Annotated in this window: 48 protein-coding genes (2 of these 48 cut by a window edge); 20 read left to right on the forward strand and 28 right to left on the reverse strand. The window is 40.6% G+C overall.

What is annotated here, in order from left to right; genetic code table 11:
* On the forward strand, window positions 1-169 hold the end of the coding sequence (locus tag AC1XUO_RS05190) for a DNA/RNA non-specific endonuclease (RefSeq protein WP_483328703.1). The gene continues 1,877 nt to the left of window position 1, outside the view; 169 of the gene's 2,046 nt are visible here — the last part of the coding sequence; the start codon falls outside the window, past its left edge; the stop codon is at window positions 167-169.
* A gap of 22 nt (window positions 170-191) precedes the next feature.
* Here the strand turns inward: AC1XUO_RS05190 and AC1XUO_RS05195 are convergent, their stop codons facing one another.
* Entirely contained in the window at window positions 192-935 is a 744-nt protein-coding gene (locus AC1XUO_RS05195; RefSeq protein ID WP_483328704.1) for an NUDIX hydrolase, read from the reverse strand.
* A gap of 140 nt (window positions 936-1,075) precedes the next feature.
* Between AC1XUO_RS05195 and AC1XUO_RS05200 the strand changes: the two genes are divergently transcribed.
* A complete protein-coding gene (locus tag AC1XUO_RS05200; protein WP_483328705.1) occupies window positions 1,076-2,716 on the forward strand; it encodes a carboxylesterase/lipase family protein in 1,641 nt (546 codons plus the stop codon).
* A gap of 200 nt (window positions 2,717-2,916) precedes the next feature.
* On the opposite strand, the gene AC1XUO_RS05205 is transcribed toward AC1XUO_RS05200, so the two are convergent.
* Window positions 2,917-3,123, reverse strand: a complete 207-nt coding sequence (locus AC1XUO_RS05205; protein ID WP_483328706.1) for a hypothetical protein — start codon at window positions 3,121-3,123, stop codon at window positions 2,917-2,919.
* A gap of 394 nt (window positions 3,124-3,517) precedes the next feature.
* On the opposite strand from AC1XUO_RS05205, the gene AC1XUO_RS05210 reads away from it, so the two are divergent.
* From AC1XUO_RS05210 to AC1XUO_RS05220, 3 genes are all read left to right on the forward strand, one after another.
* Window positions 3,518-3,772 carry a hypothetical protein gene (locus AC1XUO_RS05210; protein WP_483328707.1) on the forward strand — a complete coding sequence of 85 codons (255 nt, stop codon included), beginning with the start codon at window positions 3,518-3,520 and terminating at the stop codon, window positions 3,770-3,772.
* A gap of 58 nt (window positions 3,773-3,830) precedes the next feature.
* Complete coding sequence (locus AC1XUO_RS05215; RefSeq protein ID WP_483328708.1) at window positions 3,831-4,361, forward strand: hypothetical protein; 531 nt, start codon at window positions 3,831-3,833, stop codon at window positions 4,359-4,361.
* 111 nt (window positions 4,362-4,472) lie between these two features.
* A complete protein-coding gene (locus AC1XUO_RS05220; protein WP_483328709.1) occupies window positions 4,473-5,003 on the forward strand; it encodes a Riean_0653 family protein in 531 nt (176 codons plus the stop codon).
* Between the two features lie 144 nt (window positions 5,004-5,147).
* Here the strand turns inward: AC1XUO_RS05220 and AC1XUO_RS05225 are convergent, their stop codons facing one another.
* The 5 genes from AC1XUO_RS05225 to AC1XUO_RS05245 form a co-directional block, all read right to left on the reverse strand.
* A complete protein-coding gene (locus tag AC1XUO_RS05225) occupies window positions 5,148-6,533 on the reverse strand; it encodes an exonuclease domain-containing protein (RefSeq protein ID WP_483328710.1) in 1,386 nt (461 codons plus the stop codon).
* A 116-nt stretch (window positions 6,534-6,649) separates the two neighbouring features.
* Complete coding sequence (locus AC1XUO_RS05230) at window positions 6,650-6,850, reverse strand: hypothetical protein (RefSeq protein WP_483328711.1); 201 nt, start codon at window positions 6,848-6,850, stop codon at window positions 6,650-6,652.
* Between the two features lie 233 nt (window positions 6,851-7,083).
* The gene (locus AC1XUO_RS05235) at window positions 7,084-10,857 is read right to left on the reverse strand and encodes a DUF4347 domain-containing protein (RefSeq protein ID WP_483328712.1); all 3,774 of its coding nucleotides are present in this window, start codon (window positions 10,855-10,857) and stop codon (window positions 7,084-7,086) included.
* Between the two features lie 312 nt (window positions 10,858-11,169).
* A complete protein-coding gene (locus tag AC1XUO_RS05240; RefSeq protein ID WP_483328713.1) occupies window positions 11,170-11,754 on the reverse strand; it encodes a phage tail protein in 585 nt (194 codons plus the stop codon).
* Between the two features lie 55 nt (window positions 11,755-11,809).
* Window positions 11,810-12,772, reverse strand: a complete 963-nt coding sequence (locus AC1XUO_RS05245) for a methionyl-tRNA formyltransferase (RefSeq protein ID WP_483328714.1) — start codon at window positions 12,770-12,772, stop codon at window positions 11,810-11,812.
* A 714-nt stretch (window positions 12,773-13,486) separates the two neighbouring features.
* On the opposite strand from AC1XUO_RS05245, the gene AC1XUO_RS05250 reads away from it, so the two are divergent.
* Window positions 13,487-13,783, forward strand: a complete 297-nt coding sequence (locus AC1XUO_RS05250; RefSeq protein ID WP_483328715.1) for a hypothetical protein — start codon at window positions 13,487-13,489, stop codon at window positions 13,781-13,783.
* Between the two features lie 75 nt (window positions 13,784-13,858).
* On the opposite strand, the gene AC1XUO_RS05255 is transcribed toward AC1XUO_RS05250, so the two are convergent.
* Window positions 13,859-14,476, reverse strand: coding sequence for a response regulator (locus tag AC1XUO_RS05255; protein WP_483328716.1), 618 nt, complete (start codon window positions 14,474-14,476; stop codon window positions 13,859-13,861).
* A gap of 73 nt (window positions 14,477-14,549) precedes the next feature.
* Between AC1XUO_RS05255 and AC1XUO_RS05260 the strand changes: the two genes are divergently transcribed.
* On the forward strand, window positions 14,550-15,308 hold the full coding sequence (locus AC1XUO_RS05260; RefSeq protein ID WP_483328717.1) for a sensor histidine kinase: 759 nt from the start codon (window positions 14,550-14,552) through the stop codon (window positions 15,306-15,308).
* Between the two features lie 17 nt (window positions 15,309-15,325).
* Here AC1XUO_RS05260 and AC1XUO_RS05265 read toward each other — a convergent pair whose 3' ends face one another.
* The 3 genes from AC1XUO_RS05265 to AC1XUO_RS05275 all read right to left on the reverse strand — a co-directional run bounded on the left by AC1XUO_RS05265 (window position 15,326) and on the right by AC1XUO_RS05275 (window position 18,916).
* Complete coding sequence (locus AC1XUO_RS05265; RefSeq protein WP_483328718.1) at window positions 15,326-16,102, reverse strand: polysaccharide biosynthesis/export family protein; 777 nt, start codon at window positions 16,100-16,102, stop codon at window positions 15,326-15,328.
* Between the two features lie 58 nt (window positions 16,103-16,160).
* Window positions 16,161-17,288, reverse strand: a complete 1,128-nt coding sequence (locus AC1XUO_RS05270) for a DUF1972 domain-containing protein (protein WP_483328719.1) — start codon at window positions 17,286-17,288, stop codon at window positions 16,161-16,163.
* Window positions 17,289-17,551: 263 nt separating this feature from the next.
* On the reverse strand, window positions 17,552-18,916 hold the full coding sequence (locus AC1XUO_RS05275; RefSeq protein ID WP_483328720.1) for a sugar transferase: 1,365 nt from the start codon (window positions 18,914-18,916) through the stop codon (window positions 17,552-17,554).
* Window positions 18,917-20,845: 1,929 nt separating this feature from the next.
* On the opposite strand from AC1XUO_RS05275, the gene AC1XUO_RS05280 reads away from it, so the two are divergent.
* The 12 genes from AC1XUO_RS05280 (at window position 20,846) to AC1XUO_RS05335 (ending at window position 36,396) form a co-directional block, all read left to right on the forward strand.
* Entirely contained in the window at window positions 20,846-23,209 is a 2,364-nt protein-coding gene (locus AC1XUO_RS05280) for a GumC family protein (protein WP_483328721.1), read from the forward strand.
* Window positions 23,210-23,288: 79 nt separating this feature from the next.
* On the forward strand, window positions 23,289-24,203 hold the full coding sequence (locus AC1XUO_RS05285) for an O-fucosyltransferase family protein (protein ID WP_483328722.1): 915 nt from the start codon (window positions 23,289-23,291) through the stop codon (window positions 24,201-24,203).
* A gap of 56 nt (window positions 24,204-24,259) precedes the next feature.
* Window positions 24,260-25,627, forward strand: coding sequence for a lipopolysaccharide biosynthesis protein (locus AC1XUO_RS05290; protein WP_483328723.1), 1,368 nt, complete (start codon window positions 24,260-24,262; stop codon window positions 25,625-25,627).
* A 76-nt stretch (window positions 25,628-25,703) separates the two neighbouring features.
* Window positions 25,704-26,588 carry an alpha-1,2-fucosyltransferase gene (locus tag AC1XUO_RS05295; protein ID WP_483328724.1) on the forward strand — a complete coding sequence of 295 codons (885 nt, stop codon included), beginning with the start codon at window positions 25,704-25,706 and terminating at the stop codon, window positions 26,586-26,588.
* Between the two features lie 22 nt (window positions 26,589-26,610).
* Window positions 26,611-27,843 carry a hypothetical protein gene (locus AC1XUO_RS05300; protein ID WP_483328725.1) on the forward strand — a complete coding sequence of 411 codons (1,233 nt, stop codon included), beginning with the start codon at window positions 26,611-26,613 and terminating at the stop codon, window positions 27,841-27,843.
* Between the two features lie 11 nt (window positions 27,844-27,854).
* Window positions 27,855-29,129 carry a glycosyltransferase family 4 protein gene (locus AC1XUO_RS05305; RefSeq protein ID WP_483328726.1) on the forward strand — a complete coding sequence of 425 codons (1,275 nt, stop codon included), beginning with the start codon at window positions 27,855-27,857 and terminating at the stop codon, window positions 29,127-29,129.
* Window positions 29,126-29,950, forward strand: coding sequence for a glycosyltransferase family 2 protein (locus AC1XUO_RS05310; RefSeq protein WP_483328727.1), 825 nt, complete (start codon window positions 29,126-29,128; stop codon window positions 29,948-29,950). Before AC1XUO_RS05305 ends, AC1XUO_RS05310 begins: the two co-directional genes overlap by 4 nt.
* Window positions 29,943-30,623, forward strand: coding sequence for a serine O-acetyltransferase (locus AC1XUO_RS05315; RefSeq protein ID WP_483328728.1), 681 nt, complete (start codon window positions 29,943-29,945; stop codon window positions 30,621-30,623). The genes AC1XUO_RS05310 and AC1XUO_RS05315 overlap by 8 nt, the downstream gene beginning before the upstream one ends.
* A gap of 65 nt (window positions 30,624-30,688) precedes the next feature.
* Complete coding sequence (locus tag AC1XUO_RS05320) at window positions 30,689-31,822, forward strand: glycosyltransferase (RefSeq protein ID WP_483328729.1); 1,134 nt, start codon at window positions 30,689-30,691, stop codon at window positions 31,820-31,822.
* A gap of 92 nt (window positions 31,823-31,914) precedes the next feature.
* Window positions 31,915-32,973: an acyltransferase family protein gene (locus tag AC1XUO_RS05325; RefSeq protein ID WP_483328730.1), complete on the forward strand. Its 1,059-nt coding sequence runs from the start codon at window positions 31,915-31,917 to the stop codon at window positions 32,971-32,973.
* 177 nt (window positions 32,974-33,150) lie between these two features.
* The gene (locus AC1XUO_RS05330; RefSeq protein WP_483328731.1) at window positions 33,151-35,277 is read left to right on the forward strand and encodes a right-handed parallel beta-helix repeat-containing protein; all 2,127 of its coding nucleotides are present in this window, start codon (window positions 33,151-33,153) and stop codon (window positions 35,275-35,277) included.
* 6 nt (window positions 35,278-35,283) lie between these two features.
* Window positions 35,284-36,396: a glycosyltransferase family 4 protein gene (locus AC1XUO_RS05335; protein ID WP_483328732.1), complete on the forward strand. Its 1,113-nt coding sequence runs from the start codon at window positions 35,284-35,286 to the stop codon at window positions 36,394-36,396.
* Window positions 36,397-36,470: 74 nt separating this feature from the next.
* Here the strand turns inward: AC1XUO_RS05335 and AC1XUO_RS05340 are convergent, their stop codons facing one another.
* The 3 genes from AC1XUO_RS05340 to AC1XUO_RS05350 are packed head-to-tail and all read right to left on the reverse strand — an operon-like array spanning window position 36,471 to window position 38,584.
* Window positions 36,471-36,755 carry a hypothetical protein gene (locus AC1XUO_RS05340; protein WP_483328733.1) on the reverse strand — a complete coding sequence of 95 codons (285 nt, stop codon included), beginning with the start codon at window positions 36,753-36,755 and terminating at the stop codon, window positions 36,471-36,473.
* A gap of 3 nt (window positions 36,756-36,758) precedes the next feature.
* On the reverse strand, window positions 36,759-37,523 hold the full coding sequence (locus AC1XUO_RS05345; protein WP_483328734.1) for a WecB/TagA/CpsF family glycosyltransferase: 765 nt from the start codon (window positions 37,521-37,523) through the stop codon (window positions 36,759-36,761).
* 44 nt (window positions 37,524-37,567) lie between these two features.
* Complete coding sequence (locus AC1XUO_RS05350; protein ID WP_483328735.1) at window positions 37,568-38,584, reverse strand: NAD-dependent epimerase/dehydratase family protein; 1,017 nt, start codon at window positions 38,582-38,584, stop codon at window positions 37,568-37,570.
* A gap of 1,155 nt (window positions 38,585-39,739) precedes the next feature.
* On the opposite strand from AC1XUO_RS05350, the gene AC1XUO_RS05355 reads away from it, so the two are divergent.
* A complete protein-coding gene (locus tag AC1XUO_RS05355) occupies window positions 39,740-41,575 on the forward strand; it encodes a T9SS type B sorting domain-containing protein (protein WP_483328736.1) in 1,836 nt (611 codons plus the stop codon).
* A gap of 57 nt (window positions 41,576-41,632) precedes the next feature.
* Here the strand turns inward: AC1XUO_RS05355 and rfbD are convergent, their stop codons facing one another.
* From rfbD to AC1XUO_RS05425, 14 genes are all read right to left on the reverse strand, one after another.
* Window positions 41,633-42,484, reverse strand: a complete 852-nt coding sequence (gene rfbD, locus AC1XUO_RS05360) for a dTDP-4-dehydrorhamnose reductase (RefSeq protein WP_483328737.1) — start codon at window positions 42,482-42,484, stop codon at window positions 41,633-41,635.
* 117 nt (window positions 42,485-42,601) lie between these two features.
* On the reverse strand, window positions 42,602-43,675 hold the full coding sequence (locus AC1XUO_RS05365) for a hypothetical protein (RefSeq protein WP_483328738.1): 1,074 nt from the start codon (window positions 43,673-43,675) through the stop codon (window positions 42,602-42,604).
* 113 nt (window positions 43,676-43,788) lie between these two features.
* Window positions 43,789-45,153, reverse strand: coding sequence for a sugar transferase (locus AC1XUO_RS05370; protein WP_483328739.1), 1,365 nt, complete (start codon window positions 45,151-45,153; stop codon window positions 43,789-43,791).
* A gap of 330 nt (window positions 45,154-45,483) precedes the next feature.
* A complete protein-coding gene (locus AC1XUO_RS05375; RefSeq protein ID WP_483328740.1) occupies window positions 45,484-46,626 on the reverse strand; it encodes a YjbH domain-containing protein in 1,143 nt (380 codons plus the stop codon).
* A complete protein-coding gene (locus AC1XUO_RS05380) occupies window positions 46,610-47,467 on the reverse strand; it encodes a YjbH domain-containing protein (RefSeq protein ID WP_483328741.1) in 858 nt (285 codons plus the stop codon). The genes AC1XUO_RS05375 and AC1XUO_RS05380 overlap by 17 nt, the downstream gene beginning before the upstream one ends.
* Window positions 47,468-47,477: 10 nt before the next feature.
* On the reverse strand, window positions 47,478-48,731 hold the full coding sequence (locus AC1XUO_RS05385) for a WcaI family glycosyltransferase (protein ID WP_483328742.1): 1,254 nt from the start codon (window positions 48,729-48,731) through the stop codon (window positions 47,478-47,480).
* Window positions 48,732-49,032: 301 nt separating this feature from the next.
* Entirely contained in the window at window positions 49,033-50,007 is a 975-nt protein-coding gene (locus tag AC1XUO_RS05390; RefSeq protein WP_483328743.1) for an NAD-dependent epimerase/dehydratase family protein, read from the reverse strand.
* Window positions 50,008-50,028: 21 nt separating this feature from the next.
* Window positions 50,029-50,574: a WcaF family extracellular polysaccharide biosynthesis acetyltransferase gene (locus AC1XUO_RS05395; RefSeq protein ID WP_483328744.1), complete on the reverse strand. Its 546-nt coding sequence runs from the start codon at window positions 50,572-50,574 to the stop codon at window positions 50,029-50,031.
* 1 nt (window position 50,575) lies between these two features.
* Entirely contained in the window at window positions 50,576-51,778 is a 1,203-nt protein-coding gene (locus tag AC1XUO_RS05400; protein WP_483328745.1) for a glycosyltransferase, read from the reverse strand.
* A 4-nt stretch (window positions 51,779-51,782) separates the two neighbouring features.
* Window positions 51,783-52,949, reverse strand: coding sequence for a glycosyltransferase (locus AC1XUO_RS05405; protein ID WP_483328746.1), 1,167 nt, complete (start codon window positions 52,947-52,949; stop codon window positions 51,783-51,785).
* 99 nt (window positions 52,950-53,048) lie between these two features.
* Window positions 53,049-54,632 carry a hypothetical protein gene (locus AC1XUO_RS05410; RefSeq protein ID WP_483328747.1) on the reverse strand — a complete coding sequence of 528 codons (1,584 nt, stop codon included), beginning with the start codon at window positions 54,630-54,632 and terminating at the stop codon, window positions 53,049-53,051.
* On the reverse strand, window positions 54,625-55,668 hold the full coding sequence (locus tag AC1XUO_RS05415) for a CgeB family protein (RefSeq protein WP_483328748.1): 1,044 nt from the start codon (window positions 55,666-55,668) through the stop codon (window positions 54,625-54,627). Before AC1XUO_RS05415 ends, AC1XUO_RS05410 begins: the two co-directional genes overlap by 8 nt.
* Before the next feature lie 90 nt (window positions 55,669-55,758).
* Window positions 55,759-56,694 carry a polysaccharide pyruvyl transferase family protein gene (locus AC1XUO_RS05420; protein WP_483328749.1) on the reverse strand — a complete coding sequence of 312 codons (936 nt, stop codon included), beginning with the start codon at window positions 56,692-56,694 and terminating at the stop codon, window positions 55,759-55,761.
* A 31-nt stretch (window positions 56,695-56,725) separates the two neighbouring features.
* A protein-coding gene (locus AC1XUO_RS05425; protein ID WP_483328750.1) for a lipopolysaccharide biosynthesis protein crosses the window boundary here: on the reverse strand, window positions 56,726-57,671 show its 3' portion. The gene runs 425 nt beyond the window's last position; the window shows 946 of its 1,371 coding nt (coding positions 426-1,371); the start codon falls outside the window, past its right edge; the stop codon is at window positions 56,726-56,728.

Genomic DNA, 57,671 nt, shown 5'->3' on the forward strand with positions numbered 1-57,671 from the left:
CATGACCGAGTTTGTTTTTGCCGAGTTTAAAACATATCAATTATCGCTGGACAGAATTGAAGAAATGACCGGATTGGATCTTGGAGTGCTTAAACCTTTTGACCCGCTAAAAGGAGCATTGGAGAGCCTTCCGAGGGAAATTTCGGATGCATCTGATTTAATTATTTGACATTACAGGCATCAGAATAAATCTATTTTTCTATAAATTTATATAGAAACGGGGCCTTGTGTGCACCACCGCTGTATTGTTTTTCAAGTCTCTCCAAAATTTCGAGGCCCAGCACTTTACGTTGGAAACTTGATCTTCGAAGTTTTTGGCCGAGTATTATTTCGTATAATTTCTGAAGCTCGCCCATCGTAAATGCTTTCGGCAACAAGGGGGCGGCCCAGCTTTCATTTCCACCCAGTTTTCTGTCGAGATCGGCTCTGAGCGTTTGCAGTGCTTTTTGCACAATTGTCTCATGATCAAGCATCAGTGTTGGGAGATTGTCAAGAGTATACCAGACGCAGGTATCAGAAAGCGGGTCAGGCGTAGGAGCGGCTTTCCTAAAATCAATCAGGGCATAATATCCCACAGAAACAAACCGGCGCAATAACCAGTGCTCGTCATCCGGACTTATACCTTTCGCCAGCATAATCGTGCGTAGCGGCACTTTATCATAACGGGCCAAATCTCCAAAAGTGTAAAACTGATCGATATAAATGTCAGAAAGCCCGGTACGTTCAACAAGGACGCGCATGGCTGCGTCATTCAAATTTTCCTTCTCTTTCACAAATCCACCAGGGAGCGCATAAAGACTTGTATTTTGATATTCGAGAACAAGAATTTTAAGCTGATGCTGATCAAATCCGAATATTACAAAGTCCATAGCCAGACCTGGCAGATATCCAACTCCTTCGAAGTTTTGTTCGAAGCGCTCATCTTTTTCATGCATGATATAAAAATTTTACGTGCAAGTTAGAAAAAAGAAAGATTGTGAAAATAAATTTATATTATTGTTCCAAATTGAGACAATATAAAAATAGCTATTCAAAGATCCGTTATCAAAACAGTATTTACTTAAAATAAAAACCAATGAAAATAATATTTATTACCATGCTGGTTGCGCTGCAATTGATGCAGAGTGCCATGGCCCAGTCTAAAAAGGCGGAGTCACAACCTCTTGCGAAAACTACCAATGGAACCGTAGAAGGAGTTCTCGAAGCATCCGGTGTGCGGGCATTCAAAGGGATTCCGTTTGCTGCCCCGCCTGTGGGAGCGTTTCGCTGGCGTGAGCCTCAGCCTGTGAAAAACTGGCAGGGAGTACGTAAAACGGATAAATTTGGTCCTCGTGCCATGCAAAACCCTGTTTTCGGCGATATGGGTTTTCGTTCCGATGGGATGAGCGAAGATTGTCTGTATCTGAATGTATGGACTCCTGCAAAATCGGCGAATGAAAAACTACCGGTGCTGGTCTATTTCTACGGAGGTGGTTTTGTTGCAGGCGATGGTTCCGAAGGGCGTTATGACGGAGAAAGTATGGCTAAAAAGGGAATTGTTAGTCTGACTGTTAACTACCGTCTGGGCGTTTTCGGCTTTTATGCCTCAGAAGATCTTACCAAAGAGTCACCGCATCACGCTTCGGGAAATTACGGATATCTGGATCAGGCTGCGGCGCTGGCCTGGGTAAAGCAGAACATCGCAGCGTTTGGCGGTGATCCGGACAGGGTAACTATTGCCGGAGAATCCGCCGGTTCGCTTTCTGTTAGCGCGCTAATGGCCTCACCGCTTTCGAAGAACCTCTTTTCGGCCGCGATTGGTGAAAGCGGTTCGGTTTTGGGGACTTTGCCGCCGGTTCCTTTGGCACAGGCAGAGCAGGCGGGATCTAAATTCAATGAAATGGTTGGGAAAAAATCTCTGTCGGACATGCGTGCCGTTTCGGCTGATGAATTGCTGAAGGCTACTGCAAAAGCAGACGTTCCCCGCTTTCTTTCAGCCATTGACGGGTACTTTTTCCCTGAGCCGCCAATGAAGACATACCTGGCCGGAAAACAGTCCCAGGTACCTTTGCTGGCAGGGTGGAATACCGAGGAAATGAATTATAGAATGATTCTTGGCAAAGAAAGCCCGACGCTTGAAAATTATACAAAAGCGGTGCAAAAGTTATATGGCGCACAAGCAGACAAAGTTTTGAAAGAATATTCAGCAGTCTCCGAGGCTGATGTTGAACAAGTGGCCACGGATCTTGCAGGCGACCGTTTCATTGGTTTCGGTACCTGGAAGTGGATCGATATTCATACAAAAACAGGTGGTGGCAAAGCTGTTTACCGCTATCTGTATGGCCGTCCACGGCCTGCCATGAATGCTGAAGTGGGAAATGTTTCTGCAAACCTTGCCGGAGGAATCTCTAAAAGCACAGAGACTTCTGCGACAAAACCACCGTTGCCAAAAGGTGCCGTGCACTCGGCTGAAATTGAATATGCAATGGGAAATCTTTCCTTAAATAAGGTTTATGCCTGGACGCCGGAAGATCATAAAGTATCCGAAACAATGCAGGAATATTTTGCAAATTTTGTGAAAACTTCAAATCCTAATGGTAAAGGTCTGCCTGAGTGGTCTCCTTTGGAAAAAGAAGGGGATGCCAAATACATGTACCTTGATGTTAGCAGCAGTCTCAAAACTGACAAACACAAGGGTCGTTATATGCTGCTGGATGTTATGGCTAACAAAGATTGATGTTATATTTAAGAAAAAGTTTTGGCTCTTCCGACTAGTTCGGAAGAGCCATTTTTATTTTATCCGGTTAACAGATACCATTTTTAGCGGTCTGAAATAATTGAGTTAGCCCCGCATCTTGTTAATTGAATTTTAAATTCCAGCCAGATCAGGAGTGAGAAAACATATCGAAATTCCTGATCTGGCTAATAGATTTACACTCAGCTTGATTTTTTTCTTACAAGCAACCGGTCATTTTTGTCGAATGTGAAAACCTGCTTTTGGTTGTTTCTCAAAATGACGATACTAAAGGTGTTGGTAAGTTCATCTGTCTCCAAAACTTCTCCCAAATTGACTATAAAATCACCTGTTTGGAGATTCGCAATGTTGGTTTCTTTCACGGATACGTTTGCTAGGTCTGTTTTCATAACTTTTAAGGCTGGGTTGTTTAGTTGAGTACTTTTTCATTGTTATTTAAGGAATTTGATACTTCTTGAACCTCGTCAAAATTCCCTTCCTTTTTGATTAGCTAAGGTGTATCCGGGAATCAGTACGCGTTTTAAAAATTGTGGAAAGATTAATAATATATATTAAAATCACGCAAATTTCTCTGCCCTGAACGCTACAAAGCAGACCAAAGTTATTTAACGGTACAATTTTTTTTGTTTGATAATTTATTCGGATTAAAAAAGGCAAATTGATTTGCATCAATGATTTTTTGGGTACAGTATTTGCTCAACAAAATTTGTAACAATAACCAAGAAAAATGATTGCAGAGGCTAAATGGCCGATCGGTCAGGAAATGAGAATCTAAACTGAAACATGGCAAAGAATAAGAATATTAAGACGAGCTATCAATATCTTATTGACTGGAACCGCTACCGCCTCGAACAAAACCGGCAGTCGCTTGAAAAATTATTAATTCTGCTTCCAAAACTTGACAGGGAGCACGATGCTGACAAAATGTATGAGACAGACATTGATGATCTGGAATCTCTGAGGATCATTTATGAAACTGGAATACGCAACTTTGAGAGCCAGATTGACCGATACCAAAAGTTGATTGATACAGAATAAGATCTTAGCGAATCGCACTGGATATTTCTAGAATTTTTGAAACCTAAATATAATAATCATGGCAAACACGGTCGTAGCAATATTTGGCAGCAAAACCGCAGCTGAACAGGCACAACAATATTTGATATCAGCAGGTCATTCTGCGTCTCAGATAGAAATTAAAATCGCTTCTTACAAAGATGACGTCCCATTTCCTGTGAGCGAGCAGGACGATGAAGCAATACTTGATAAGATCACCGCGTTTTTTAAAGATCTTTTTGGGGCAGACCATGAAGAGGTAAGTCGGTATGCCCGCGCTTCTAAAGCAGGTGTAATTCTTACAGTTCACACTGAAACCCACAGTGAGGCTGAAAAAGTCTCTGAAATTTTGGACGCTTACGGGGCAGAAGATGCGACGGAACATTCCGAAGCGCACTCAGGAGGTGAGATTTTGAATCGGCAGCATTCAGTTGCAGATCATGGAGAAAACTTTGCTTCGCAAGCAGGAGAAAGCCCGGTGAATAATGCATATCGGACGCGCGCTTCCAGCATCAAAAGTAGAATTGTAGAGCGCAACTTGGATAAGCAGAATCCGGCTGCCGGGTCATAAAATTAATCATAGCCAAAATGTTTGTAAATTTTCATTGGCGAATTTTTTGATTAGAAGAAAAGACACTTATTCTTTTACGATGAATAAGTGTCCTTTCAACCATCGGATTTTATGAATTATCTTCTCAAAGTTTTTCTGATAGCAGTCTTTGTAAGCACATTAAGTCATGGCTGTAAATCTGACGAAGAATCCTTACCTGCACCAACAAGTAAGGGACTGAATACATTTGGATGTAAAATCGATGGCAAAGTCTGGATTGCAAATCGTCTAAGTAATGAGAGTGGTCCATCAGCAAAAGCAATAGAAGCAGAATTGAAAATAATAGATCCAAACACTTTTTATTTAACAATTCATACGCGTTCGAGCTCTGGGACACGTGTCCAACTCACCTTACCAAAAGGAACTATTGGCTTGAATAGTTTGAGGAATTTATATGATGAATGCTTCGGCATCTACTATGACAACCAATTCAAAATTTTTCATTCGATGGAAGCAAATCCGGGGAAGGTTGTAATCACCCGGTTAGATACAATTAACCAAATTGTCTCAGGAACTTTTGAATTTGACGCGGAATATCTTGTCGATAAAAGGATAGTAAAAGTTACGGAAGGCAGATTTGATATAGATTTGAAAAAGTTATGATCAAAACTTCAACCTTTTGACCAAACACTGGCGTGTCCCAATTAAACGTATAGTTTGATCTAAGGAATTTCGAATCATTGCGTTTTAAGATTCATGCAATTATATTACCGACAAAATGCCTGGGGCATAAACCCGGTCTTTGAATCAATTGTCAGGATTATTCAAATGCTCTATTTTGTTTGGATAATTATCTGCGTAACGTATAAGAAGCTGGTTCATGTAATGATTGGAGGAATAAATTGGTAGTCGTTCCACAACTTCTCCCCAGTTGGTAAGATCAGTTGATTTATCGACATATCCCATGCGGCAGAAACGTCCTTTTTGAACATAAATGCAGCTATGTTCGCTGGAAGTTCTGCCGTTATTCAAGATAATAAAACTGGGCAGATTTGCTGAGTAACAAGCAAGTGCCTTCCGGATCAACTCGTTATATTCCTGTGCATTAAGTTGTTGTGATTCGTCGCTGACCTGATTGATCTCTTCTGAATCCGGAGCAAACAAAGGATACCGGCCATAGTAACAACGGGGTGCAGATAGCTTAAAATCAATAACAAGTCTCCGAAGCATTCGTATACCGTCTGCTTCCCTGTCAAACACCTGAATACCTGGCTGAGTTTTGCTGAACTTGCCAATGGCAAGTCTAATAAATCCCTCATTGTCTTCGTACCCGTGAAGGGCAAAACGCGGCTCTGGTCTTTTCATTGACCGGTTATATTTAGGCCAGAGCCTCCTGATTTCTGCAGCTTCTAAAAGCAGTGCCATGAGCTCATTTCCGCAGGGTGTAAAATCGATAGAGTAAATATCACGCAAAAAATGCTGACGTTGCGGTCCGTTGTTTTGCCCGGTAAAATGTGAAGACACCCTCTTTTTAATATTAATTGCCTTTCCGACGTAAATCTCCTTTCCCAGTTGGTCTTTAAAATAGTATACTCCTGGTGATGATGGAAGTTTCAAAAAATCTTCTTTCGCCAGATTGGGTGGCAACTGTTGGTCTTTCGAACTTCTTTTAAGCATAGCGGGGATATGCCCTGCAATGTCCCATGACAAAAGTTTTGAAAACAGAATGGCAGTAGCCTGAGCATCGCCACCTGCCCGGTGACGATTTTCAATTTGAATTCCAAGCGTATCACAAAGCTTGCCAAGACTGTATGATTTAAGGCCTGGTTTTATTTGACGGCTCATTCGCACCGTGCAAAGCCTCCGTGTGTCTAATTCGTAGCCGGCCAGTGAGAGGTGATGCTTAATAAACGAGTAATCAAAATTTACATTATGCGCTACGAACACGCAGCCTGATAACATTTGATGAATTCTTTCGGCGACTTCATCAAAAATGGGGGCATTTGCAACCATTTCATCGCTGATACCGGTTAATGCCTGAATGGATAACGGAATTAACCTTTCAGGATTGATGAGTGTTTCGTACCGCTCTACAATGTCAACGCCATCGTGAATTAATATAGCGATTTCGGTAATTCCGCTTGCAGACGGGTATCCGCCTGTGGTTTCTATGTCAACAATCGCGTAAAACATTATCTAATTATTACCTTTCTGGTTGAAGTATTTTTTATAACGTAAGTCGCAGCCGCTATTCGTCATGTTTTTTAGTTTGTATTGATTAAACATGGCGAAAAACGCCCAAATTTCAATTATTTGTGCTCGCGGGAACCGGATTCAATCATTTGAATGTCTCCTTCGGTTGAAATCTGATCACCAGGTTTCGCCAGGTTTTCAATGAATCGATATGCGTCCATGCCCAGAAGTTCACGGAAACATTTCCCGTTATTTTGGTCATAATACCACTGCCAGACCATTTCACGTGCGACGACGACATAATTTATAACTTGCATAATATATAGGAGTTGATGAAGTGTGCATCAAAAATAATGGAATAAATCCAAAAATTGGAAATATTCCATTATTTAATTTTTGGTCATCATACGTCGTACTTCAGAACACTTTTTGAATGTTTCGTAGGGGTAGTAATTGTGCTCGCGCGAAATTCGTTTGAGAATGGGTCACTAATAAAAACAGAGATGTCCTGGCAGCTGACATCTCTGTTTTTATAAAATTATTCTGAAAGTCAGTTTTTCAAAAACTTATGATTGTTCGTATGATTGTTTGACGTCGTTAACCGTAATATATACAACCCGGAAGGAATACCGTGAACAGGGATTCCATCAGGGTTATAAGTAAGTGAGGTATAGATCAAAGTGCCGACTGTGTTGTAAATTTGTAGCTTCGTTATCTCACCAGGATTTTTCATATCCAGGAATAACTTTTCTGTAACAGGGTTTGGATAGAAGCTTATCTTAACAATCTGCGTAGGGAATGAGAGACTTTTTATTCGGCTGTATGCGAAAGATCCATCATTATCAATCATTTTCAGGCGGTAAAGGTTCTCGCCCTGCATCGGACTGATATCGTTAAATGTATACTTACGTATCGATGAGCTTTCTTCTGAAGCGTCAACAGATCCTATCGTTTCCCAGCTTATACTTTCGGAACTTCTTTGTATTTCAAAATGACTGCTGTTGGTCTCCGAAGATGTTGACCAGGAAAGTGCAGTATTATTTTCAAATTTAACAGCGTCAAAGTTGACGAGCGTAACAGGTAAAGGATCGTCAAGCACTCTGATTGCAAAGGTTCCGTTGGCATTGTTATAAGTTGTTTCCCACACCCTTGGTGCAATTACAGGCAGATTTACGGCACTGAATGCACCGGTGCTGCTTGCAGCATCGATTAAAATAAACTCGTCATTAACAGCAGGTGTAAATCCGTTGATGAAAGAAACATTCATAGTTCCGGAAATGGTCATTGTGCCTGAAACCAGAATTTGATCATGTCCCGTTCCAGGTGATGTTCCACCGATTTCCATATCCAGTGTTCCATTATTGACAAGATCACCAGTGAAGGAAAGTATTCCTGGCGAGTTTCCGGGTGCTATGGTGCCGCTGTTTGTGAAGCTGGTATGCACAATTGCTCCGCTCCCCTCAATTTTTCCACTGTTTGTCAACGTTCCTGAAACGGTAAGCGTATTCGAATTAACATTCACAGTGCCGCTGTTATTTAAACTTGCAGTCGATGCATTAAATCCGGAAGGTAAATTGACGGTCTGGTTTGCCAGAACGTTGACCGCCGCTGCAGATGAGCCGGGAAAATCGGTGGCAGCGATCCAAAATGAGTTATCTGCAGACGATTCCCAGCTGCCTGGCTGGTTCCAATCTGCGTTTGCTGATTGCGTCCGAAAATAGTTGGTTGCAGTACTCGATTTATATATCGTGTAGGAATCCGCACTGGTGAAAGCAGCGTCGACCGTTGGAGTCGTGCCAGAAGTATTTGTGAAATCAAGCCGGAGCGTTCCATTACCACTGCCGGTATTCAAAGTGGCGGTGTAGGTTGTGCCGGAGCCAGAAATACTTGAAATTGATGCGCCGGTTAACCCTGCGGTTACCGCTGTGAAGTCATTGATATCTACCCCTGAAACGGGCTGCGCAAAGGTTACCGTGTAAGCTACCGAAGAAGCGTTGGTCGGTGAAGAATTTATCCTTGCTATTGAGCTGACGGTGGTTTTCGTGTAAAAATCAACCTGATTGCCATAGGAAGTTCCTTTACTATTTGTTGCAAAAGCCCTGACATAAATCCTGGTTCCCTGTGGAAGTCCATTGATTGACTGGCTGAATATGCCTGCACCAGACCCAATGGTCGTTTTATTGGCGTCAATAATCGGATCGCCTGTGGTGTTCCATACAACTCCACGATCGGTTACTGGCTGGCCGCCATCACTTGTAACATTCCCGCCCAGGGTAGCCGAAGTCGTGGAAAAAACACTTACCGCATCTGTGGTTAATGACGGTGCCACACTCGCGGTACCGGTTGTAAAGGCCACGACGTTGTTTGTCGTGATTCCGTTAAAAATTCTGTCATCCGCATCTTTAAAGGCACCTTTATCGATCAGTATGTAAAAAGACGTGCTCGCTGATAAATCTGTCGCTGGATTTATGGTGATACTGGAAGTGCCTCCGCCCGTTACCTTCGTGTCAGAAGCATCAATCGACGCAAAGGTAAAGTTGTCGCTTGTACGTTTTATAAGAATATTTTTGCCAGCTACTCCTGAAACTGCCCGGCTGAAATTGAGTGTGATGTTTGACTCAATATCGACGGCCACAGCGCCGTTTGCAGGTAAGGAGCTGCTCAAAAGTGGCGGAGCTTCTGACTGGCGATAGAAAATATTCGCTCCGGGCTGAGTGGTCCTTCTGGTAAGAAATACGTCCACATCTTTGTCATTGTCCCAGTCTGCAACAAACGCTTTGCCGGCGTCATTTAAAAATGCACCGGTATTTGGCAGTGTATTAAAAGGGTTTTGGCTTCCTGTCACCAGCGTAAAGCTTCCGCTTCCATTGTTTTGATAAAAATCCAGTGTTTCAGTAGTTGTCGATTTGGCCGCGAGGATATCGACGTCTCCGTCTGCGTCAAAATCACCGTGGATAAACTGTGTGTCTTGTAAAATCAACATATCTTTGAAAGGACTTTGCGCCCCTGAAAGCGTAGTGAAAACCCCGTTGTCATTTCTAAAAAATACTTTATCACCAGCAACTTTGTACTTTGATACAAAAATGTCAACATCGCCGTCATTATCCCAATCTGCTACCCTGGCATACTTGGCACCAGAGAAAAATGCAGCCTTATCACTCAGATTGTTAAATGGATTGGCGGCACCCGTAACCTCTGCAAAAACCCCGGTTCCATTATTCCGGTAAAATTTATTCGTGGCAGCTACTCCGTCATAGGTGTGAATATCAATATCTCCGTCGTTATCAAAATCACCATAAATAAACTCTATATCCTGAGAAAGCGTAATGCCGTTAAAAGGGCTTGCGCCATCCTTTAACTCCTGAAAAACACCGTTGTTATTTTTATAAAAAATATTCCTGGCCGGAATGCTATTGAAGTCTCGTCTTGTCGTCCAGATATCGACATCTCCATCATTATCCCAGTCAGCGACATAGGCGTATAGGGCTCCACCAAAGGCTGCCTTTTGAGTAAGAGACCCGAACGGGTTGTTAGTATTGGTATTATCCGTAAAAATACCATTGCCATTATTTCTGTAAAATTTGTTTAATTCGGTAGGTAAAGGAGGAAGGACATGCAGGTCAATGTCACCGTCATTATCAAAGTCTCCGTAGATCAACTGATCGTCATTATGGATCGCTATTTGATAAAACGGGCTTGATGAACCGCTTAGTTCGGAAAAACTTGGTATCAGGAGACCTTGAAAATTCAAAAACTTCAACACGTGATTTTTTACAATCCGGCCAGCGGCGTATTCCAGATCCCAGTTTCCGCCTCTTTTTGCATCACCAGTCTGATCCTCGGATCCGGCTACGGATACCTCTAAAAGATCATGTAACCGGTTTATGAAAGTTTTTCCGGAAGCAACGCTCGCGAGCTCACAGCTGTAAATGAAAAGTTCTGATTTTTCAGAAACGAAACTCTCCTTTACTGCCTTCCAGAAACCGCTGAATTTTTCAAGATTTTGCTCGTTCAACTGTTGTCTTGCCAGTACGAAGTTTCCGGCAGTGCCATGTGTTAAAATGTGCAGACGCTCGATATTTCTGAGCGAACTAATTTTTGTTTGCAAAGCTAAAAAGCCGGCGTCGTTATTTTCAACCAAAATCACCTGCGCACTGTCGGCGGCTGCGTCTGCGAGTTGTAGATAATTTTCGAGCGATTTGTCAATGATCACAACATCTTTGTGGTGTTGATCATTGAGAATCGGTTGGCCAGTCCAGCGTAGCAAAAAGCCTCCCACCAATGCTAACCCAGCAAAAAGCAGATAGATAGAATTTTTTTTCATGAAGTTTGAGCAGTTGCCTTATGATTAAATGAAATAGATGAAAACATACAAAAGGAAGAGGGAAGGACTTGGCTTTTGCATATTTTTCATTAAAAAAATACAATGTATAGAATTTATACTACGAAAAATATAATAACTTAGTTAACGGTTACATTGCAGTTTGTCAAACCTATTCGTAGTTAGATTTCATGGATTATCATTTCACTGGGGAAGGATGCGCTAAAAATTTTGGAATCAGAAAGGCCGGAGGTATATGAAGACCGAGAAAGGTACCAGGATAAACCGGTTGGTTAATATCCTGGTACGAATACTTTAGTTTCTTGAAGGATATAGTCCTTCTACGGCAATGATGTAATTCAATGCCAGGTAAGGCTGGACGTTACTGTGAGGCTGGTTGCCTCCTGCCGCTGAGGTGGTCACAGTTCCGTTTCCGATCGATGCGGCGTTCAGTGTCACATCCGGAGCTGCTGAATTGAAGCCTAAGGTAGAAGTGAAATCTCTGCCAGACAGCGTACCAGGAACTGCAATGCTCGAACCACCAGCGGGAGTGCTGGTATCCGAATTGGCTGAGCTGGCATTTAAAGAAATTCCGGAGACCTGGCCCGAGTGAATATGTGCTGGCATCTGGGTCTCAGAAAGTGTGACAGACTCGCTGCCCGCAACCTGACCCAGCACATACGGGGATAAACCCGGACCAGTACCTGCGCCTACAATAACCCGGCTTTGCAGGTTTGGCAGGGCAAATGTATTTTGCCCGTCCCCACCATAATTCGTGCCCAGCAGCGAGAATAATGCTGAATATTGTGATACGGACAGTATTTGCCCCTTGCAAAACATCCAGCCTTTTGGGGCGAAATTTGGTGCCCATCCCATTACGGTTCCTAAATAAACTTCCATTGTTGAATAAATTTGAATTGTTAAAGGATAATTAAAATTGTAAAGACTTTAATATTTATTGGACTGACATGTTTTCTGGATTCAGCGTTTCAAAAGATTCTCCGGCTTTTACGCCCAGCGCAGCAAGCCGGGATCCTGATATGATTCCTTCGGGCATTTCCACTACATTTATCCTTAAGAATTCTGCATCGATACATTGCACAAATATTCCGTGACTGATATCAGAAAATACGATCGTTCCGGCGGCAGCTTGCGGAATCTGATCTCCCAGATTTGCAAGTGAAACTTCATGAATTCTGATCAGTTGCCCTCTTAATTTGCTGAAAGCACCCTGGCAAGCCGGATTGGATGCGTTGACAAGATTAACAATTTGTTGGGCGGATTGGGTAGACCAGTCAATGGTCAAATCAGCAATGGCAGGTCTTGGAAAACAGCTCTGCCGAAGCTCATCCTGCGGTATCAAGAAATGGCTTTGTTCCTGACTATCAATTGTTTCCAAAGCCGAGAGGATCAGCTGTACGGATGCGTAGGAAATGCGAGAAGCATAAAGGCCCTGACTTTCACCGGGGATCATTTCCACAGGAAGCTGGGCAACAACAGGCCCTGTGTCAAAACTTGAATCCATTTTATGAATGGTAATACCGCCGTTGACATCTCCATTTTTGATCTGCCAGAATAGTGGTGCAATGCCGCGGTATTTAGGGAGGAGACTATAATGAACATTGAATGCGCTTAACCGCGGCAATGCAAGCAGCGAATCCGGAATCTTATAACTAAAAGTAAAAACCAGGAAAAGATCAGCCTGTATATGCTCAATCGAGCTGATAGCCGTTGAATAAAGTTGGCGGGCACTGAATCTTTTAAAGACAATACCTTTTGAATTGGCAAATTCTTCGAGTCTTTGATTGTCTGGATTATGCTCGGCAGCGGCAATAATGGCGGCCAGCATATTTCTTTGTAACAGACTTTCTATCAGTGCAGCCGGGTAAAAGGAGTTGGCAAAAAGTATTATTTTCATGAAACGCTGAGATTTTTTTGAATTTTAAGCAAAATTTTTTCTTTGAATTGCGTGACGTTCTGCGGAACGGGCACAACAGTTCTACGATCTTCTATATAGAAGAAAATTTATGCGCAATCACTGGGGAGGATTGTTAAAAAAATACAAAAGGCCAATTGTAGTTTGGGACTGAATGAAATCCCAGGTCAACAGTTGGCGAAATACTTGTCAGTTCGAATGCTTAATGAGCCCCTGAATAAGAAAAATCTGATAAATGCCTTGTTTCTCTGAATACACAAAAAGCCGGATGTAAAGTGATCTTCTCAACGATCTGCTTTTTGTCGGGGAGTGCACAAAAATAGGATCGTGTCTTTCGAGCTTGTCGAAGGATAATTTTACGGGAAGAAAAAGACCTATTTACTTTATCCATACGTTGAGCAGATGATATCTAAGTAACCGGGTGGAAAAATATAAACTTAAAATTAAAAAACAATATTATTTTGAGTTAACGGTAAGGCGCCAGGGTAAGACTTGTTCTCCGAACAGGAAATCGGCACGCTTTGAATGGGATTATATCGTTTTGTAATATTAATTTTACTCCTATTGTTGATTTAGCTACAAAAAGACCGAAATTATTTGCTGTTTTTTTTGCTGTTTGCCTTTTATGTTATCTATCTTTAAGTGCTCAACGTGACCTCATCACATTACTCAACGTTATTTTTAAGATTGAAAAGTATGGATACTTTACCATTTGTTAAAGACGGGTGTGTTCAATCCCGCAATGAAAGTATTGCGACAAAGGCTAATCTGGGAAATTTTATTCCGCCGATGAACATTATTCTAAGTGTGGCGACCGTGCTGACGATGACCTTAGCGGCTTCACTTTATTTATTTCCGGAAGCGTCTGTGACCCTGTTAGTTATAGCCGTTCTGGCTGGGAGTAAATATGTAAAAAGAAGTCATTTGACTTTTTTTAATGATGGATATGCTCCGGATATTTATGTGGAAGAGTTTGAAAATCACATAGCGTAAGGCGCCATTACAAAAAATTCGGAAGCATTAAGCATTACTTCCAGGCCTTGTTATTTTAACAGGGCTTTTTGTTTTTCAAAGTGACCGATATTTATTAACAGCCTCAACCTTGTTCTGGACATGAAGCTTTTTGTAAATATTTTTTAAATGATTTTTCACTGTGTTGGCACTAATGGTAAGCTGATCTGAAATCTCTTTGTAAATTAACCCTTTGCTTAAAAGTGTAATAACTTCGAGCTCTCTTTCGCTGAGCCCAAATGTTTGTTTTTTCGGCTGAGAATGGAGCAGACTTATTACTTTTCTGGCAATGTAAGTATTCATAGGAGAGCCTCCCTGGTGCAGTTCTATAATTGCATTTTCAATCTCTGAAGCACTTGCGTCCTTGACAATGTAACCACTGGCTCCGGCCCGGAGCGCACTGAAAACATTTTCATTATTCTGGTAAGATGTACACATTAAAAACTGTGTCCGGATGTCTTCGTTTTTAAGAAGTTTGATCAGTTCAATACCGGACATTTTGTCAAGTTCTATATCAACAACAGCAATGTCCGGCGGATTTCTAAGGAGTGGCTCGATGGCAAACTCGGCAGATTCATATACACCGATAATTTCAAATAGCTTGTTGTTGCCGATGGCTTTTAGAAGTGCCGAGCGATAATGTTCATGGTCTTCAACAATGGAAATTGAAATCATTGTCTGAATTTGTTGAGTGATTTTTGAGTAATTTAAGCAAACTCAGTCAATAAATGTGATTTCACCAACAGTCATGAGTTATAATTTACTAAACGGAATACTGGGTTTAATGGTTTTTAAAGATTTAGGAGGGCAGCAAGTTATCGTTTTGCTCGTATTATTTGTCATTATTTACGCGCTGATTTCCCATTACCTGTATCGAAAACGATTGCGCAGGCTGCTCGCTGACCAGCTTCAGGCGCTGAAAAATGAACGACAGCGGATCAGTAGTGAAATACATGATGATATCGGTGCCGGCTTCTTCGCCATCAAGCTTTTCGCCGACATGGTAAGCAAAAGTGGTCGTCAGGATGAGGAAATAAAACGGCTTTGCTCGATGATCAATGAGATGTCTGAGAAAATTAAAGAAATTATATGGAGTACCAATTTCGAAAATGACAATCTCGAGAATCTGATCTATTATGTTGAATTTCAGACGACGAAATTATTTGATCATTCCCTCATTAAATTTAGTGTCCAAATCCCTGATGATATACCGGAGAAAACGATCTCCAGTGAAATGCGAAAAAATGTTTATTTGATTGTGAAGGAATTTGTCCACAATGCCATAAAACATGCCCGGGCTTCGCAAATAAATTTAGGGATCATGCTCAGAGACAATATGCTACTGATCACGATCCTTGACAATGGGACAGGTTTTGATCAAACCCAAATAAGGAAAAATACGATGGGTTTAAGTAATATCAATGCCCGGATAGATAAGTTAAACGGCACCGTCAAAATTGACTCTCTTTCCGGTACCAAAATAACGGTTGTCATACCGTTGGATTGATATTACAGGCAGTCCGTTTATCTGAACAGATTGGAAAGGACAATGGCGATAATGGAAAGTCCTGACAAAACCAACGTTGCTGTACGATATCCGCGATCCACCGTTGCGTACTTGGTGCGGTCAGGCTGCACATAAATCTCGTCGTTGTTCTTGAGGTAAAAATAAGGTGACTCAAAGAGATTTTTTGAATTCAGATTGATTGGTATATAACTCCGCTTTCCATCCACTTCCCTGATTAGTATAATATTACGGAGTGCAGTGATATTCAAATCTCCCGCCAAGCTGAGTGCCTGCGTGATCGTGGTCCGCTCGTTCTGTAGATTATAAACATTTGGATGCAGTACATCGCCGTAAACAGCAACCTTTATATTCAGAATCCGAACATTCGTAACCGGATCTTTATAATAAGTGACTAAAAGTTTGTTTAGCGTATCACGCAGCGCCGATGTCGTTAGGCCGGAGACTTTCATCGTGCCGATCAATGGCAGATGTATTTCTCCTTTTTGATCTACAAGGTAGCCAGCCATGGAAGGGTTCTGAGAACTGTTTTGCGGACTGTCGTCATTGTTGCCGTTTGCTCTGTTGAAAATGGCCGAAGATTCCGGATTTCTACTGCTTACATTAATTCCCAATACATCTGAATTTTGGATCGTAAAAGGAGAATAATTTGAAATTTGCTCTTCAGTTGGTGTCAGCTTATTTAGATCCTTGAAGTAGGGAATGTTTGTGTACGATCCACATGAACTTAGAAAAGTTATAACAAGAACGGCAATGATGAGGGATAATCGATTCATAAAATAACTATGATTTGTGAATTTTAAGGCGTGTGTAACAATCATTTCTCAGACATTATTAAGCGAACTTTGGTACAGATGGGCGGGTAACCAGTTTCGCGATACTGTTGAAATGTGCTTCATATTGGTTGGTAATTTTCTCCCAGGTATAAGTGTTTCTGATTTTTTCTGTGTTCCGCGCAACTTTGATCAGTTGAGTCGGCCCCAACTTTCTGACTTTTTCAAGTTGCTGGCATACCTGATCGGCGTTTAAGAAATACAGTGCATCTTCGCCCAGAATAGCATGATTGAAAACATTGTTATGCGCCACGATCAGACTTTGTGAAGCCATTGCCTCGAGCAGGGAAGGATCTGTTCCACCCACGGCATGTCCATGAAAATAAAGGTTCGAGAAGTGGCGCAAATTATTTAGCTTGTTGTTGTCATAAATTCCTCCCAAAAAGCGAATATTTTTATAACTCCTGAATTTACTTTTTAAATAATCTCCAAACTTAGTTTTATGATTTCCAATTACCAGAAAAGGTCTGTTTTGCGCAGCTTTCACTACGCCGTCGAGTATCATCTCTGTGTTATTTTCTGGTTCAAGTCTTGAAATAAGAAGATCGTATTCGTAAGGCCTTAGAAAATAATCGTCCAGAAGAAACTGGTTCGGGTATCTAAATTCGTCAGCGCCGTATGGAATAAAAGTAGAGTCGATCTCGTATTTTTCTTTCAGGTAGGTTTGTATACCAACAGAGTCGCTGATCAAATGGTCACTGTATCTGACGCCACACTTCTCCGCGTAAAGCAGAAATTTCCTGACAGCGTCACCAATACCTGAACGTTGCCATTCCAGGCCAGCCATGTTCGTAGTAACCACAACATCTTTTGGAAGCATAGCCCCCCAGATAGAACTGGTGTTGTAACCGAGCTGAAGGATGATATCACAATGCTGTTTTCTCACATCGCGGATACAATTCAAGTCGTAAATGCTTTGTCCGACCGTACCAAAACGATATTCCGGATCGTAGATGTGAATAATTTTCACATCGTTCCAGTGACTTTTTTGGTAAGGGTGGTTATGCGAGTTGTAAACAATCACCTCGTGACCTTTTACTGCCAATCCGCGCGCCAGATATTCGGCGCACTGCTCAAAGCCACCATAACGATTGGGAATCCCGCGGGTTCCTAAAATTGCGATACGCATGAAGATGATAAAAATTAAATAGAGTACTGGGTCGTTTGAATAATCAGGGTAAATTTCTCAACTACGTATTTTACTCAGAATGGGCTGACTGATAATTGGACAGGGCATTCCTTTGGGATTCGACAAAATGAAAACGTGTTGAAAGCAGATGTTCTTTGTAAACTTGTTTTATTAAACAAAACTATTGGAAACTGACCAGATAAGCAATAGCCCTTTATGGCTATTCCTTGCGGATAGAAATCCAGCTCCTTTGGGGTAGGAACTTACTGTCCTCGGCCCGAAACCATCAGCTGCATGGTTTTTAAAATAAGTTCTATGTCAGAAAATATGCTGTATTCCTTTAAGTATTGAAGGTCGTATTTCAAGCGCTCAACATTTTTTGCCATGGAGTCGGCATAACCCACCTTGATTTGTCCGATAGAAGTAATGCCTGGTTTAACGGTCAATAACCGCTGAAAATCATGTGGTTCAGCTTCCATCAGCATATCGACATCGTATTTATAAAGCGGCCTTGGACCAACAATGGACATGTCTCCACGAAGAACATTATAAAATTGTGGCAGTTCATCCAGCCTGGATTTGCGAAGAAAATGGCCAATCCTGGTAATCCGTTTATCGTTGCTTCCCTGTGAATGCTGACCCATTTTATCTGCGTTAACAACCATACTTCTGAATTTGTAAATTTCAAACATTTTACCCCACTGGCCGCAACGTTTCTGGCGGTAGAAAATCGGGCCTGGAGAGCTCAATTTTATAGCGGCCATCAGTAGCAAAAATACCGGAAAACCCAGAATCATGATCGTCGATGAAATGATGAGGTCGAATGAACGCTTCAAAGTTTTTTCATTGACACTGGAAAAGGGTTTGGTGTTTACCTGGATAATCGGCATCAGGTCATGGTATTCGATTGTGGCCATATTGGTCATAAACCCACGAAAATCAGGAACCAGCCGAATATGCGTTTTTTGGCGCTCGCCTAATTTGATCACGCTCTTAATCTGTGCATCACTCAAATCTGACAAACAGCAGTATACAAAATCCAGCGTGTTTTCACCCATAATGGCTTCAAGCATGTCTAGTTTCTCGGTGCTTTCATCAAACTCAAAGGTGCCGCAATAGCGATATCCTAATTCTTTCCTTTCATTGTAAAAATCAAATATCATTTCAGCCAGATCGCCTTTCCCCAGAATTGCATAATTTCGATAGTTGTAGCCCGCTTTCCGATACATATATAATGTTAGCACAATAACCGCCCGGGCAATCAATGCCATACCTGCAAATACAATGTAAGTAACAATGAACTGCTGTCTGGAATAATCGTCTCCTCTGTGCGCAAGGTAAAGCAGTCCCATGATTATGGAAGCATGTAGTAGTGCAGCCTTTCCTAAATTGACAACCTGATTTCTGAAATTGAAAGAAATCCTCGTAAAATGGTAGGTTTGAAGGATGTAGATAACAAAGATCCAAACAAGGTTGGCGGTCAGTAAAAGGATGACATACTGCTGATCCAGAAAATACTTCCAGTTGCCAAACCGTTGGAAGCATGCCACAAGGAACGAAAGATTCAAAAGAATCACATCGATCCACAAGTGGGCATTAGGCATAAGGCGAGGATAGCGCTTTTTCATATTATTAAAATATTATGCTGTGAGAATATATTAATACATCAACAAATTGACCAGATGACCTTCAGGCAGCGTAACGTGTGACCTGGTAACCATTACTTCGATCATACATTTTTTTATATAGACAGACCTCTTCCGAGCCAGTGCAAAACACCGCAAATTCTTGATCGCTGAATATTTGAACCAAATAATCTGTTGCGCGTCTTTTACTAAATTGAATTTTAGGTTAACAAATTTTCATAAGTAAACTAAAAGCATTTTTCGGCAAAAGCGTATTGTTAAGTCGTTGTTTAAGAATTTTTAATATGTTGATACAGAGCGTATCCGCTGTATATCTCAATAAATATATTTAGAACATTGTTGATGTTGCTGCATTTCTGCGCAGTTCGTTGTAGTGTGTGTGAACCTGGAAATCCGGAAGTATGATTATATCAATTTCGGTTGTTGCAATGACATAGACCTATCACGGCATTTATCTAATTGTTTCGGGTAAATCGGGAGTGTTGTATATACAAATCTAGAAGAGATAACGGTGATATGCAAATTTATCATATCTATATTTTTTAAACGGATGTAATTACAACCGCTTTTTTGAAGTATTTTAAGCGATTGCCAAAGGATATTTGCCGTTTAATAAGTTTGACGGAAATCTCGAATCTATCCATAGTATTATTTTATATAAATTTATTACATATCTCAATATAGATTAAGGCGCAGATAATCAGCTGTTTAGATAGTTTTTTATTTATTGAAGTCTCGATTTTACGGAATAGCTGAGTTCTTAAAAAAATCCCCCGGGATAAATTTTTATCAAATCTACTGCAATTTATTAAATGGTAATTTTCAAGGCTCAGCACTGAACGCAGGCTCTAAAGTCCTGATGAGGAGAAAACCGGAAATGTGGCGAATAAAATATAACGCTAATATATATACGTTTATGGTCTTTTTAGGAATTACTTTGGGATGCTGGATTGTGATAAATGTTATTAATTCTACAAGTTAGTTGTCAAAATAATGAATATGTATAATTATTGACTTACAAAGTGCAAAATGACGTTCTGGCAAAATTCTCGGTTCGCAGCCATCCGCTAAAAGCCATAGTATCATTTTTACACCAAGTCATTGAAATAGTTGTGTTTTATTTCACAAGTCATTGTAAGCATTAAACTGAGCGCTCTGCTTCGTTGCAAGTGTTGCGACTATTGAATAAAACCATACGAAACAGAATAATGAAATGGGAATCTTATAGTTCTACGTGTCGTAAAAATTTTTCTACTGATTTCGTCCTCTATAGACGAACATTTATCCCCGGAAGAATTTGATCAGTTTGCAACTTTGTGTTAAGAACATCCAGTTCGACACACTGATTTGGAAGCCTTAATGTCTAAAATCTGACGAAACTTATTAAACGGTTTCAGTTAGAGTAAATAAATATTTGTTAGTACTTAACAAGGAAATGTAGAAAACATTTTAGTTAAAATCTCCTAAGTAATACGCAAGTCAAGTAACGAAAATTTTAGATTGACTTATATAAAAGTTTGTCATCATTATATTTTGCCATAAAAAATTTGGTGAAAGAGCCTTCATTATTTGATTTAGGAAATTTATCTCTACCTTTGCTTATGACAAAGCACTACTCACAACATTTTATAATTATTCAGTGAAAGCTGAATTTTTTTCAAACCATAAGCAAAAACAATCAAGTTCGATTTAGGGAGCAAAACACAAAATAGACCGTGTGCAACGCACCCTTATTCAGGCTCAAAATTCTGCCAAATTAAATAGAGAAAATTCTAAAATAGCACGTCTTGTAAGCAGCGGATTTTAAATTAATTCTGGTATGCTCAAAGCACACGCCCACTAAAATATTACTCCCGTTTTCCCTGGCACTTTATCATTGTTTTGTTTTCGAACTAATACAGGTAACTAATTATGAGTACACAGCTAGCCCAGTTTACACCCTTTAGAATTCCGCAGGAAAAGCAGCGCAGTATCAATGTGAGCAGTATACTCAAAAAATACCTGTATCACTGGCCGCTTTTTTTTATCGGGTTATCGTTAGCAGCAGTTGGAGTATTTACTTACTATCAAGTCGCTAAGCCGGTTTATGAAATCAAGGCCACTCTTCTGATCCAAAATGAAAAGAAAACTTCCGACCAGCAATCACCTTTGCATGAAATTGATCTGTTGAGTACAAACCGGATCATGGAGAATGAATTTGAAATCCTTAAATCAAAACAGCTGATCAGTGAAGTGGTTCGCGATTTAAAACTTGATATAGGCTACCAAAAGATGGACGGTCTTGCTACCGAGGATCTTTACAAAAACAGCCCGGTAAAACTCACATTGATCAATCCAACCGGAAATTACTCCAACGCAACTGTCAACCTTGTCATTATTGATCAGAACTCGTTTTTTGTGAGCATGCCGGATGGAAACCTGAAACAGTTTTCATACAAAGAAACTTTCAGGAACAATTTCGGTAGTTGGAAACTTGAACCAACAGCCAGTATCGGAGAATTTAAAGGAGCGAAAATCAGGGTTGTTTTACACGATCCGGAAAGTTTAGCCATTCAATACCAAAAACGAATTGGTGTCGCACTATCCAGTAAATCGTCAACAGCAGCCGTTTTGACAATTTCTGATCAGGTTGCGCAACGCGGAAAAGATATATTGAATCGTCTGATCCAAAACTATAAAGTTGCGGGGATACTTGTCAAGAAACAGGAAACCAGAAGTACACTCGATTTTATTGATTCGCGACTGACTACACTGGCCAGCGAACTAAATAGTGCCGAAAAGGGTATCGAAACCTTTAAAAGCAGCAGAGGACTCACAGATCTGAGCTCTGATTCGAAGATCAGTCTGGAAAATATGCAGGCAAATGATGCGCGTCTGAGTCAGGTTAATGTCCAGCTTAGTATCATTGAAGGAATCGAAAGATATATTAATTCCTCATTAAACGCTGGTAAAACGCCGTCCACTTTGGGAATTGATGATCCGGCTCTCAGCAGCCTCATCGAAAAGCTTGCTCAGCTTCAACTTCAGCGGGAAAGATTGCTGGCTACAACGCCGGAAACCAATCCGGATTTTGAACCGATCAACCGATCCATAACCGTTACAAAAGCAGCGATAAAAGAGAACGTTTCTAGTATACGTTCCACTTTGCAGAACACACAGGAAAAATTACAATCATTCAACGACAGCTTTCTCTATTCGATTAAGAATATTCCCGTTCAGGAGCGTCAGTTCATTAATATCAAAAGGCAACAGGCTATCAAGGAAGGGCTGTACACGTATCTTTTGCAAAAAAAGGAAGAGGTTTCTGTCAGTTACGCATCCGCGCTGGCCAATGATCGAATTGTGGATGAGGCGTATGCAGGAGCTCCTAAAAATGCTATGAAAGCGATGATTTTCGCGATCGGAATATTTTTCGGCCTGGCCTTCCCGGCAGGTTTGATTTATGCCAGAGGCGTGATCAGTCCGAAAGTGAATGATCTTCAGGAATTGAAGGATTCAGGAGAAATCCCGATCATCGGAGAGCTGCCCTACGAGCCTTCAAAAAGTAAAATCGCGATTACCGGAAACAGTGCAACCGCGATCAGCGAGCAGTTCAGAGCATTGAGAATAAAAATGTATTATCTCTTTGGTCAGAAAGAAAGTGGGCGGGTCACTTTGGTTACATCCAGTATAGCTGGTGAGGGTAAGACCTATGTCAGCAGCAACCTGGGCGTTGCAATGGCCTATTCGGGAAGAAAAACGGTCCTGGTCGAACTTGATTTAAGGAAACCCAAACTGGCTGAAGTGTTTGAGATTAATAAGGCACACCCCGGAATTAGTGATTTTTTAAACGGAAAAGCCTCAGTCGATGAAATTATCCAAAGCTCAAAACTGGAACCGACACTCGACATTATCGGCAGCGGGGCCCTTGTTCATAATCCTTCCGAGCTTTTGGAGCGACATCAGCTCGCTGATCTGATCATGAGTTTAAGGGATATTTATGATGATGTAATTATTGATAGCCCTCCTGTCCATTTGGTTCCGGACGCTATGATTATTTCAAGAGTCGCCGATATGACGCTGTATATGATCAGACAGGGTTATACCAAAGCCGATGAGCTGGATTTCCTGAAAGACCTGAACAAGCAAAATCAGCTTGTAAACATCAATATCATCTTTAACAGCATTCAACGTATTCGTTATGGTTACGGATATAATTACGACAATAACTACTACAACAGTAAAAAGCCAAGCTTGCTGAGTTCGATTTTTGGAAATTTTACGAGCAGATTCTAACATCCCATTTCACCAAAATTCAACCCGAAGCTTTGCAGGATCTTTCGAGCATGTAAACCTGTACTTGACCTATAAAATAATGAAAAAGAAAATCATCGTTGTTCCTCAAGCCGGCTTAGGCAACAGAATGCGCGTACTGGCTTCGGCCGTGCAACTTGCGAAAAGAGATAATCGTGAGCTTTGGATCGCCTGGCCGGTCAATACGGCACTGGGCTGTGAATTGACTGATATTTTCCAAAGCATTGGTATGGAATATTCGGTTCCGCCGAGATGGATCAATTTCCTTTTAACCAATATTTACAGACCAGGTTCTAACGCAAGATTTTACGTATTTTTAAAGTTTATTTCGAGTTTTTTTGCCGGGCAAACGTTATTTGATGATGATATTCGTGACGACAAAACGAACCGTGTAAAACAACTTAAAATCAGCAGTGAAGAATCTACGGTGCTGATAGCAACCTGTTTTCCATTCGGCGATCAGGAAGTAGAAGAGACCTACAACGATTACATGAAAAATGAGGAGTTGGCTGAGCAGTTTGCTAATTTCAAATTCAGTGAAATCTTAAAGGAAAGAGTAAAACAGGAATATCAAAAAATAGGTGGGTCCTACATTGGCATTCATATCAGAAGGACAGACCATGTGCATACAACCAAGGACAGCCCTGATGAGAATTATATCATTCAGATTGACCGTTATCTTGCTGAAAATCCTTCCCAGAAGTTTTTGATGGCAACGGATGATGAGCCTACCAAAATTTTCTTCCGACAGAAATATGGTAAGCAGATGAATGTCTTCAACCATAAGATCGGGCGTGACGATCTCGAAGGAATTTATGGCGGCGTAGTTGAGCTTCTGATGCTGGCCAATTCCAGTAAGATTATCTGTTCCTGCAAAAGTTCATACAGCAATACGGCGATCGTGCTGGGAGGTATTAAGGATATCGTCTACATTGATACCCATGTTTTTGATACGGCAAAACAGATCCAGGCTTAGATTAAACAGATTCAGCGTTACCGATACCTATTTCAGGTAGATAAACCCCAGCTTTGATGACGAATGTTCTGCACTTTATAAGCAACAATTTCACGAAAGGCCACGAGCGAAGTATTAAGGCTAAGAAAAATATTGGATTGTCTTTTCTAATCAAAGGTGCCAGTATTGCGATCAGTTTGATTCTTGTCCCGCTGACTATAAATTATATTAATCCTTACCGTTACGGAATCTGGCTAACGTTAAGTTCTGTGGTCAGCTGGTTTAGTTTCTTTGATATTGGGCTGACAAACGGACTGCGTAATAAGCTGGTACAAGCAAAATCAGAAGGTAATATTAAACTCGCTAAAATATACATCAGTACAACTTATAGCATTCTGGCACTGATTTTCGCCGGTGTCTGGGTTTTATTGATGATTACGAATCAGTTTTTGAACTGGTCGGAGATACTGAAAATTTCTCCGAGTATGGAGTCGGAAATTTCATTTTTAGCGATCATTATTTTTTCCTACTTCTGCCTGCAATTTGTGCTTAGGGTTATTACCACACTGATTATTGCGGATCAGCAACCGGCCAAGACTTCCCTGCTTGATTTGTTGGGGCAAATCCTTTCGCTGATCCTGATTTTTATTCTGGTAAAAACCTCGGACGGCTCTTTGGTGAAACTAGGTATTGCACTCTGCGTTTCACCATTGATCGTACTGGTAGGCGCAAACCTGTACTATTTCAATGGTGTCTTTAAAAAATACCGTCCCAGTTTTTCTGATGTGAAGTTTGCTTATTCGAACGATCTATTAAAACTGGGTTTCAGCTTTTTCGTCATTCAGATCGCAGCAATTATTCAGTATGAATCGGCTAATATTATTATTTCCAGAAATTTCGGAGCAGCGGAGGTGACTTCATATAATGTAGTTTACAAGTATTTCGGGATTTTGCACATGGTATTTATGATTTTCATAACACCATTCTGGTCGGCATCTACCGAAGCTTTTTTTAAAAATGACATTGCCTGGATCAGAAACGGGATACGCAAATATAATATGCTGAACATCGCCATGTTTTTTGGAGGCCTTCTGATGCTGCTGTTTTCTGATATGGCATACAGCCTTTGGCTGGGTAAAGGGAAAGTTGATATTGATTTTTCGCTGTCACTCTACGGATTCATATTTTTCAACGTCGGCATGTTCGGTAGTAAATATGTGAATTTTCTGAATGGAATAAACGCCCTCCGGCTTCAGTTCTGGTCAAGTGTTATCAGTCCGTTTCTTTACGTTGGCACCGTGCTTGTGCTGATCAGGTATTTTCACATTGGTGTTTACGCCGTATTTATCGGAGCCATCATTGCCAATATCAACGCATACCTAATCGCCCCATTACAGTATTATATGATTATTGTAAAAGGCAAAAAGGGGATATGGATCAGGTAACGGGCCGTTCGGGAAATGGGCCGTGCGCCGATAGTCAAGTGGTTTTAAGATTTTTGTAACCATACATAGCAACGTAATGAACAAAGTTTTACTTTACGGAGGCCTGGGAAATCAGATGTTTCAATACGCGCTTTTTTTAGCACTCAATGAAAAAGGGATAAGATCCCGCGTTTCGATTTCTGAATACTTCGGGCATGTGCATCACAACGGATTTGCTATGGCTCATGCATTTGATCTGGATCTGCCGTTCCCTGTAAATTTTCAAAACTTTTTTCTCACGAAGGGCCGCCCAATATTCGAAAATAAACTCTCTTACTTTCTATTGCGCCAAATTCTGAAAATTCAAAAGAAAACGGTATCAGTTTATAAGGAGAAAAAAGAGTTTATCAGAGATGAAAATGTGTTTAAGCAGCGTGGTGTCACACTTATGGGCACCTGGCAGGCCGAGGCTTACTTTGAAGATATCGAAAATGTTGTCCGGGAAAATTTCGCATTCAGAAAACCAACGGACCGTAGAAATATTGATTTAAGTCGTGAAATCTCCGAACGGAACGCGGTGAGTATTCACATCCGACGCGGTGATTATTTAAATGCAATATGGGCCGGGAGCCACATGGTCATCAAGGACAAAGCCTATTTTGAAAACGCGATTGAGCTGATCGAAAACAGCACGGACAATCCGCATTTCTACATTTTTTCTGATGACATGGCCTGGGTTAAAAATAATATCAGAATTACAAATTGTACCTATGTGGATCATAACAGTGGTATGAACTCATACCTGGATATGTATCTGATGAGCCTTTGCAAACATAATATTATTTCCAACAGCACTTTCAGCTGGTGGGGAGCGTGGCTCAACGCCAATACAGCAAAGATCGTCGTGATGCCCGACCGATGGCTGCAAAATGACAGTGCTCAGGGAATTTTTCCTTCCGAGTGGGTAAAGCTTGAAGTTTAACAGCACACTTGTTTCTGTTTATATGTTTGATTTAAAAAAATTGACCTCTTTTGACTGGGTAATGGTGGGTTTTATCCTCCATGCGTTGGGTGGAATGTTCTTCGATACTTCCAAGGCCCTATGTTATTTGCTGTGCGCTGTGGGGCTGATCATTATTTTTTATAATGCAGTCTTTCAAATGCAGTTTCAAAAGCCCTTCAACGGAATAATGCTGGTGATCTTTATTTTGTTTTTACTTTGGACAGCAATCATATTATTGCGGCCGTTTTTGAGCCGGGAAACATTTTCTTCCGACGGCTATTCACTGATCAACCGTTATACATGGCTCTCGTTTATCACACCGCTCATCGTCTTTCTGGGTTTTGGTCAGGTAACAATTAGCAGTGTTTTCAAATTTACGTTTGTTCAGGGCATCATCGGAATCGTGCTTTTGATTTTGAATTACAAACAGATTTTTCAGGCCAATGAAGATATCGATGTCGAAGAATATCAGACCTATATCGGCGTAATATATATTCCGCTCCAATATCTTTTTGCATCATCCTTTATGATCCTTTGTTCTGAATTTCTTTCAGTCAAATATCGGGTGATGGCATATTTTACGATGTTTACCTGTGTTTTTCTGGCCCTTTATTCAGCCCGGCGGGGAAATCTTTTCATGTATCTGTTGATCGTTCTGTTTGCTTTTATACTCAATATCGCAGCTTCCAAGGGTGTTTCAAAATTATTGAAACTTGGGATTGTCGCTGTAACCATCCTGTTTGCGATACTGCTTTTTAACATTTATGCGGGCTCGACTTTTGCGCTGTTTCTCGCACGGCTTGAAGAGGATACCAGAACGGGCGTAGAGGAATATTTTTATTTCAGCTTTCAGGGCGAATCGATGGACTGGCTCATCGGACGTGGACTTAACGGGACGTACTATTGTCCTATTTTTGATATGTCAAGCGTAAACCGGGGAATGATTGAAACAGGATATCTGCATTTAATATTAAAAGGAGGAATTCTTTATTTAGGTCTGTTTTGCTTTCTGGTACTGCATTCGGCTTATCTCGGACTTTTCCGTTCCAATAATATTATGACAAAAGGAATGGCATTCTACCTGGTTGCGCACATTATCTTTTTGCTTCCCTTTGGTTTGCCTGCCTTTAATTTTGAATACATCGTGCTGTGGATCTGCGTACTTTATTGTCAATCCAAAGAATTTCGGATGTGTTCAAATACTGAAATAAAATTACACCTAGCTTACAATTAAACAACCAGACCGTGAGAATACTTTGGTTTGCCATCACACCCTGCGGAGCCGCAGAGAAGCTGACACCAGGTTCGTTTACCGCGGGCTGGCTGGCTTCGCTTGAACAGCAAGTAAAGCTTGATCCCCTGATTGATCTGGCTGTCAGTTTTTACTACAACGGTGAACTCGATCCGTTTGAGTATAAATCCGTCCAGTATTATCCGGTTGCGCGTGGCAGGGGCCAGACCAAATTTGCCAAAATAATGGATCGGCTCGAAGCATACCAGGCCAACCGGGATGAGCGCTATGTTGAGAAACTTATAAGGGTGATCGAAACAGTCCGGCCGGATGTGATCCATATTCATGGAACGGAAGATAATTTCGGCTTGATTCAGAAGTACATACAACTGCCGGTTGTGTTTTCTATTCAAAGCCTTCTGACACCGTATTGCGAAAAGTATTTTTCGGGAATTCCCCGCAGCGTTGCTTCGTCAAAGGAAAATTTCAGCTCAAAACTCCTGATTGATTCCGTTGTAAATAATTTCTTTTTGTTTTCCAAATGGGCAAAAAGGGAAGTGGAAATGCTCAAACCGGCACGCTTCATCATCGGGCGTACAAGCTGGGATAAAAGAGCAACGCGGATACTGGCACCCAAGAGCCTGTATTTTGTCGGGAATGAGATTATGCGGAGCAGCTTTTATTCAAAAGAATGGAAAAAGAGGGCTTTTGATACAAAAATAAAAATTGTCACAACCATGAGTGGCGGCTTATACAAAGGAATGGAATCCGTTCTAAAAACTGCTGCTGTGCTGACCGATTACAAGTTCGATTTTGAGTGGCTGGTTGTCGGACAAACGGAGTCGGGCAAATATCCTCAAATGGTTCAACGCTGGCTTAAACAGGATTATGCAGTGAATGGAGTAACATTTCTCGGCAGTAAAACGGAGCCGGAGCTTGTTGAAATACTTTGCGGGGCGGATATCTATTGCCAGGTCAGTCATATCGAAAATAGTCCCAATAGTCTCTGTGAGGCAATGCTGCTCGGAATGCCTGTGGTAGCCACTTTTGCCGGCGGAACGGATTCGATGCTTGAAAACGGCTCGCAGGGAATGCTGGTGCAGGATGGTGATTCCTACTCCCTCGCCGGAGCGATCACGGAGCTTGCCGGAGATTTTGAAAAAAGCCGGGAGTATGGGCAAAATGCCAGAAAAGTGGCACTTGAAAGACATGATCCTAAAAAAGTAGCAAACGAGATTATTGATGTATATAAAGCGATTTATTCATTGGTAAATAAAAGTGAATTATGAACAACTTGAAAGTATCCATTGTAACGCCCTCCTACAATCAGGGTCAATTTATTGAAGAAACCATTCAATCGGTTCTTGATCAGGATTATGACAACCTGGAATATTTGGTCATTGACGGAGGTTCAACTGATAATACGGTTGAGGTGATCAAAAAGTACGAAGACAAGCTCAAATACTGGGTGAGCGAAAAGGACAACGGACAGACACACGCAATCAACAAAGGATTTGCGATGGCGTCTGGTGATATTATTGCCTGGATCAATAGCGATGATGTTTATTGCAAAGGCGCGATACAGGCGGTGACAGACTTTTTTGAAAAAAATCCACAGGCCAATGTCGTGGTAGGAAACGGACTTTTTATGGACTATAAAGGGGAGGTTTATGAAAGAAAATATCCGAACATCTCCCGGTTCCAGGAAAAACATTGCATGATGTCGATCTTTCAGCCAAGCACTTTTCTGAGAAGAAGTATCCTGACTGATATAGGATTTCTGAATGAGGATTACCAGATGATCATGGATGCAGAATGGTTTTACAGGATCGCTGCGCAGTATCCTTTTTATGTGATCGATCAGGATCTTTCGATTTTCAGATGGCATAAGGACAGTAAGTCTTCGAGCGATCATAATTCCAAACTTTTCAAACGTTACATGCATGAGCATTTGACGGTTGTAAAAAGAGCGCATCCTGGCATGGCCGGACTGATCACCACGTTTCCAAAGGTCTCATTTAAAGCGCATATCTACGCCGGTTTCGCAGTAAGGTTCCTGAGACGACTCTACAAAAGAGAGTTATATAAAATGAAAGATACCAATGTCTGATGCAGCCACTTTTTCATCGAACTTTCAAAATAACCCGGATCTGGCGGCGGATCAGGCTGATAAACATATCTATTTTGTAGATCTGTCAGACAACGGCAGTAAAATGAAGCTGTGTTATCACCTGCTGATTCTGGCTTTAAGGTTTATCACGATCATCCCGCACCTGCTGGTTTTTGCCTTTCATCGTAATAAACAATTGATCCTGTCCGATACCGGAACTGTTAAAAACCTGATTTTGTCGCTGGTGTTTGCAAGGCAGTACAGAAACCTTTTTTACCACCGGATCGGCAATATCAAATATTTTTTCAAGTGGATATTACCTGAAGACCGGACACTTGATATCCCAGGCAGTATGAAGATTGGCCGAACGGCTCTTTTCATTCACAATACTTCAAGTTTCCTGAACGCAGAAAGCATCGGAGATTATTTTGTCTGTTATCACCACGTTACGCTCGGTACCAACAGACTTGGAGGGCAAAAAAAACCGGTGATCGGCAATCATGTAATGATTTGTACAGGCGCTGTCGTGGTAGGTGGGATTACGATCGGTGATCATGTGATTATCGGTGCAAATGCAGTTGTAGTTAAAGATGTTCCGCCGAATTGCACTGTCATCGGATCTCCGGCCCGTATCGTGAAACAGAATGGAATTCGTGTAGATATTCCGCTTTGATCATTTTAAGTCGTTGTTAATCAGTTGCTAATTGAATATTTCGTATTGATTTACTTACAAACGTTATGAGTAAGCTCAAAGTTTTAATGTTTCATCCTGCCTTGGCTCCATACCGGATTGACCAGTTTAATGCGATGGGGGAGCTCTTCGATCTGGAAGTTGTCTTTATCTTTGATAATGTACGTGATCATAAATTTGATCAGCAAAAACTTCGTTCGCAGCTGCATTTTAAACATTCCTATCTCCTCAACGGTCCAGCTGGTTCAAAGGGAAGAGCCATCCGTTATGGAATGCTTAAAACGATAAGACGAGCGAACCCCGATATTATTTTTGGATATGAATTTTCATTTACTACCCAATATCTGTTGCTTTTAAAGGGGTTGGGCGTGATCAAACAAAAAATCGGATCGACCATTGACGACAGCATTGACATTTGCAATCATGTGCAAACCAAAATCCGGTATTTCGCCAGAAAATACAGTGTCAAGCGGCTGGATTATTTGGTGGTGCTGTCCAGAGAAGTTGCGCAGTTTTATCAGACGTCGTTTAATCTAAAAGGTGATCAGCTAATCGTATCGCCCATTTTGCAGGCGCCTGAAAGACTCCGGGCTGACCGCACCAGGCTGGAAACGATTGCAGCCGGTTATACCAGACAACATGACCTGACAGGTAAAAAAGTGTTGCTTTTCGTAGGGCGATTCATCGTGGAAAAAGGGCTGGCCGGATTTATAGAGCACATTTATCCTGTCCTGCTTGCACATTCGGATCTTGTGCTGGTATTGGTAGGTGAGGGCCAGCAAAAGGAGACGATCACTGCCCTTGTCGAAAGTCACGGGTTACAGGAAAAAGTAGTTTTGCCCGGAAGATTTGAAGGTGACGAACTAAACGCCTGGTACCTGTGTGCATCGGGATTTGTATTACCAAGTACTTTTGAGCCCTTTGGCGCAGTGGTCAATGAGGCCTTGATTTTTGGACTGAATGTTTTTTGCTCACAGTATGCCGGAGCATCTTATCTGGTTACCAGGCAAAACGGACAGCTTTTCGACCCGTTATCGGAGGAAAGTACCTTGCAGGGGCTGCGCAAATTTATAGACCTGCTGCCGACTGTCAAAAATATTGATTTACAAGGAAAACCATCCTTGATGGCCAGTTTCAAAGAAGATCTGATCAGTGAATGGGGTAAACTATCGTATACCTAAGCAGGTCGTCCAGGTAAGCATTACATGACTACGGTCAAATCATTGGAAAGCACTTCATTACTTTAATTTTTGTGTATGAAAAGTAGATATTTATGAAAAAGAAATTGGAATTACTGCAAATTTTCAGAGGATTTGCGGCAATGCTGGTGGTACTTTGTCATATAAGCGGTTCTACCCGTCCTTATTTTCAAACTTCTTTTTTGGGCGACGTTTTTTTTCAAGGTTACATTGGTGTGGATTTCTTTTTCGTATTAAGTGGCTTTATCATTACCTATGTTCATTTCAAGGATCTTCAGCACGGAACCAACAAAATATTATTTCTAAAAAAACGCTTCATCAGGATCTATCCATTCTACTGGATTATTGCAACAGTTTATCTTTTACTGATATTTCTCCTGGACGGAAAAACGAATCACCTCGACCACACCATGAATTTTCAGTCGGTGCATGAATGGTGTTTTATTCTTTATTCCTACCTGCTGCTTCCTGTTCAGGCCAATTTTTTTCTTCCGGTTGCCTGGTCGCTGGCTTATGAGGTCGTTTTCTATATTGCCTTTTTTATCTGTATTATGGCAGGCCCGAAAATTGGCAGATACATATTTTCCTCCTGGTTTGCAGTCGTTCTTTTGAAGGTTATGGTGTCGGATAAGATCGTCATTCCTAACATCATTCTGTTCAATGAGAGAATTGTTGGATTTCTTTGCGGCTGTTTTATTGCCTACCTGATCTTGAAATCCTATCATCTCAACGTATGGATATGGGGCGCGCTTTTAATTCTGGCGGTTGGGTTTCTCGTTCCTGACTATCCCCATATTCTTCTGCGGCCGGAAGGTATTTTGATACTTGCGGTGGTAATGTCACTGGTTATTTATAGAGTGGTGATTACTGATCTTACCCGACAATTTCATTATCCACCCATATTGCTATTGATAGGAGAAGCTTCCTATTCCATTTATCTCTCACACCTGATATTTCTTAGTACTTTATTTAGACTTTTCAGGATTATAGTGGAGAAATTGCAGATTTATAATTTGTTGATACTTCAGTCTCTGATTTTCATTCTATTTTTGTTTACTATTGCCGGAGGGGTTCTCATATTTCGTTTTGTAGAGTCTCCGGTACTACGGTTTTTTAACAGAAAGTTATTGTAATACAGTATGTTAAGTAACCGTCTGTTGCCTTTTAATCATCAACTGATTTTTCAATTTCAGTATTTGTTTTTCATTTATTTGCTCATGCTGCAAAGCAGTATTGGAAGGTTTTGTGGGAAGATTCGGAGGGTAGCAGCGTGATTAGAAAAAAAGTCTCAAATATCAACGTACAACGTTATGAAAAACCTGAAAATCAAATCAGTTTTACTCTTTTTTGCGGCCCTGTGTTTTCACTCGGCCCAGTCGGCCACTTATTATGTGAAAGCTTCCGGCGGCAACGGTTCGGGTCTTAGCGACGGAGACGCATGGAGTTTTGAAAAACTGAAAGCTTCGTTTACTACCGGAAGTACAGTTCTTTTTAAAAGAGGAGATGTTTTTTATGGTACCATTTCCGCTGAAAACTCAAATTTTACATTTGATGCGTACGGAGAAGGAGCAAATCCGGTCATCAGTGGATTTACCCGGCTAAACGGCTGGACAAAGGCATCAGGCAATATTTATTATGCCACGCTGGATGTCGCATCGCTCAATATGGTTACGCTCGACGGTGTTGTGCGGGCGATGGGCAGGTATCCTGATACCGGATATCTCAAAATCAATGGCCATGAAGGCAATACTTCTATTTCAGGCGGCGCGGTGAACAGTATTCCGTTTGATCCCGTCGGTGCTGAAATTGTAATCCGCAAAGATCGCTGGATTCTCGACCGCCATCAGATCACTTCGCAGTCAGCTGACAAGTTATATTACAGTGCTACGAATGACTACGGAAACAATACCCGTTACAGCCCGAAAGATGGAAATGGTTTTTTTATCCAAAATCATCTGGGCACGCTCAGTGGTGAGGGAGAATGGTTTTATGACAAAAATGCAAAGCGACTTTATGTGCATTTCGGTTCAGGATCACCTGATGGGAGAACCGTGAAAGCAAGTACGCTTGCGGGCAATATGATTGTCAATTCTCAAACCAATATCACCGTTAATAATATTGATTTTGAAGGCAGTAATAATAATGGCGTCTACCTGGTAGGTGCGCGTAATGTAACGTTCAACAATTGCAACTTCAGACAACACGGCGGCAACGGCGTTTATGGGATCGATGTTTCTGCGATCACAGTGAATGGCGGGAACGTTTCCGAAGCCTTGAATAACGGAATCTGGATCGAGCATAACGGCTCAGCGATCACGATCGACGGGTTAAGGACCAATAACATCGGGATGATTGCAGGTGCTGCGCGTTCCGGAGATACAGCCCAGGAAGCCATATCGGTCGCGGGTTCAGGGACAACAATCAGGAATTGTTCTGTGATCAGCACAGGTTTTAATGGAATCCATTTTTCAGGATCAGGCGATAATGTTGTCGTTGAAAATAATTTTGTTGATGGTTTTTGTAAGATCAAGGATGATGGGGGCGGAATTTATACCTTTAACTCAACAGGAGCGAACAGGAAAATCAGGAATAATATTGTTTTAAATGCAGTAGGAGCCTATCACGGTACTGAGTACAACTACTGGGAGGCTTACGGAAAAGCTGCCGGGATTTATCTGGATGGCGGCAGCAAGGATACTGAAATTGATAATAACGTCATCGCGCACGGTCCCTGGGGAGGCATTTTTATCAATGGAACCAGCGACCACCGCATCATCAACAACCTGGTTTATGATTTTCCAAGAGTACTGTTGATCCATAGTTTCAAGGATCTTTTTGTAAGAAATCTGACCGTCAAAAATAATGTGTTCCTGGCCAAGTCGGCGTCTCAGTCAGCGATGTATGTGCACATGTATTTCAACGATGACCCTTCACAATTCGGTGCTTTCGATCATAATACTTACGCCCGGCCGGTCAATGACGCAGCGACGATTACCGTCCAACGCGAGTACGCAGGCGGTGGCCAGGCTACTATTCCGCTATCTCAGTGGATTCAGGATTACCGTCAGGATGCAGGTTCATCCAAGTCCCTGGTAGCGACTGATCAGGAGAGTAATTTCCGTTTTGAGTATAACAATTCAAATAACGAAAGTTCGGTCTCGCTGGATGGTAATTATGCCGATGTATCAAACAAGAAATATTCAGCAAGATTTCCGCTGGCGCCGTACGCCGGTGTTGTGCTCATCAAAAACGCCACCACCGGGCTGATCCAGAGCATCGCGTCTGGGCAGTGGAGCAACCCGGGTATCTGGTCCGGCGGCCAGACTCCGAAGTCAAATGAAACGGTTTTGATCAACAAAGGTCATGTGGTTACCTCGGATTCTTATCCTACCGAATTTACACTCAGCACGGAAGGAGAACTTAAAATCAATAAATAACGCTTTATGAAACCTTCGATTTTGTTTATCATGCACGTGCCGCCACCGGTTCATGGTGCAGCGATGGTGGGTAAATTCATCAAAGAAAGTGCAAAGATTAACGACACATTCGAGGCGGATTATATTAACCTTTCGACGTCAAAGGACCTGAAAGAAATTGGCGGGGCAGGAGCTGGCAAAATTTTGAAGCTATTAAAAATACAATCGGAAGTTGCGAAAGCACTTTCCAAAAAGAAATATGATCTCTGTTATGTAACACTGACAGCCAGTGGTGCCGGCTTTTACAAGGATCTTATGGTGGTCGGAATTCTCAAAATGTTTGGGAAAAAGGTTATCTACCATTTTCATAATAAAGGTGTCGGTTTTGAGGGGAAATCTGTTTTAACCGACGCCCTGTACCGGTTCGTGTTCAATAAATCTTTTAGTATACTGCTCTCCAAAAGCCTGTATTATGACGTAAAAGCCTATGCGCCGCCGGAGAATGTATTTTTTTGTGCCAACGGCATTCCTGCAAACCTGTCCGTCGCAAAAGCCGAAAAACCCGACGACGAAGTCTGTCGTTTGCTTTTTTTAGGAAACCTGATGGAGTCCAAAGGGTTGCTTGTTTTATTGGAAGCATGCCGGATCGTAAATCAGCAGGGGCATGTTTTCGAATGTCATTTCGTGGGGGGATGGACAGATATCACCCCGGAGCAATTCGCCAGGAAAGTGTCTGACTACGGTTTGGAAGGTACTGTCTTCGCGCACGGGCCGAAGTATGATCAGGACAAACGAGATTTCCTATCCAATGCTGACGTGCTGGTTTTTCCGACTTTTTATCATTTTGAAGCCTTCCCGCTGGTAATTTTGGAGGCTATGCAAAGTAGCCTGGCAGTCATTTCCTGTCCTGAAGGTGGAATTCCAGACATCGTTCTAGAGGGAGAAACCGGCTTTCTGGTACCACAAAAGAACGCAGTCGCATTAGCCGAAAAGATCACAGTCCTGATTAATAATCCGGACATTCGAACACGAATGGGAAAGGCAGGAAAAGAGAGATTTGATAAGCTGTTTACGATCGATTCCTTCGAGCGCAATATCAAAGATATCCTGTCAACCGCCGTCCAAAGGCAACCAGTCTAAAACTTCTTCAAAACGCTTCATGACGAAATGTTTTTCCTGGTTTTCGATCAGGAAGGTTTTGCCATGGGTGATTTCTAATCCATCAATTGGGAAATCAAAAAGGTTCTCTCAAAAAATAACAACACGAACATACCCGGGAACGAGTAAAATGAACGCTTATGTATAAACGTCCATTCGTGTTTTTGGCGTGGCCATTTAAAAAATAAAAATGGGAAAACGTAGACTTTGACCAGTCCTGTATACTCAGGGACAGCTTCTGAGACAAATCCATAACGACACAGTTGGTCAACAATTGTCAGTGCCGGTGTGGTCCGGCTCTGCCTGTTTACCTTGCGGTCAGCAACGTTTTCCCATGACATAATCTAGGCGTTCGAAAATGTTGGTTGCCTTTTTAACCTCAACAAAATTAAAGTCAGATCACGGAAAAATATAATTGTGTTACCCATGTTTCTCTTAAAGATCTCTGGTCTGTAAATCATTCTGAGCAGCCATCCCAATCTCAGTTTAAACCAGATCGGATTGATTTCTTTCTCAGTTCCTGCATACCAGTCAAACACGGCGCCGATACTAACAATCAGGTTAGTATTGAGCGAATCACGGTGCCTGACAGACCATTTCTCCTGTTTTGGCGCAGTCATCCCGACGAATAAAACATTCGGTTCAAAGGCATTGATCGCATCAATCATCTCCTGATTATCCTGATCCGAGAATTCCTTTTTGAAAGGAGGTGAATAGGTTCCAACCGTAATATTTGGATATTCCCGGTTCATGCGTTCTTTGATAAGTCCAAGAACTTTTTCGGAAGAACCCAGGAAGAAAACCCGACCTGATGTTTCATTCATACGCTGAACGAAATGTTTGTAAACATCAGGTCCCTGATTTCTTTTGATGTTTTTGCCGAGCAGAAATATCGAGGCCAGCGCAAAATAAACTCCGTCCAACACGAGAAAATCGGTTTTCTGAAGCGTATTTTTAAATTCTGCATCTTTAACCGTCAAACCATAATTGTTAGGGCTTATGCTACAGTTGATTACTCTACTTTTTTCTCCCTGCACCGGAATGTTCTTCAGGTCATCATTAAATACCTTGAATCCTAAAACTGAAACAGTATTGTATGCATTGTCCATATTTGTATCGTTTTGATTAATCTGCTACGCTGATCTTTTCTAAATTATGCTTCAACCAATTGATTTTGAGATACTACCTCGCTGATCCATTCGAAAGTTTTTGTCATACCTTCGATCAGTGGCGTCGAAACTTCCCAGCCAAGTTCTTTTCTGAACAGCGCATTGTCGGAGTTTCTTCCACGTACGCCAAGCGGACATTTGAAACCATACTTATCGATAAATTCCTGACCATAAATGTTTTTGATCGTTATGTCTTTTCCTGAAATATCGATCGCCATCTGAGCCAACTGGTTGATTGTCACCTTCTCTTCTGAACCAATGTTTACAGGTCCTTCGAATTCAGACTCCATCAGGCTTAAAACTGCATCCACACATTCTTCCACATAAAGGAAAGATCTCGTCTGCTGACCATCTCCCCAAACTTCGAATGAACCTCCGTCTGGTGTTTCTGCTGCCTTGCGAAGCATCGCAGCCGGTGCCTTTTCTTTTCCACCTTTCCAGGTTCCCTGTGGTCCGAAAATATTATGGAAACGGGCAATTCTTACGTTCAGGTTGTAGTTTCTTTTGTATGCCTTGAAAAGTCTTTCGCTGAAAAGTTTTTCCCATCCATACTCTGAATCCGGGTTTGCAGGATATGCAGAGCTTTCTTCGCAGTTAGGATTGTTTGGGTCTAACTGGTTGTTTTCCGGGTAGATACAGGCAGAAGAAGAGTAAAAAAGTTTCTTGATATTTTTGATAGACGCTTCTTTGGCAACGTTTAGGTTGATCAACGCAGAGTTCTGCATCACGTTTGCATCGTTCTGACCAGTGAAGATATAACCGGCACCGCCCATGTCAGCTGCAAGCTGGTATACTTCATCCCAGCCTTCTGCAATAACCAGCTCAACTGTCTTAGGATCTGTTAGATCGCCCAGAATAAACTCGTTACAGATTTCTCTGTGGTCGAAGTATTCGTGATTTTTGATGTCACATACTCTGACGTAGTTGCCATTTTCTTTAAGTCTTTTAGCAAGATGTCCGCCAATAAAACCACCGCCACCTAGTACAATTACTTTTTTCATTTTTTGCTGGATTTGAGTTAAAAATTAGTTACTAATATGAGTTGGGTAATAATGATAAAGCGTTTTGATAAGCGCCGGGACATAGGGTTTCATGCGCTATGTTGACAGCGTTTTTATTTTTTGAAATAGTAAAGGCAATTCTTTCCCTTTCAGGCCAAAAAGGACCTGTTATTGTTTCCGTTGAGTGCGGTGTTTTACACCATGAGATAAACCTTACATGCCAGTCAGATAAATGCCGTTGATCAGCCTTTCAGGAGGATAACAACTTACCTGGAAAGAGGCAGGTCATAGAAAAATTTTTATTTGTTTTCTTTGGAACTGTGTTTCTATTACAAAACTAAGGTAGAGACAAATTGAATTAAAAAAAAATCAAAATGATTAAACGGCAAAATATATTACGGAAAAAGGCGCTTTTGACCTATGAATATATTGCAAAAGATACAATTAAATATATTTTATACTGTGAAGTAATTCAAGAATGTTCGTAGTATGTTTTCGCAAATTGACAATCGGTTCGTGTAGTTTTGTTATTTTAAGTTCTTTTTGTTAAATATTTCATAGAATTTTTATACGGAGATAAATAAATTTATTCGATACGAAGTACTTCCTATTGTAGTTGCCGGGAAATCTTGTAGTCATCCTGAGTTTTTCCGATAGCGACTGTCCCTGACATAAGCACTAAATCAGTAAAAAATATTCGACATCCTTCGTTTGCGCAGCAGGATCTTGTCAATTAACAAACCTATCAGTTTGGCGGACAGCCTGAAACCGAGGGTTAATTATCCGGGGAATTACTCGGAATCGAGATTTATCTTCAGGGCTGAAAATTCACTTTGTAATTGAAATTCAGTTTCACACAGACCTTTTAGAATAAAAATGGGTTGTGAGTTATTTCTACGCACTGAAAATGTACTTTCGCAGCGAAGAATTATATTAATCCGTGATTGTAAGGTTTGCTGTTTTATTGTTTTTGAGGTTTTTTGGACCTTTCTTCCATTCCTGATCTTTTCAATAATACTTATTTAAGAAAAAATATAATATGTAACCGATTTGTCCGAAAAAGGGTATTTTATGTTTGGATCACACTGATTAGTAAGGGTTTAATTTGTAACTTTATTGTAATAAATTTACTACGCAACGGAAAGATAAACTGGTATGTTTCGATTTCTTATCCTTCTTGCAGGAGTTTTGTTATTTGGCTCAGTGTTATTCGCTCAGGAGAATAAGCGTGAAAACGTTTGGATGTTTGGTTATTATGGAGGTATAGATTTCAGTAAAGGCAAACCAATCGGAATCTCAAATAACGAGTTGACGCAAAGAGAGGGTTGTTCTTCGATCGCGGATGAGCAGGGTAAGCTTGTCCTCTATACAGACGGAATAAGAATTTGGAACAGGAAACACAAGCTTATCTCAGGAGATACGGAGCTTGGCGGAGATGACACTTCGACCCAATCCGCGTTGATTATTCCGAAGCCCGGAAGCTCTGGCATATATTATGTATTCACAACATATAGGAAATTGATCTGCGTTACTGTTGACATCGGGTTAAACAATGGAAACGGAGGCGTTGTTTCCCGGACTGTTCTCTTAGAAAATTCCACAGAAAAACTGGCCGCTGTCCGTCATTGTAACCAAAAGGATTTCTGGATCCTGGCACATGAAAATGGCAACCGGATATTCAGAAGTTACTTACTGACAGAAAAGGGAATCGCAAAATCTTCTGTGACAAGTAAAATTGGAACGCCACTGGATTTTTACAAATCGGTGGGAAATATGAAATTTTCCCGCCAGGGTGACAAACTGGGCATGGCCGTTTTTGGAAAAGGCGAATATCAGCTGCTAAATTTCGACAATAGTTCAGGAGTACTTTCCAACGCAATATCGATCAGACATACAGATTTCATGTCTGCCTATGGTTTGGAATTTTCCCCGAATGGCAATTTTATCTATGTAAGCGAAACAGTAAATGCGGGGCGTCCCATATTTCAACTCGACATTTCTGTGATGGACGCCAGAAAAATTATTGCTTCCAAAACTGAGATCGGAAAACCCCCAGCGTCCTATTACGGATCCATGCAACTGGCACCTGATGGTAAAATTTATGTCGCCAGGCATGGGCTCGAATATTTAGCTGTCATTAATAATCCCGATCTGAAAGGATCAAAATGCTCATTTTTTAACGACGGTTTTAAGTTACCTTCTGGTACCAGCAGTATAGGTCTTCCTAATTTTGCGGTAACACCTGTGGAGATTGAACCTGTCGTTTCCATCCTGGAAAACAGTCTTTGCAATGATGTCACGCTTGTGGCCGAAACGAACACAAATGCATCAAGGAGTACTTTTCAATGGTATGACGGAAAGCAGGAAATCAGAGGGGCAAATACTAAAACGTATAAACCTGAACGTTCGGGTGATTATTCTGTCAGGATGCGTGATAAGTGTTCTGATAAGTTGGTTAGATCAGAACCCGTACATGTTAATATTCTTGAAATCTCTGCGGGTTGGACTAAGCTTGCATGTGGTCTTTTGGAATTATCGGTGCAGGCTAACGCGAAGGTGTTATGGTCGGGGAATGGTATATCCGGGGAAAATGAATATCGATCAACAGTCCAGGTATCCGGATCGGGCCGGGATGTTTATTTTGTGAAAGTGTTGGATGAAAATGATCAGTCCTGTTATTTAGAAAAGAAACTGGATGTGGACTTTGGTATATGTGATGCAACGGTTTTAATTCCTGATATTTTTACACCCAACGGAGACCAGATTAATGATGTATTTGAAGTTATCATATCGGATGGGGAAGGGGTGCAGCTTAAAATTTATGACCGGTGGGGGGAAGTGATCTATCTGGCAGAGAAGAATGGGATGCGTTGGGACGGGAAAATCAACGGAGCGGATGCCTTGACAGGAGCCTATACTTACACCTTACAGTATAAAAACGCCAATGGGCATGATTTCACCCGGCGGGGAACGATTATTTTGCAAAGGTGACAAGTGGAAATACCCATGCCGCAGGAATTAAAGACTGCGACATGGGTATTGAATTAATCAGGAAAGCCGCGAAATACAAACTTTCAAACTATCAGTCCAATAAGGAATTTTGATTCCAAAAGTATTTTTCAGCTTGGATTTATCCATCACCGAATACGCTGGCCTGACCGCCTTGGTAACATATTCAACCGTTTTTACGGGTTTAACGTAAACGTCAGTATCACTAATCGCAAAGATCGTTTTGGCGAAATCATACCAGGAAGTTACACCTTCATTGCTGTAATGATAAATCCCATACGCTGAACTTCCTGATCCGATAATATCAAAAATAGCGCCGGCCAGATCAATCGCATAAGTGGGTGAACCGGCCTGGTCGATGATGACACCCAGCTCGTCACGCTCCTTACCAAGACGAAGCATCGTTTTTACAAAATTATTTCCAAACTCAGAATAGAGCCAGCTGGTGCGTAGTGTGAAATGTTTTTCGAGCACATTGGAAATAGCAATTTCTCCCTCCAGTTTCGTCAGCCCATAGATATTTTCAGGTTCCGCCGGATCCGTTTCCGTCAATAACTGAGGAATATTACCTTTAAATACAAAATCCGTAGAAACATGGATAAGCGTCGCATCGAATAACTGGCAGACGTTCGCGATGTTTTCAGCGCCATCACGGTTCACTTTTCTGCAAATTTCAATGTCGTCCTCAGCCTTGTCTACCGCCGTATAGGCCGCGCAATTGATGACAAATTCAGGTTTTTCTTTCTGAAATAAAAGCGTCAAAAGTTCAGGTTCAAGGATATTTCCGTCTTTTTCTGATGGGAAAGAGATGTCTGAAATACCTCTTTCTTCCGCTACTTTTTTCAGGCAATTTCCCAGCTGTCCTGATGCTCCTAAAACTACAATTTTCATCTGATCGTGTTAATAATTATTTTTCAAAGATAGGGAATAGTTTTTTCCTGAATATAAAAAAACCGGTAACAATCCTGAGGGATTTGTCACCGGTCTAATATGTGAGAAACGTGTTAGTTAGTTTCCTCCACCTTGGTTGTGGCAGCTTCTGATTGCCTCACCTTGTAGTCTTGTTGCTTCTGCAAGTGCAGTTGTATAAGCTGCAGTCACTTTTGCAAGGTTTTCATCTCTTGCAGCTTGTGCATTTGTAGTTGCAGCAGCAGCTTTTGCAATACATGCCTGACGATCAGCAGCTTCCAGTTCATTGATCGAGGCAAGTGTGCCAAGAACCTGAATGCTAACCAATGCTTTCAACAAAGCATAGTTTGATCCCAAAGTAGCTTGTGCAGCATCCAAAGCTGCGTTTGCATCAGCACCAACTTGCTGTGCACTGGCTCTGTATCCTGCATAAGTGGCAGTCAAACCTTCTGTACACGTAGTTTGCCCCGCAGCGATAGGCGCGATATCAGCAGCATATTTTGTAGCTACTTTTGCATCTTCTGTCGCTTTGGAAGCATCCAATCTTGCCTTCGCAGTATTAAACAAAGTATTTGCAGCTGTGATACAAGCGTCATCCACCAATACACCCTCTACTTTTTCAACAGCGTCAGTACCTGATGTACGTGCACCGCTGGCCGTAGAAGTTGCAGCGCTTTTTCTAGCCCCTTTAACGGCAACGCCATTAACTGTTGGGAAATTAAACTTAGGCAGATAAGCAGCAAGTGCAGGATTTGCCATTACTTTATCTAAAATAGCTTCAAGCTGCGGTGACAGCGCTCCGCCGTTTGCAACTGCTGAAATCGTTTCAGCGTTCACGCTGTTCAACGTGTTGATCTCGTCCGGAGAAAGTGCTCCGTTAACGTCAGAAGCTGCTGTAGTAACGCTTGCAGGAACAACACCCGAGCTGGCGATATTTCCAAGTGCTCCGCTAACCTCAGTTGCTTTTGCAGAAGCTTCAATGCTTGCTGCGGTTTGCTGAACTGCTGCCGGCTCGGTCAAAGTTTGCGCAGGTAGGGTCACCGCGTTTAAAGCGTCGGTAATTTCTGTAGGTGGAGCAGTTGGATCCGTCTTATCGTCATCCTTCTTACAGTTGAACAGCATTGCAGTCATCATAAGACTCAATACTGCTAATTTGATTGTACGTTTTTTCATTGTGAGTAAAAATTGATTTGTGGAATTAATAGTTTACATTATTTATATACATAAATACAAGGTTCAAAACACTGCGGAGGTAATATTGATTATTGTGTAATGTCAGGGTGTTATCATTGCCCTCTGCCCAGAACCATTACCTGCATGGTTTTGAAAATAAGGTTGATGTCGTCAAGGACACTGTAAGATTTAAGATATTGCAGATCGTATTTCAGGCGCTCTACATTTTTGGCGACCGTATCGGCATATCCTACGTTGATCTGACCGATGGACGTGATACCAGGTTTCACAGTTAACAATCTCTGGAAATCATGCGGTTCAGCTTCCATCAGCATGTCCACATCATATTTATACAAGGGACGGGGACCCACCACAGACATATCTCCTTTAATTACGTTGAAGAATTGAGGCAATTCATCAAGTCTGGTCTTACGTAAAATCCTTCCTATGGGTGTAATCCGCTTGTCGCTCGCACCAGTGGAATGTTGTCCCATCTGATCCGCATTCACACACATGCTGCGAAACTTATAAATTTCAAACATTTCACCCCATTGTCCGCATCTTTTCTGACGATAAAATATAGGTCCCGGAGAAGTAATTTTCACCGCAGCCATCACAGCAAGAAAGACCGGAGCGCCCAGGATCATCACGATGCTTGAAAAAATGAGATCAAAAGAGCGTTTTAAAGTCTGTTCGTTAACACTTGAAAAAGGTCTTGTATTAACCTGGATGATGGGATACATGTCATGGTACTCTATCGTAGCCATATTGGTCATGAATCCTCTGAAGTCCGGAACCAGACGTACCTGCGTTTTTTGTCTTTCTCCCAATTTAATTACGCCACGAACCTGCTCATCAGTCATTTCGGAAAGGCAGCAGTATAAATAATCCAGCTTTTGGGCACCCATCAGAGATTCAAGGTTTCTAAGCTCGTCACTTTCGTTTCCGAATTCGTACATCCCGCAGAAGCGATAACCCAGGTCTTTTTTGTCATTGTAAAAGGTGCGGATCAGCGAAGCCAGTTCCCCCTTACCAACAATAGCATAACGGTTGTAATTGTATCCTGCCTGACGATAAAGTTTCAGGGAAGCTACAGTAGCAGCCCTAACCGCGAAAGCAAGTGCAAGGAATATCCCGTAAGTCGTCATGACCTGCTGACGGGAATAAGCGTCACCTTCTTTGGTCAGATATAAAAAAGCCATAATGGCAGCAGCATGCGCCAGCGCGGCTTTAAATAAGTTGACGATCTGGTTATTAAAATTGTAGGAAAGTCTGGTGAAGAAATAAGTTTTTAAAACATAGATTGTGAAAACCCAAAGCAAATTGGCAACCAGAAGCAAATTAACGTACTGATTTTTAAACAGGTCTGTAAGATCTCCAAATCTAACCGAATAAGCAAAAAGAAAAGAAGCATTCAGGAGGACAAGGTCGGTCCACAGATGAGCCTTGGGAAGGAGCCCGGGATAGCGATTTTTCATAGTTTATAGTATAACGTTGAGTATTTTCCTTATCAGGACTGGTCAAAACTTATACATTTAACCAATCGTCTTACACAAACCTAAAAAGATCCATCAAATATAATGAAATTTATTTGTAGAATTTATTTTAAGGTTAATGTAGTTCATAATTATAACAAGTTTACAACATATCTTATTAATTTCACAATGGTTGATTTGTGTCAAATTTTTAAAGTATTGATAATGAGATATTTGATTAAAAATCAAGTCAAAAAGCACCAATGATTCTTTTTATAATACTACTTGTCGTATTGAATTAAGTCTCATTTTACTACTAAATTATTCTACCTGTTACTCATTGTCAAGACGTTGCATCTGCTGGCTGAAATAGTCCTGATGATATTGTCTCAACTTTTGATCCAGCTGGTATCCTAAACGATACCGCTCACCGATCCTGTATCCCCTCGTGTACGTATACTCCCAGCGGAATTCATCCGTCGTCCTAAGGCGCGCATGTTTACCCTGCGCTATTTTTCCCGGTGGAATCGGTACTGCAAAATTAAAACCTACCGTTGACCCGTTTTGCGTTTTCGTGGCGTATACCCCAATTTCTACATTGGTGAATTGTCGCATGAGATCAAACCTGGCACCCTTATCAGACCAGAGAAACTGGCCGCCTGAAAGTTTTACAGTCAGGTCAGGACCTCTGAAACGATAGGCAGCGTCAACCAGAAACAGGAGCTGATCGGGATTTTCAATATAGATGCCACCTCTTGGATAATAATAATAACCCGTGAAACCGGCTTCAACGCCATACGAAAAAGGTTTTCCCAGATCTGCGTGCCTGTATTGAATATTAAGGCCATATTGGTCATTGTTAAATAACCCTGCCGTGGCACTGATAAAATGATTGCCTCTTGCATAAAACTGGTTCAGATAGGTAGGGGCAGGGCGGATAATTTTTGGCCTGCTGTCCATCTGGTTGATGATCGGAAACAAAATTCCGGTAGAAAGCGAAAGTCCGGGCCAGATATAGAACTGGGTATGAAGGGCTATGCTGGTATTACTTTGTACCGGTCTGTCAAAGTTCCCAAAAATAGCCGCAAAGTATGGCTGTAACCAAAAGTCAAATTTGTATTTTTTTTGTAAAGGGAAAGACGAACTATTTTTAAAATACGCCTTGCGTGTGTTTGCAGAAAGTGGGGAATAATGAACCGTTTTATCTAATTGGTACACACCGACCGGCATTCCCTGAAACATGGGGACATATTCATTGGCGGTTGTGTCTCCCGCAATTCTGTCGATTTCGAACAAGCCAATAAAAGGATTCCGATATAACCGTTGTTCGTAAAAAATCTTCTTGTCGATGGTATGAATATGTTCATAGTCCGTTTTTAATCGTTCAGGAGAATATTTATCCTGTCCCATAGAAGTTGAAAAAGACAAAATCAAAAACAAAAAGAAAAAGGCGGGTGTACTATTTTTTATCTTCATCTTTTTGTCTTTTTAAACGTTTCGAAGGTTTGATCAGGGATAGTGCGTAGGAGGTTCCGAAGGTGATCTGGTCACCATTTAATAGTCCGGCCTGCACAGTCCAGCTTTTGAAAAATTTTGCGTAAATGCCTACGTTGATGTTATTGGCGTCATATTCGGCCATGATGCCACCGACGTTTTTAAAATGAAGCACAGCACCGCCAAACGGCCCTTCCAGATAATGATTTTTATAGCGATCCTCACTTTTTTTCTGCCAGACAAAACCTGACAGCATACCCGAATTATCCAGATTACTCACATCCCGATACAGATAATACGGACTTCCATACCCGATACTGGTTTCCAGTCTCAGTGCAGGTGAAAGTTCGAAATTTTTGGTCGTGACCAATGCGTGCGTCAGCATCGCTCCGTCAATTGTAAATGGCGTTGTTATAACTACCGCCAGGGAGGGCTGGTTTTTCTTCTCTTTCAGGATAAGGTAACGTAAATCAAGCTGCCGGTCGCCCAATGCTTCTTTCACATTTCTATATTTGGAATCGATCATCTGTAATAAATTCACATTGATTTCCAGTCGTTTGAGAATCGTTATGTTAGCATAAATAATACGTTCCGGATTTCTACCCCGTCCGCGCAAAGCATATTTGATAGGATTGTAATTATATCCAAAACGAAATTGTCCGTCCGGACTTTCCACCGCGCTGGGCGTGTAGATAAGCCCTGGTTTTCCGGAAAGGTTAATCTGAGCCTTCGCAGACTGGGTGGTCATACAGGAAATCAGGAGAATAATAAAACTTATATACCTGATCATCTTGTCTTTTGACTTATAAAAATTTCTCATCATGGGTAGGAATTCATCGTACTACAAACTCTGGCTTTTGCTCACGTATGGTGGTCAGTTTTTCTTCGAACTCCCGAAGAATCCCGTTTTTGCTTAAATACTTTTCTGCATAACGTCTTGCATTGTTGCGCACCACATCCAGGTTCATCGACAAAGCGTTTTCTATGCCTTCCCGAAGCGCTTCGGCAGATTCCGGTTCAACCAGGATCCCCATCTGATGGCGGTGGATGATGTGATACAAGGATGTCCCCGGAGGGGCTGTCACCAGCGCACAGCCAGCGGCGGCCAGAATACCCGTCAGTTTGGAAGGCATGACCAGATCGGATGCCGACTTTTTTTGCAGCACCAAATGAATATCAGCCATGGCCAGCAAAGCAGAAAGTTTTTCGTAAGGTTGAAGCGGATAGAATTTGATATTTTTCAAATTGTGCTCCTCCGCCATTCTGATCAGTCTTTCCTTGCCGCCACCAGTTCCTGAAATGATAAAATGAACATCTTTTCTTTTTGTAAAAGACCGGGCTACTTCGATGATGATTTCCAGTCCCTGTTTCTCACCCAGGTTACCGGAATACAAAATGACTTTGTCGTCATTGTTTATGCCAAATTCTCGCCGCAGCGACTGATCTTTGGTCAGCGGGTAAATGGCATTTTCATCCACCCAGTTCGGGAACAGAAATAATTTATCCTCGTCAATGTATTTTTCACTGATCTTTCTTTGCATACCGGTACTGATGGTCGATACAAAATCGCCGGTATCAAAAATGTATTTTTCAGTACTGAACATGATGTCCAGAAATCGCTTGTTTTTGATCATTCCCAGATCCTTTGCGGCATCGACCTGCAAATCCTGAATGTGATTGATGAATTTCGATCCCCTGATCCGGGCGTATAACAGCGGAAGCAGGCCCAGGTGAAAAGGAGGGCTGATACAAAAAACGACATCATATTTTTGCTGAAAAAGCGTCAGAAACCATATCGGAAGTATACTCGCCAGAAACGAAAATTCGTGAATGATTCTTTTCACTGAAGTAACATTTTTAGGGACATACAGCGGGCAGCGGTACACTTTTACGCCATCCAGCATTTCCTTATGCCACAATTTCCCCTTGTAGGATTTATGAACCTCCCATTCGGGATAATATGGCATGGCAGTGACGACCGAAACGTCGTGGCCCTGGCCAGCGAGCCAGGTAGCCATTTCACCTGTATACTTACCGATCCCGGTAAGTTCCGGGGCATAGTTTATCCCGTATATTAAAATTCTCATAACGTTGAGTAGTTTAAACAATTTTCTAACCTGAAGACTTTCATGTGTTTGCAAATCCATTACGAAAATCTACCTAGTGCCGCTGTACTATATATTATCCATCAAAATCGAAGAATGCGCTTGTATTCAAATAACCAAGAGTGGATTCTATATCATAAATTTGTGAAGTGGAATTTTAGTCAAAGCTTTATAAAATAGCCCAGAGTTTCAATTAGACTAAAATTGCTCCACGCACAATTAGGACATAAAAGTTATATTAAAACCTATAAAATGATATTGGTAATAACTTTGATTATGGCAATTACTTAGATAATGAGGGTTTCTGAGATTTAATCCATTTAACGGTAGTTTCAGTTCCGGCTATCCGAGTAACTGGTAGAGTTGGAGCTAAAATCTTTATTGGATCAAGATTATGAATATTATCAGTGGTCATATTTTTCAACCTGAAACTTGTCATCGGAAATTTTACGCCAATAAGCTTTAGAGCATCTCCAAATTTCGCAATTACCTTAAATAAAATGAATGGAACCTTTGGTATTCTAATATGAGCTTGTTTGGCTATTTCATCAGCCCATTCGGAAATGTCATATGGAGTATAATCTCCGATGTAGAATACTTTTTTATTCGTGAGTTCCGCAGGTTTTTCTATAATCGTTAAGATCTGAAATACTGCATTATCAATATATCCATAGGTTTTCCTACACGCCCGCTCACCCATATGGAAGTATCGCTTTGACAATACTATCTTAAAAAAAAGATCGTATGGCTCACCAAAATATGGTCCCCAGATTGAAGTCGGTCTGATTATCGACCAATCGTAAACTGGATTACTTTCTTTTATTATCTTCTCAGTGAGTACTTTACTTTCTCCATATACGGTATGCGGAGCATAATCTTCAAAATCTTTTGGTTTATATCCTGGCTCACATACATACATTGAAGATGCAAAAATCGCTTGTTTTAGACTTGTTAGTTTGTTTAAAGAATTTAGTATATTAGTTACACCTTCAGAATTCGCTTTATAATCGGCAAGAGTTTTTCCATTAAGGTCTGTTCTGGCAGCTAAATGAATTACAATTTCAGGACTAAAATCTAAAATAGCTTTATCTAAATTAGCTGAATCACAGATATCAATTTTTTGCCAGTGGGAAGAATGATTTTGATTTTTTGGTTTATAGGAATCAAGGTTCAGAACTTCATGACCTTTGTCAACCAGAGTTTGAACAATGTGAGTTCCGATAAATCCAGACCCACCCGTAATTAAGAACTTTGACATACTAATTTTTTGTTGAGTTATTTAAATTCTGTCTTTTATGGGTTCTGCAGGTGTTCCTACACAGATTTTGCCAGGAGGCATACTTTTCAAGACACTGCTTCTTGCCCCAATTATTGTTCCTTTTCCAATAGTAACTCCTGGTGCAATGTAAACGTCGTTGGTTATCCAACATTCATCTTCAATAATCACCTCCTTTGCAAAAATGTCAAATGTTACTTTTTTATAGTCATGTCCCCCAGTATTAAGATAAACTTTATGAGCTAATGCCACATTGTTTCCTATGGAGATGTTTCCCAAACTGTATAGCACACACTCTTCACCAATCCAACAATAGTCGCCAATTTTCACATTCCATGGATAGGTGATTCTAGCACTGGATCGAATAAGAACGTTTTTGCCAATACTGGCTCCAAACAGTCTAAGTAAAAATCTCCTCCAACCATAAAAAAATTGTGGAGACAGACCAAATAAGGTTTCTTGGATAATCCACCAGAGCTGAACTTCAAGTTTAGATTTTTTTCGAAAATCAGAAGGTACAGTAAATGCACTTAGGTCTTGGTATTTCATATCAATTCTCGCTAATAGGTAAAGAGAATGCCGGATATATAGTTGTTATTAACTTTTTCGCTGCTTCATTAATTGAAAAATGTTTTTTATACACTAATTGAGCAGAATCACACATTGTAAACTTTACTGATTTTGGTAGATTAACCCATTTTTTTAAAAGTTGATAAGTGCCATCCAGTGTATCTGCTTCGATCAAACCTGCATTTCCATTAATTATTTCTTTCCAAATGTTGACTTGATTACTAATAAGAACTGGCTTACCACAGGCAAGGGCCTCGACCACGGCGATTCCAAAGTTTTCCTGGTGGCTTGGCAGTATAAAGGCGTCACATCCGTAAAAAGCGCCCCATTTAGAATTCCCGGTTAACATTCCAGGGAAAATTATATCCTGCTCGTTGCTAGCAATTTGTTTGAGCATTCTGCCATATTGTGTATCTAAACCCGGCCCCGCGATCACCAGCTTGGGTAACAACATACCTTCTGATTTCAAAAGGATATAGGATTTAATAAGAAGCTCCACCCCCTTTTTTACATCTATTCTGCTTAGAAATAATAAATAAGGACTACCTGCGATAGCAGGACACGTTTTTACGAATTCTTCACTCATGTTTGAGCTGAACGCAGGAGGAAGGTGAATACCATAACTCACATTAAGTTCATGTTTCGGGCGATAAGGCCGAAAAGTCTCTCTGGCAAGTCGGAGTTCTTCTTCACAGGTAAATAAAACACCATCAGCTTCATTTGTCACCGCACCCTCAATCAATTTCCAATATATCCAGTTTCTTATAGCTTTTAATTTTCTACCTTTCGCTCTCTGAAACCAAGGGTCTAACATTCCATGAGGCATAACATACAGCTTAGGAATATTTTCTAAGATACCTTGTTTAAGTAAAATTCTCATTGCCTGATTGGCAGCATAACTATGATACTGCCAAAGACCGTGCACGATTATTTTATCGAAGCGCGAGTAATTGTTCAAAATCCAAGGAATTAGTTCCGAACAATAATTCCAAGGGCCTTTACCTGGACCAATAGCATTAATTATGAAAGAATCTTGTCCTAAGTATGTTGAATTGGGAGAATCTAGGCATACAACTTCGTTATACACCCCTAATTTCTTCAATTCTGGAATAGAATTTCGAATTCCTTGACATGGACCTCCGATAGAAGGATCCATACTTGGTATGATACGAAGTATTTTCATCAGTCTAGTTTCGTATGATCATTTTGTATATCAATTCAATTTTATCAAGAGCTTTATTGGAATCAAACCTCTTGATATTTTCTAATCCCAACATTATCATCTTGGTCCTGTTGGATAAAGATTCACTTACTACTTTTTCAAGAGCAACCGAAGCATCAGCGGCCCAACTTGATACCTTTGCATCATCTATTGGTCGGCTTGGTATATTTATTGATGCATCTCCTGCTACTTCTGTCATAGGAGCAAGATTCGTGGTAATTACAGGACATCCGGACGCCATTGCCTCTGCGATTGGCCATCCGAAACCTTCTGCAAGTGATGGGAAAAGAAAAACTGTGGCTCCTGAATATGCCATTCTAACAAATTCGTCATTTTTATTGACAAGGGTATGGATGTCGTTTTTAAAACTCGATGTATTAATGGTACTCATTAATGATACGTTGGGAGCGGCTCCAACAAGTAGTAAAGGCAATTTAACCGAACTAGTTTTCCGCCAAGCATCATAAATTTCAATGACTCCCTTTCTGTTTTTGTACCATTGATTTCCTCCAACATGTAAAATATAACCGTTGGTTAAGTCTAAGTTAGTTGAAAGACTCATAGCCTCTCTAATAGAACTTACGTCAGAAGGAGGCATAAAATCCTGTGTAAGTCCATTATAAACGATTTCAGATAATATGGGAGGTGTACCCAAAAATTTATGAAGATCTTCTCGTGTTTTGTTTGAAATGGATATAAAGTTTTTACCCGCTGAATATCCCCTCCTTATAAATCTTTGATAGAGCCTTCCAGTCCAACTTGTAGGATTTTCGGGAATCTCACCCAATGCACTTTGTTGTGCAAGTAAATCGTGACAATGAATGATGTGGTATCGATTACAGACAAGAGGTACCCATGGCCCAAGTGCATGATCAGAAAAAACGAATAGGGACTCCTTGGATATAGATGTCAACTTAGCTCTAACCGATATTGGAAATAAAATATACTGATCAATATATCCTAACCATTTCTTTAAGCTTGATGGTACCGGCACATTATAGAATAATGGTTTTGGTGTCCATGTCTCTACTTGATGATCGCGTTCTCTCATCCCATTAGCAAGCCATTCCGCGTATTTAGGCATACTCTTAGATACTAAAAATGTGGGGTGGGTAAATATGATTATGTTCATAAAAAGATCAATGTTTAAAAAGGGCTTACATCACAATCCAATATTGTAATATGAAATCTGATAAATAACCTATCTATTGAAAAAACAATTAAATCATTTTCACAAATGCACTTGTCTTTTTTTCTTAAATGGTAAAAAGCGTATAATGTAAACGATTATCCAGAAGGTAATACATTGTTGCCAAAATTCGCGTAGTATAAAAGCCACGGGTACAATGCAGCCTATTGAATTACGGAACATACCAAGAAAATCGAAAACACTTATTAGTCCCAAGGTGGAATACAATAGGCCGTTTTTAGTATTTAAAACGAGGCAGTCAAGTAGTTTAAACGATAAAAACAATAGGATAAAAATTATCGGAAAACAGGCATAGCCGAAAGTGGCTAGACCATCAGCGATAAGGCTTGTGACACGAAAGCCTCCTAGGGCATTAAATCCCCCTCCTGTCAGATACAGCATATCGCCTGGGGAATATAACAATTGATTTTTATCCAATTTTATCCCTAAGAAAGATAGTATGGGAAGAGGATAGATTGACAAAACTTTGTCAAAAAAGCTGTCTTGCATTTTCTGATTGGAAAAGCCTATCTTCTGGGCGTAATATATAGTTTGATCTGAAACTCTCATGTTCCCATACCTATTCAGCATGAAGTTATTCAAATAAGTTTCATCCCATCCATTGATATAACTAGTAATTCCTGACTGCTTTTCTAACGAGGTATTACGAAGTTGCTGCATTAATTCTTCGTTTTGAAGGGTTTCTAGGGTCTTTTCAAATAGCTCAGCTCTACTGATATCCTTTCTTATACTACGATTAGCAAGCATGGCCACAGAAATATCAGAAAGAAAATTCAATCCAAATACGACTACGAGGCCGATTATCACAATTTTTCTTGGAGACAACACTTTGAATATACTAATATTGTCCTTAAGTAAATATAGAAAGAAGAGTAGAACAATTGTGAAGATTGGATATATCATTGACTGCCGGCTATTTGTAGCAAAACTTGCTATAAATATTAATGCTGTATATAGCCATATTAATACATTCCGCCTTTTGTTGTAAGAAATACCTGACAAGGTTGGAAACAGCATTACAATTGGTGCATATTGTAAATAAACTAACCCTGCTAGGAATTTGTTATTTACATCGCCAAATTCAACGGCATCAGCCACCGCAAGCTGTTGTATCCTTACTACCAAGCCTATAAACCCTAACATCCATAAAGTAGTAGAGTCGGTTTCAAAAAATTTAAGTTTGTACAGCGTGCGTTGAACCAAATTGTTTCCATTGGATTTTGTATAAATGGCAAAATAGAATGCTAGGGAAGAAACGATAAACATGATCGTTTCCCAGAAAAACGTTTCAAACGGTAATTCAAATCCATATGTAATAGGTTTAGCTTCTAGCAATGTAGCAGGAAGAGGTAAGTAACGTGCTAAGAACATTGATAAAAATGTCAGAAATGAGAATGGATGTTCTATGATAGTTTTCTTTTTTAAAAAAAAAGTACTGAAAATGAACCATACCACTAGCTCCATTACACAACCTGCAAAGTTTGCCCAAGAGGGAAAAAACACCATTTCCCCCGCTATTGAAAGGTATAAAATTATACCCAGCCACTTTTTTAGCAGCAAAATAATATCCTGTCTCTTAGTTTGTAATCTTAGGCTTTCAGTCATTATTAATCACGGATTTTATCATCCGATTTATTGATTCTTCATTGGAATATCCCGAAGTTTCACATCTCAATGTTCCAGCTTCGGCAATTAATTTTCTTTCTTTATCATGGGAAAGATAATAGTTACATTTTTTTAATAGTTCTTCATTTGTTGAGAAATATTCTGCTTCCAAACCCTCTTCGAATAGTGCTAGGTGCTCAGAGGTTCTTTCTGCTAACATAAACCCGCCGCAAGCTGGAATTTCCATAGATCTTGAAGTCTGCTGGTCAAAATTCATCTTTCTAAGAAAACATAAGGATATTTTAAACGCCTGCAGTGCCTTAGAATAGTCTTCAGAAAATATCCCTGGCAGAATTTCAAGATTTTCAATATTCTTATATTCATTCCATTTACCATCACCGAATACCTTGACCTTTATTCCATTGGCAACTAGAAATAAGATACTTTCACAACGCTCTTTCTCCCAGGCACCAATAAATCCAACATCACCGCCTAACCTACTTATTTCGTCATCAGTTAGATTACGTGGATGATGAAAAGACTTCTCGTAATGCTTGTTCGTATAATTCACTCGTAATGCGCCAAGTTTTTTCATATCCTCAAGAATGTATGATTTTGTAGTGAAATGAACATCGTACAATGGAATACATTCTAAAAAACTCTGGCTTTGGTTGTGCCTAAGAGCCATGTTATCAGGCGAATAGCTTATAATGGTAGAGGACGGTGAAACCTTTTTTATGTGAATCAAAGTTTCTGGATTTATTGTAAGCCCTTTATCTATCCAGATGATATTATACGGTTCATTGGCAGAATTACTTACCAGTTCTTTGATTTCAACATTGGCATTAGAATTGTCAGGTAGTCTAATCGGAACTCCATATTGGAAAAGACGGTGAGCAATTCGATACCATATAGTAAAAACTTTTTTTCTCGTGTTTACAGTGTCGACTTTATCTGCCAGTTTTTTTAAAGCCCAATGACGGTGTAGACACGTGTTTGATAAACCGGACATATTCCCTATTGACAATATTTTCATTGAAAATGCATTGGAGATATGGTACAAGATATTTTTATAGAACGTTATGCTTGTTTAGGAGATAATAATTAGAATAACTCCATTTTAATATCATCCTACGTTTAAGTGTTCAACCTCTGGTTTTAATAAGGATTTCATGTCTTTTAGGTACTCTAGTGTCAGCATTCTGCTTTCTGCCAATGCATTTGGATAAATTGCAGCATGTGAAATATCCGACGCGAGATCTCCTGAAAATGGCATTGGGGGATACTTGTAATAGTCGTATTTTTCAGAACGAGGCGCAAAAAGAACGCATTTTTTTTGCATTAAAGTACTCCAGTAGGCTGCGTGATAACTGTTGGTAAGAATAATTTCCGAACTACCAATGAATTCAACAAATTCTTCAATAGTAGCACTATTGGTTATTAAATCGTAAGTTTTAACCTCAGATGGAAGATGATGTAAAACATCTTTGTGAGCAATAACACCTATTTTTCTTTTTGCTGGATATGTTTCACTCAGGCTAGGCATTACACAGGTAGCACAAGGAACATATCGAAAGTTCTCATAATTAAAATCTCGTACAGCAACTAAATCAAATTCATCCCACTTTATTCCATTTCTTGATTTACTTCCATTTTTGGCATTGAAACCAGCGGACCAGATGATTGCTTTTTTTGCAATTCTTGCGGCCTTATTTATATTGTAATTCCACTCAGCAGAGGCATTTAATAAGCCCCCACCCCCGATAATGACTATATCTTCGCCATCAATTAAGGAGAATTTTACATGGTTGATGTCATGAACTATACATCTGTATTCTTTAAATTCATCAATAAAATACTGATAAAATCCGCATGCTTTGTCACCTGTATTGTTTGTAACATATCTATGCAAAAAGTGTATTGTAAGCGTAGTATTTACAGGATTATCTATTAACACCTTATGAGGGTATTTCTTGCGAAATCTCCACAATTCAATTTTAGTAAATAGCTCAAAATTATTTACTAGATATCTGTAAGCGTGTTTTACTATGTTTTTGGTCATAAAATTGAGTAGAGTTATAATTTTGTTTATCCTAGTTAGCAATATGAATTACTCGCATAGCCTTAAGAAAAAGGAATTTTGTTTGCATCCATAATTCGTTAAACATTGTGTGAAAACGAATGTTTAAAAACTTGTTGTTCTCTCTTAAAGTATAAATAAACAAAGCCATTTCAGTAAATAGTAATACCGAAGGTATTAATTCCATACGCGGAGAAACTTTTAGGAATATGAAACATAATACAACGCCTGCTACCTGCGAAATCAGGAAGGCTATTGTAAAACGTGCATGAGTATTGGTAGCCAATGGAATTACGCTCGACATACCCCAAAGACAAGAAACTAACAGCACGAATAACATTCCTGTAAAAAATGACCCATTAAAAATTATAGCACCCTTAGTCCATTCCTGATAGATAAATTCTCCGACAAATAATAGTACTATAATGCACATCAAGGTGGAAATAAATGTTATTAATAGTGAGCGATAATAAATGTCTATCACTGTTTTGTTATCTTTTCTGCCATAAGCTGCGCAAATTTCTGGATTAACAGAAGTGGATAACATATTCATAAGTTGTCGTAAAAAGTTGACCAAAGTTCGGGTTGTGGTAAACGCTACTAGTACCTTAGGCCCTAGCATCGTACTCACGACGAAGACTAGTCCCTGGCTTGATACCGCTTGCCCAAGAGGAAACATCATGAACGCAAGCGAAGGTTTCATTAACGATTTGAAGACTCCTTTGTCAAAGTTATTTAGTGAAAGCTTGATATTAAATATCCTGGAAGAGTAAAAGTGCTTGAATAGAATTCCTGCTATGGCGGGAGTGATGTATATTGCAAGCAGGAGTATAAGATCCATTTTGAAGAAAATTCCGCAAAACAGAATAATCAGGACTGCTAATCTGACGACATTATCAATTACAATAGCCACATGCGTGCGAGAGGTTGCTCGAAAAACACCATGATAAACACGCCCG

Source organism: Dyadobacter sp. HNCC25DJ186 (assembly GCF_056895235.1).

Coding starts and splice junctions, on each gene's coding strand:
- AC1XUO_RS05415 (WP_483328748.1), bottom strand. CDS start 55,668: ATGAAAATATTGTCAATAGGGAATATGTCCGGTTTATCAAACACGTGT.
- AC1XUO_RS05410 (WP_483328747.1), bottom strand. CDS start 54,632: ATGACTGAAAGCCTAAGATTACAAACTAAGAGACAGGATATTATTTTG.
- AC1XUO_RS05390 (WP_483328743.1), bottom strand. CDS start 50,007: ATGTCAAAGTTCTTAATTACGGGTGGGTCTGGATTTATCGGAACTCAC.
- AC1XUO_RS05225 (WP_483328710.1), bottom strand. CDS start 6,533: ATGTTTTACGCGATTGTTGACATAGAAACCACAGGCGGATACCCGTCT.
- AC1XUO_RS05290 (WP_483328723.1), top strand. CDS start 24,260: ATGACGAATGTTCTGCACTTTATAAGCAACAATTTCACGAAAGGCCAC.
- AC1XUO_RS05400 (WP_483328745.1), bottom strand. CDS start 51,778: ATGAAAATACTTCGTATCATACCAAGTATGGATCCTTCTATCGGAGGT.
- AC1XUO_RS05350 (WP_483328735.1), bottom strand. CDS start 38,584: ATGAAAAAAGTAATTGTACTAGGTGGCGGTGGTTTTATTGGCGGACAT.
- AC1XUO_RS05280 (WP_483328721.1), top strand. CDS start 20,846: ATGAGTACACAGCTAGCCCAGTTTACACCCTTTAGAATTCCGCAGGAA.
- AC1XUO_RS05240 (WP_483328713.1), bottom strand. CDS start 11,754: ATGGAAGTTTATTTAGGAACCGTAATGGGATGGGCACCAAATTTCGCC.
- AC1XUO_RS05395 (WP_483328744.1), bottom strand. CDS start 50,574: ATGAAATACCAAGACCTAAGTGCATTTACTGTACCTTCTGATTTTCGA.
- AC1XUO_RS05250 (WP_483328715.1), top strand. CDS start 13,487: ATGGATACTTTACCATTTGTTAAAGACGGGTGTGTTCAATCCCGCAAT.
- AC1XUO_RS05370 (WP_483328739.1), bottom strand. CDS start 45,153: ATGAAAAATCGCTATCCCGGGCTCCTTCCCAAGGCTCATCTGTGGACC.
- AC1XUO_RS05260 (WP_483328717.1), top strand. CDS start 14,550: ATGAGTTATAATTTACTAAACGGAATACTGGGTTTAATGGTTTTTAAA.
- AC1XUO_RS05245 (WP_483328714.1), bottom strand. CDS start 12,772: ATGAAAATAATACTTTTTGCCAACTCCTTTTACCCGGCTGCACTGATA.
- AC1XUO_RS05300 (WP_483328725.1), top strand. CDS start 26,611: ATGTTTGATTTAAAAAAATTGACCTCTTTTGACTGGGTAATGGTGGGT.
- AC1XUO_RS05375 (WP_483328740.1), bottom strand. CDS start 46,626: ATGAAGATAAAAAATAGTACACCCGCCTTTTTCTTTTTGTTTTTGATT.
- AC1XUO_RS05385 (WP_483328742.1), bottom strand. CDS start 48,731: ATGAGAATTTTAATATACGGGATAAACTATGCCCCGGAACTTACCGGG.
- AC1XUO_RS05270 (WP_483328719.1), bottom strand. CDS start 17,288: ATGCGTATCGCAATTTTAGGAACCCGCGGGATTCCCAATCGTTATGGT.
- AC1XUO_RS05220 (WP_483328709.1), top strand. CDS start 4,473: ATGAATTATCTTCTCAAAGTTTTTCTGATAGCAGTCTTTGTAAGCACA.
- AC1XUO_RS05420 (WP_483328749.1), bottom strand. CDS start 56,694: ATGACCAAAAACATAGTAAAACACGCTTACAGATATCTAGTAAATAAT.
- AC1XUO_RS05275 (WP_483328720.1), bottom strand. CDS start 18,916: ATGAAAAAGCGCTATCCTCGCCTTATGCCTAATGCCCACTTGTGGATC.
- AC1XUO_RS05315 (WP_483328728.1), top strand. CDS start 29,943: ATGTCTGATGCAGCCACTTTTTCATCGAACTTTCAAAATAACCCGGAT.
- AC1XUO_RS05335 (WP_483328732.1), top strand. CDS start 35,284: ATGAAACCTTCGATTTTGTTTATCATGCACGTGCCGCCACCGGTTCAT.
- AC1XUO_RS05380 (WP_483328741.1), bottom strand. CDS start 47,467: ATGATGAGAAATTTTTATAAGTCAAAAGACAAGATGATCAGGTATATA.
- AC1XUO_RS05205 (WP_483328706.1), bottom strand. CDS start 3,123: ATGAAAACAGACCTAGCAAACGTATCCGTGAAAGAAACCAACATTGCG.
- AC1XUO_RS05320 (WP_483328729.1), top strand. CDS start 30,689: ATGAGTAAGCTCAAAGTTTTAATGTTTCATCCTGCCTTGGCTCCATAC.
- AC1XUO_RS05215 (WP_483328708.1), top strand. CDS start 3,831: ATGGCAAACACGGTCGTAGCAATATTTGGCAGCAAAACCGCAGCTGAA.
- AC1XUO_RS05230 (WP_483328711.1), bottom strand. CDS start 6,850: ATGCAAGTTATAAATTATGTCGTCGTCGCACGTGAAATGGTCTGGCAG.
- AC1XUO_RS05345 (WP_483328734.1), bottom strand. CDS start 37,523: ATGGACAATGCATACAATACTGTTTCAGTTTTAGGATTCAAGGTATTT.
- AC1XUO_RS05340 (WP_483328733.1), bottom strand. CDS start 36,755: ATGTCATGGGAAAACGTTGCTGACCGCAAGGTAAACAGGCAGAGCCGG.
- AC1XUO_RS05285 (WP_483328722.1), top strand. CDS start 23,289: ATGAAAAAGAAAATCATCGTTGTTCCTCAAGCCGGCTTAGGCAACAGA.
- AC1XUO_RS05200 (WP_483328705.1), top strand. CDS start 1,076: ATGAAAATAATATTTATTACCATGCTGGTTGCGCTGCAATTGATGCAG.
- AC1XUO_RS05195 (WP_483328704.1), bottom strand. CDS start 935: ATGCATGAAAAAGATGAGCGCTTCGAACAAAACTTCGAAGGAGTTGGA.
- AC1XUO_RS05235 (WP_483328712.1), bottom strand. CDS start 10,857: ATGAAAAAAAATTCTATCTATCTGCTTTTTGCTGGGTTAGCATTGGTG.
- AC1XUO_RS05255 (WP_483328716.1), bottom strand. CDS start 14,476: ATGATTTCAATTTCCATTGTTGAAGACCATGAACATTATCGCTCGGCA.
- AC1XUO_RS05365 (WP_483328738.1), bottom strand. CDS start 43,675: ATGAAAAAACGTACAATCAAATTAGCAGTATTGAGTCTTATGATGACT.
- AC1XUO_RS05325 (WP_483328730.1), top strand. CDS start 31,915: ATGAAAAAGAAATTGGAATTACTGCAAATTTTCAGAGGATTTGCGGCA.
- AC1XUO_RS05210 (WP_483328707.1), top strand. CDS start 3,518: ATGGCAAAGAATAAGAATATTAAGACGAGCTATCAATATCTTATTGAC.
- AC1XUO_RS05265 (WP_483328718.1), bottom strand. CDS start 16,102: ATGAATCGATTATCCCTCATCATTGCCGTTCTTGTTATAACTTTTCTA.
- AC1XUO_RS05355 (WP_483328736.1), top strand. CDS start 39,740: ATGTTTCGATTTCTTATCCTTCTTGCAGGAGTTTTGTTATTTGGCTCA.
- rfbD (WP_483328737.1), bottom strand. CDS start 42,484: ATGAAAATTGTAGTTTTAGGAGCATCAGGACAGCTGGGAAATTGCCTG.
- AC1XUO_RS05330 (WP_483328731.1), top strand. CDS start 33,151: ATGAAAAACCTGAAAATCAAATCAGTTTTACTCTTTTTTGCGGCCCTG.
- AC1XUO_RS05295 (WP_483328724.1), top strand. CDS start 25,704: ATGAACAAAGTTTTACTTTACGGAGGCCTGGGAAATCAGATGTTTCAA.
- AC1XUO_RS05405 (WP_483328746.1), bottom strand. CDS start 52,949: ATGAACATAATCATATTTACCCACCCCACATTTTTAGTATCTAAGAGT.
- AC1XUO_RS05310 (WP_483328727.1), top strand. CDS start 29,126: ATGAACAACTTGAAAGTATCCATTGTAACGCCCTCCTACAATCAGGGT.